A 43,539-nucleotide genomic window follows, 5' to 3' on the forward strand; every position below is an offset into this window, starting at 1 on the left:
GGCTCAAATACTCATCAACTCGCGGATGTGCGCTGAGGGGCATCGGCCGATCTGCCAGGACACGGGTATTGTGACCGTGTTTCTCAAAATCGGTATGAACGTGCAGTGGGATGCAAAAATGTCTGTGACCAATATGGTGAATGAAGGTGTCCGCAGGGCGTATACGCACCCGGACAACGTACTGCGTGCGTCGATACTGGAGGACCCCGCTGGCGCGCGGCGCAATACCAAAGACAACACACCCGCTGTGATTCATATGGAAGTGGTCGAGGGCGATACCGTCGATGTTCAGGTCGCTGCGAAGGGCGGTGGCTCGGAGAACAAATCCAAAATGGTTATGCTTAATCCTTCCGACAGTATCGTCGACTGGGTGACCAAAACAGTTCCGACGATGGGAGCGGGCTGGTGCCCTCCCGGTATGCTGGGCATTGGCATTGGTGGTACAGCGGAAAAAGCCGCGGTTATGGCCAAGGAAGTGCTCATGGACCCTATCGATATCCACGAGTTGCGTGAGCGGGGCCCCGGCAACCGCATAGAGGAGTTACGCCTTGAAATCATGGATTCCGTCAATCGACTGGGCATCGGTGCTCAGGGCCTGGGCGGGTTGACCACAGTGCTGGACGTCAAGATCATGGATCATCCCACTCACGCCGCCTCGCTCCCGGTTGCCATGATTCCTAACTGCGCGGCCACGCGCCATGCACACTTCGTGTTGGATGGTTCCGGGCCTGCCTTGCAAACTCCGCCGGATATTACCGACTGGCCTGACATTACCTGGGAAGTGAGTGAAAGCGTACGCCGGGTTAACCTCGATACGGTGACACCTGAGGAGGCGGCCCAATGGCAACCCGGTGATACGCTATTGCTGTCCGGTAAAATGCTGACGGGGCGCGATGCGGCCCACAAAAAAATGAAGGAGCTGATCGAAAGCGGTGAGGGGCTGCCTCCCGAGGTAGATCTCAAGGGGCGCTTTATATATTACGTCGGCCCCGTAGATCCGGTGCGCGACGAGGTCATGGGCCCGGCCGGCCCAACGACCGCAACCCGTATGGACAAGTTCACGGACTTTATTATTGAGCACACTGGACTGTTAGGCATGATCGGCAAAGCCGAGCGGGGCCCTGAGGGTGTCGCGGCCATCAAAAAGCACGGTGCCGTCTACCTGATGGCCGTTGGTGGTGCGGCCTATCTTGTATCCAAGGCGATTACCGCGGCGCGCGTCGTTGCGTTCGAGGAAATGGGCATGGAGGCCATCTACGAATTTGAGGTCAAAGATATGCCCGTGAGTGTCGCGGTCGATACGAACGGTATCTCGGTTCACGATACGGGCCCTAAAATCTGGCGTAAGAAAATTGAAGAGCAGGCGATCGAAGTTGTCTGATACCTTTTACTGGCACGACTACGAAACCTTCGGGAGCAAACCCGCCCAGGATCGCCCCTCACAGTTTGCCGGGATCAGGACTGACGCGGACCTGAATATTATCGGCGACCCGCTGGTCATATACTGCAAGCCCGCTGCTGATTACCTGCCCCATCCAGGGGCGTGCCTGGTGACGGGTATTACGCCGCAGAAGGCCCTTGCGGAGGGTGTTTGTGAGTCTGAGTTCATCGCGGCCATTCACGCGGAGTTATCTGTTCCGGACACCTGTGCTGTGGGCTACAACTCAATTCGTTTTGATGATGAGGTGACGCGGCATACGCTCTACCGCAACTTCTACGATCCTTATGCCCGCGAATGGCAGAACGGCAATTCGCGTTGGGATATTATCGATATGGTGCGCACCGCATATGCCTTGCGTCCAGAGGGCATTGAGTGGCCTTTGCGTGAGGACGGTATGCCCAGTTTTCGTCTGGAAGACCTGACTCGTGCTAACGGTATCGCACATGAGTCTGCCCATGATGCCCTGTCCGACGTGCATGCCACCATCGCCATGGCAAAACTGATCATGGATCGTCAGCCCAAGCTTTACGACTACGTTTTAAACAATCGAAAAAAACAGGCGGTGCTGGAGCAGCTCGATGTGGCAGGCATGAAGCCGGTCCTGCACATCTCTGGCATGTTCGGTGCGAGCCGCAACAATATCGCGTTGATGGTGCCACTGGCGAAACATCCGGAGAATCAGAACGAGATCATTTGCTACGATCTCGCGGCTGATCCACAGCCCCTGTTTGACCTGCCCGCCGAGCAAATACAGTCGCTGTTGTATACGCGCGCAGCAGATATGCCCCAGGGGCAGCAACGTCCGGGCCTGAAGTCTGTACACATTAACAAGTGCCCCGTGCTGGTGACGCCTAAGATGGCCGATGGGGCGACCGCAGAACGACTCGGCATTCAGGGTGATGTGTGTCGTAGCCACCTCAAGGCGTTACGGGACTACCGCGCCCAGAATCCTGCCGCGTTTACAGCGAAAATTCAGGCCATCGCACAGCGACATTTTGAGCCTCACACCGACCCCGATCTGATGCTATACAGCGGGGGTTTCTTCAGTGCCAGCGATAAACGGGTTATGGATGCTGTGCGCGATGCATCACCTGCGAAACTGGCGGAGGACAGTTTCGTGTTCGAGGACAGTCGCTTGCCCGAGATGTTGTTTCGCTACCGCGCGAGGAACTACCCTGACAGCCTAAATGAGGAAGAGCGGGCCCAGTGGGCGGAGTATCGTTTCCAGCGGATTACCGAACCGCTTGCGGATACCAGCTACTGCATGGAAGAGTTTCAGGGTGATATAGAAACGTTACTGGATGATCAGGACTTGCCCCCGGCAAAGCGCTCCGTATTGGAGCAATTGCTGCAATACGCCGATACATTGCTGGCCTAGAATCCTGAATTGGTATTACGCACATGGGCAGGGCCGGGTCCTGCCTTTATAATGGGAGGTGGCCCTCGCCAAGGGTCACACCGTAGCTACCAGGGAGAGTCACAGCGTGCAGTTTGCCGGCAGCCATATCCTCTCAGTCCGACAGTTTGAGCGCGATGATGTCGAGCGCATCTTCGAGGTGGCTGATTGCATGGTGCCTTACGCCCATCGCCGCCGTGTGACGGATGTGCTGGAAGGCGCAATTCTCGGGTCCATGTTTTTCGAGCCCAGCACTCGCACACGGGTAAGCTTTGGCAGTGCGTTCAATCTGCTGGGTGGTGAGGTGCGCGAAACTACGGGCTTTGAGCACTCTGCCATTGCCAAGGGTGAGTCGCTCTACGACACCGCGCGGGTCCTGAGTGGCTACTCCGACGTCATTGCCATGCGCCATCCGGCGGAGCGGTCTGTGGCGGAGTTCGCCGCCGCCAGCCGGGTGCCGGTTATCAACGGCGGCGATGGCAGTAACGAACACCCCAGTCAGGCGCTGCTTGATCTTTATACCATTCGCAGTGAAATCGCTTCCCGCGGGCGCACGCTGGATCAATTGCGTATCGCTATGGTCGGGGATCTCCGCTATGGCCGAACAGTACACTCGCTCTGTCGCTTGTTGGGCCAGTTTGAGGGTGTTCAGGTGGTGCTTGTGTCTCCTGATGCCCTCAGAATGCCAGCCGATATTGTTGCCGACCTGCGTGAAACCGGCCACAAAGTGCTGGAATCTGATCAGTTGGAGGACAGCATCGCCCATGTTGATATCGTCTACTCGACCCGTATTCAGGAAGAGCGCTTCGAATCTCAGGAAGAGGCAGACACATACCGGGGTCGGTTCCGCCTTAACCAATCCATCTACACCAGCCACTGTGAACCCAACACCGTTATCATGCACCCACTGCCCCGTGATTCCCGGGCCAATGCCAGAGAACTGGACGATGATCTGAACGACAATCCCAACCTGGCGATTTTTCGGCAAACGGATAACGGTCTTCTGGTTCGTATGGCTCTCTTTGCCCTGATTCTCGATGTGGTGGATCAGGTCGACCGGCATGCCCGCGATGTCAATTGGTATACCGGCGGTCGTTTCTGATGTCGCTGCAGTTGAAGTACGGGGCAGGAGATGTCCGGGTGCTCGACGATACGCTGGTTTGGTCTGGACATTACGCCATGCGCCGCCTGACGCTGCAACATCGCCGCTTTGCTGGCAACTGGAGTGGGCCCATTGTGCGCGAAATTTTTGAGCGCGGTGATGCGGTAGCGGTGCTGCCCTATGATCCTCAGTCCGATAGCCTTGTAATGATCGAACAGTTTCGGCCCGGCGCCATGCGCGGCGATGATAGTCCATGGATGCTGGAGTTGATCGCCGGTGTAGTGGAGTCCGGTGAGGCTGATGAGGATGTGGTGCACAGAGAAGCGATGGAGGAGGCGGCCTGCGAGCTATCTCAATTGGAGCCTATCGCCACTGTCTTTCCCAGCGCGGGTGCTTGTTCGGAACAGGTGCGACTTTTCTGCGGCCGCGTTAGCAGGGCGGCCATCGGTGAGCTGCACGGCTTGCAGGAGGAGGGCGAGGACATACTGGTCCACTCTGTGCCTAGAGAGCAGGCATTGCAGATGCTGCGAGATGACGATATCCCCAATGGACATACATTGATCGCGCTGCAGTGGCTCCAGATACACGGTGACGACCTGCGGAGGCGTTGGTGCTGACGCCCGCTTAGCCGACGAACGCCTATGCCAAAGGGTAATCCAGATGCGACTGCGAATGACAGCCCAGGCCTGTTGAGGTCCAGCGCCGTCGTGGGGAGTATGACGACCATCTCCCGCGTGCTTGGATTGGTGAGGGACATCGTGATTGCAGCTGTGTTTGGTGCGGGGGCCAGCGCTGATGCGTTCTTCGTCGCATTCAAGATTCCCAATTTCCTGCGCCGCCTGTTTGCAGAGGGCGCTTTTTCACAAGCGTTCGTGCCAGTACTGGCAGACTACAAGTCAGAGGGCAGCATCGCCGCCGCTCAGGCACTGGTGAACCGCGTCGCCGGTGTGCTCGGCGGTACGCTGCTCATTATCACGCTGCTCTCTATACTGGCTGCTCCCTTGATTACCGCGGTATTTGCGCCGGGTTTTGTCGGGCAGCCGGAAAAATTCAATCTCACCGCTGACATGATTCGTATCACCTTCCCTTATCTGACGTTGATTTCCATGACCGGTTTCTGCGGCGCGATTCTCAACAGCTATGGGCGTTTTGCGGTGCCGGCCTTTACGCCGGTGTTTCTCAATCTGTCATTGATTGGTGCCGCGCTGGTTGCCAGTCACTGGTTTACGGAGCCGGTGTTTGCTCTGGCATGGGGGGTGTTGCTGGCGGGCTGTGTGCAGCTCCTGTTTCAGCTGCCCTCGCTCTACCGCCTGGACCTGGTGCCCCGTCCTGTCTGGGATACCAAGGATGAGGGTGTGCGCCGCATTATGACCCTGATGGTGCCTGCGCTGTTCGGCGTATCGGTGAGCCAGATTAACCTGATGCTCGATACCGTGCTGGCGTCTTTCCTGCCCACGGGCAGCGTTTCCTGGCTGTATTTTTCTGACCGCCTCGCCGAACTCCCACTGGGAATTTTCGGCATTGCCATTGCCACTGTCATACTCCCCAACCTGTCCGCCCACCGGGCCGCTTCCCGCCAATCTTCTTTTAGCGCGACATTGGATTGGGCGTTGCGCTGGGTGCTGTTGATAGGCATTCCCGCTGCTCTCGCGTTAATCATACTTGCCGAGCCCATATTGGTGACACTGTTTCAGCACAAGGCCTTCACCCCGGATGATGTGGCGATGTCGGCGCTTAGCCTGCGCGCCTACGCCCTTGGTCTGGTCGCATTTATGTTGGTGAAAGTACTGGCGCCAGGGTTCTATGCGCGCAAGGACACGGCCACGCCGGTCAAAATTGGTATTCAAGCCATGGTCGCCAATATGGTGATGAACGTGTGTTTTACACTCCCACTGATGCATTTTTGGAATATCGGCCACGTGGGACTGGCGCTGGCCACCAGCCTGGCGGCCATGCTGAATGCGGGACTGCTGTTCCGCGGACTGCTGGCAGCTGATTTCCTGCAGATTCAGCCCGGATGGAGGCGTTATGCCCTGCGACTGGTGTCGGCCTCCGCTGCGATGGCGCTGGCGGTTCTCATGCTGACCCCTGCTATCGCGACCTGGGTAGAGTGGAACTGGTGGCAGCGGGGGCTGGGGATGGCCTCCCTATGTGGTATCGGCTTACTGGTGTACTTTGCGGTGCACTGGCTGCTGGGAACACGGCTGTCTCAGCTGCGAGCGCCCTCCGCGGCGCTCACGGCCCCTCCCCGGGAGTGATAACCAATCTGTAGCCGGCTGCAGGGCCATATGCTGGGGGGCCTATTTTCGATATACTGCTGCGTTTGGTTTGTTCGGGCTTTTTCCCCATGGAACTGATTCGAGGGCTGCACAACCTGCGGCCCAGGCATCACGGTTGTGTCGCCACTATCGGTGCCTTCGACGGCGTTCACCTGGGTCACCAGGCGGTGATTCGGCATCTGCTGGAGAAGTCCGCTGAGTTTTCGCTACCGGCACTCATTATTGCCTTTGAGCCACTGCCGAGGGAGTACTTCTCACCCTTGAAGGCGCCGGCTCGAATCATGAGTTTCTGGGAGAAGTGCCGAGCGCTGGAGGGGCTTGGGGTGGAGCGCCTGCTGCGCATTCGCTTCAACGAGCAGTTCCGCGGCATGTCAGCACAAGAGTTCGTCGATAATATTTTTGTAGCGGGGCTGGGAGTGCGTTACGTGGTGCTGGGCGATGATTTCCGCTTTGGCGCCGGGCGAGAGGGTGATACAAACTTCATTCGTGAACAGGGCTTGCGCTATGGTTTCGAAGCGGGTGCCACGTCCACCTTTGAGATTGGGGGTGAACGGGTGAGTAGTACCCGCATTCGAGAAGCGCTGGAAAACGCGGATTTCGAGGCGGCGGAAATGATGTTGGGTCGCCCTTACAGTATGTCTGGCCGGGTGATCTACGGCAGGCAGCTTGGACGTTCGCTTGGCACGCCTACGGCGAATATTGAGTTGCGCCGGTTGCGTTCGCCCCTGTCAGGCGTATACGTCGTCGAGGTCAGTGTGGCTGGCCTTGAGCGCGTTCAGGGCGTGGCGAATGTGGGTGTTCGTCCAACTGTAGATGACAGTATCAAGGCTAACCTCGAGGTTCATCTCCTCGATAGGGAACTGGATCTGTATGGCCAATACATTGACGTAACGTTTCGTCATAAATTGCGAGACGAAATGAAATTTAGCTCTATTGAGGAGCTCAAAGAGAACATAGCGAGGGATATAGGTGACACGCGAGCCTGGTTCAGCCAGGCCCGTGATTCGGCCAAAGAATTATGAGCGATTACAAGGACACATTGAATCTGCCGAAGACGGCGTTTCCTATGAAAGCCAGTCTGGCCCAGCGTGAGCCGGGGCGTTTGAAGCAATGGCAGGAGATGGGCATCTACGACATGATCCGAGAGGAATGCCGCGGACGTCCCCGTTTCATCCTGCACGATGGCCCGCCCTATGCCAATGGCGAGCTGCATGTGGGCCATGCGGTCAACAAAATTCTGAAAGATTTTATCGTCAAGGCACGCACACTGGACGGTTACGATGCGCCATATATACCGGGCTGGGATTGCCACGGTCTGCCCATTGAACTGAATGTCGAGAAAAAAGTTGGCAAGCCCGGTGGCAAGGTAACGGCAGCGGAGTTTCGCAAGAAGTGCCGTGACTACGCCGCGAAACAAATAGAAGGCCAGAAGCGCGATTTTATGCGCATGGGCGTCATTGGAGACTGGTCCAACCCCTATCTCACCATGGATTTTAAGTTTGAGGCCGGCATTGTGCGGGCCCTGTCCCGTATCGTGGAGAATGGCCATCTACACAAGGGCTACAAGCCAGTGCACTGGTGTATGGACTGCGGTTCAGCACTGGCAGAAGCCGAAGTCGAATACCACGACAAGCGCTCTCTGGCTATTGATGTTGCGTTTACGGCGATCGAGCCCGCCGCTATCAATGCCGCCTGTGGCGCAGATTACGCCGGCCCAATCGCGATTCCAATCTGGACGACGACGCCATGGACATTGCCGGCCAACATGGCGGTATGTTTGCACCCGGAGCTCGACTATGTGCTGATTGAGGGTGAGGGACGCGCTCTGTTGGTCGCATCCGCACTGATGGATGACTGTGCCGCTCGTTACGGGCTGGACGCGGTAACTGTTCTCGGTCGATGCAAGGGTGCCGCATTGGAACATCAATTGTTGCAGCATTGCTTTCTCGCGCGTCAGGTCCCCGTCGTCCTTGGAAAACACGTGACGGTAGATGCTGGCACGGGCGCGGTGCATACCGCACCCGGCCATGGCCAGGATGATTTCATTGTTGGTCAGCAATACGGCTTAGAGGTCTATAATCCCGTGGGCGGCAATGGTGTATACCTTGCGGATACCGAGATTTTTGCCGGTCAACACGTGCTCAAGGCTAACCCCGCCATTGTCGAACTACTCAGGGAGCGGGGCGTATTGTTGCATGAAGAAGATTACCAGCACTCTTACCCCCATTGCTGGCGACACAAAACCCCCATTATTTTTCGTGCGACACCGCAGTGGTTTGTGGATATGCATCAGCAAGGCTTGCTGGAGAAAGCAGTGACGGCAGTTGAGGGCGTCCAGTGGTTACCTGAATGGGGCCGTGCGCGCATCGATAGTATGCTGGTCAACCGTCCGGACTGGTGTGTGTCGCGGCAGCGTACCTGGGGTGTGCCCATTCCGCTGTTCATCCACCGTGAGACCGGCGCATTGCACCCGGACACCAATCGGTTGATGGCGCAGGTTGCCCTTCGCGTAGAGCAGACCGGAGTGGATGCCTGGTTTGAACTGCAAGCCGACGAACTGCTTGGCGATGAGGCCGGTGATTACGACAAGATGACCGATACCCTTGATGTCTGGTTTGATTCCGGTGTAACCCATTACTGTGTATTGCAGCAGCGCGAAGAGCTGCAGTTTCCCGCCGATCTTTATCTCGAGGGCTCAGACCAACACCGGGGCTGGTTTCAGTCGTCACTGCTAACGGCAATGGCCATCGAAGGTGAGGCGCCATACAAAACTGTTCTGACCCACGGTTTCACCGTCGATGCCGATGGACACAAGATGTCTAAATCGTTGGGCAATATCGTGCCTGCCAAAAAAGCGATGGACGATATGGGCGCGGATGTATTGCGTTTATGGGTAGCGGCGACAGATTATCGCGGTGAGGTCACAGTCAGCGATGAGATTTTCAAGCGCACCGCTGATGCATACCGGCGTATTCGCAACACCGCCCGCTTTCTGCTGTCCAACCTGCATGGTTTTGATCCGCTCGTTGATGCGGCAGATGCGGCAGAGATGCTGTCTTTGGACCGCTGGGTAGTCGACCGCGCGGCCTGTTTGCAGGCAGAGATAGAGGACGCTTATCAGGCGTATAATTTTCACCACGTGTATCAGAAGCTGCATAATTTCTGTGTCAACGATCTGGGTGGGTTTTACCTTGACGTGATTAAGGACAGGCAATACACGACCAGCGCAAACAGCCTGGCCCGTCGTTCTGCGCAGACGGCGCTGTACCACCTGGCCGAGGCGCTGGTGCGTTGGATTGCTCCGATACTCAGCTATACCGCAGAAGAAATTTGGGAGAACCTCCCCGGAGACAGACGGCCGTCTGTAATGTTGGAGACGTGGTATGGCGATTTGTTCGAGCTATCGGGCGGCGAAGCCATGGGGCGTGAGTTCTGGCGACAGGTGATGGACGTGCGAGCCGCGGTGAACAAAGCGATGGAAGAACAACGTGCGGCCGGTGTGTTGCGCGGATCATTGGATGCGGCTGTGACCCTGTACTGCTCCGATGCGCTGCTCCACACGCTGGAGATGCTGGGCAACGAGTTACGTTTTGTTCTTATCAGTTCTGCTGCGCGTCTCGAGCCACTCAGCGCGGCGAGCCAAGCGACAGAGACAGAAGTAGAGGGGTTGAAGCTGCAAATCGCGATAATGGACGAAGAAAAATGTGAGCGCTGCTGGCACCGCAGTGCCGATATTGGCGACAACACAACACACCCTACATTGTGTTTTCGCTGTATTGAAAATATTGATGGTGAGGGGGAGAGTCGCCTTTATGCGTAATGGTCTTGCAGCCCTTCCCTGGTTTGGTTTGGCGCTGATTGTGATCGGACTGGACCAGTACACCAAGGGTCTCGCCAGCGCCGGCCTCGATTATGGACAGCCGGTGCGTGTTTTCTCCTGGTTTAACCTGACACTGCAGCATAATCCCGGCGCTGCCTTCAGCTTTCTCAGTGATGCGGGTGGCTGGCAGCGCTATTTTTTTAGCGCTGCTGCGGCCATTATCAGCGCGGTGCTGGCAGCGTGGCTGTGGGTAATGCCCAGAGGCCAGCGCCTGCTGGCGCTTAGCCTTGGTCTCATTATCGGGGGTGCATTGGGAAACCTGTGGGACCGCATCGTATTTGGCTATGTAGTTGACTTCATTTCCGTTCACTATCAACACTATTATTTCCCGGCATTTAATATCGCCGACTCTGCCATTACCGGGGGGGCGATAGGCATGGTGCTCGATAGCATGGTCAACCGGAACAACGATATGGTGGGCAAGCGGGGAGAGAGCTCTTGAACAAAGTCACGGTGGGTGAGGGCACCCGAGTGCACCTGAATTTCTCGATCAGCCTGGAAGATGGTTCTGAAGTCGATACCAATTTCGGTGATGAATCAGTGAGTTTCGTTGTGGGTGACGGTAGTCTGTTGCCGGGCTTTGAGCGTCTATTGTTTGGCATGTCGCCGGGTGAGCGACAAATGTTTGTTGTGTCACCGGAAAACGCCTTCGGTCAGCCCAATGACGATAACGTGCAAACTGTCTCGCGCGATCAGTTTGACGACGATATTGATCTGCAGATTGGTCTGGTCTATGCCTTCAATGATGCTGGCGGCGGTGAGTTGCCCGGTATGATTATTTCGTTTGATGACGATGAAGTCAGTGTAGATTTTAATCATCCGTTGTCTGGGCGTACGATCTTGTTCGACGTTCTGATCCACCGAGTAGAACCCGCGGAGCTGCACTAGCTGCAAGGTCGCAGGAGAAAAGCGTTTATGGAAATTAGTCTCGCGAATCCCAGAGGATTTTGTGCCGGGGTCGACCGCGCGATCGATATCGTGAATCGCGCGCTGGAGGTGTTTGGCTCACCCATTTACGTACGGCACGAGGTGGTACATAACCGCTTTGTGGTGGATGACCTGCGCTCTCGCGGCGCGATATTCGTTGATGATCTCGAGGAGGTACCGGACAACAGTATTGTCATTTTCAGCGCACATGGTGTGTCACAGGCCGTGCGGACACAGGCTGAAAGTCGTTCTCTGAAAGTGTTCGATGCGACGTGCCCGCTGGTCACCAAGGTGCATGTTGAGGTCGCTAGCTACAGCCTGCAGGGCAGAGAGTGCGTGTTGATCGGCCACCGCGGTCATCCGGAGGTGGAGGGGACCATGGGGCAGTATGACCGTGCTGCGGGTGGGGAAATCTACCTTGTTGAAGACGACGAGCAGGCGGCCTCGTTGACAGTAAAAGATTCCGACAACCTGGCTTATGTCACTCAGACGACACTCTCTATGGATGACACTGCCAGAGTGATCGCTATTTTGCGAAAGCGGTTTCCCCGCATAGAGGGGCCGCGTAAGGACGATATTTGTTACGCCACGCAAAATCGGCAGGATGCTGTGAAGCAACTCGCCGCCAATTGTGACCTGATGTTGGTAGTGGGTTCGCCGAACAGTTCCAATTCCAACCGTCTGCGGGAACTGGCGGAGCGCATGGGTGCCGAGGCTTATCTGCTGGATGGTGCCGACGATATCAGGGCAACCTGGCTCGAGGGTAAGACGCGTATTGGCGTTACTGCGGGTGCCTCAGCACCGGAAGTATTGGTGCAGGAGGTCATAGAAGGGCTTTGTGAACTTGGCGCTGATGCTCCCATAGAAGTGGCCGGCCGCCCCGAAAATATCACGTTTTCACTGCCCCGAGAGCTAAAGATCGACGCCAAGAACATCTAGCGGTTGTAAGCCTGAATCCACTGGTGCGCTTGCACAGTTCCGAATTTTCGCCTTGCGCATTCGCCATGGTGCACATCATCAGGTTTCCATTTTTCGCCAGATCCGACCAGACACTGGCCTGTCGCGATCGTGCCTGTATGTTTGTTCGCAGGGTCAGCCGATTGGAAGCACGAACGCAATGCAACGCTCCGCGAGAGGTTGGACATTAGTCGAATTGATGTTGGCGCTGGTGATACTGGTTACCACGCTGGTGCTCGGCACTCCACTCATGCAGTCGGTTGTGCAGGGCAATCGCCTGTGGGGAGCGTCCAGTCGCTTCCTTTTGGCGCTGAGCCTTGCTCGCAGCGAAGCCATTCTCAGGAATCGTACGGTCAGTATTTGCCCCTCATCGCTTTATCGGACGAGGCTAGCCCGCTGTTCCGGGACGTACGCGGATGGCTGGATCGTGTTTACCAACGCGAGTCGTGATGGTGTGATCGATAACGCCACCGACACGGTGGTACGAGGTTTCGAGGGTTTGCCACCGGGATACGCAGTAGCGAATCGTCTCGGTACCCGCACCGTCAGCACGCTGATTAATTTTAACCCTGACGGGACAGCCCACGTGAACCGAACGCTGCGCTTCTGTCCGCCCCGTAGCGCTTCTCACGCGTCGATAAGCGTCGTCCTGAACAGGGTGGGCAGAGCGCGGTTGGTTCAGGACGCAGCGGGCTGTTCATTGGGCTGATGAGGCGTGGAGGGAGGTGGTCTTTTTGACGGCGCTTGTAGCCAGAGCTGATTCGATCGGGTTCCGACATAGCTTGGGTTTTGCTTTGCTGGAAGTCGCAGTGGCCTTTTTTTTGTTCACGCTGGCGCTGTGGGGCGTAATGTCTGTGCAAATCGTGACTGCGCATGCCAGCTATGATGCCTTACAGCGGACGGTGGCATTGTCTTTGGCCCGGGATCTGGTTGCCCGTGTCAGGGCGAATCCTCGAGCGCTGCACGATTATGCGTTGCGCACGTCCATTACTGCGAGCAGTGATCCAGCGGATTCGTTTCCCGACTGTTATGCGATAGCGTGTACCCCGCGTCAACTGGCACGCTTTGATCTTCGAGAATGGCAGCGCGGTCTCGACGGTGAGTGGGAGCAGGAGGGCGGGGTGCCAGTCGGTGTCTTGCTATCGCCCTCGGCCTGTGTAGAAGGACATGATGGCGTGCTGGAAGTGCTGGTAAGCTGGGTTTCCCTGACCGCCAAAGGGTCTCTCGCTCCTGCGCCTTGCCCCACCGCACAGCCGCAGGACACGCGGCCGGTTGCACCGCGTTCGGGGCGTGAGTTTCTGCGCTTGCGTATTGAACTGGCGCGGTTTGAATGACGGCGCCGCTCTGTCATGCCGTTGCTTTGCCGGGCAGGGGGTTCACCCTCGTAGAGCTACTGGTCGCTATGCTGTTGGGAATCATGTTGTCCGCTGGGATGGTGACGGCTTACCTGGGCACGAAGCAAAGCGCGGTTTATCAGGACCAGCTGGCCAGAATGCAGGAGAACGGCCGTCTTGCTCAGTGGTTGTTGTCGCGCGAGGTGGTTATGGCCGGCTTTTTCGCCGGGCTTATGGGACCGCACACCCAAACACCCGCTGCGGAAATAGCTCAATGCGGCGCGACAAAGTGGGTACTCAATATCGCCTTGCCGCTGGACCACGTCGATAACCATGAACGCGGAACCACACCTGTCGCAACCGGCGCAGGTGTACTGAGTTGCCTGCACGGTGACCAGATAAAAGACGGTACAGATATTTTGCTTGTGCAGCGCACTGCGGCCGAACCGAGCCTCTCTCACGGATCACCCGCCGTGCGGCTGGGAGTATCTCGTGTCAAAAGTTGGTACCTGCGAGTGGAGGAGGGTGCGCCTGCAGGCTGGGAATGGCGCGCACCGGCCGGGTTGGGTGAGGCGGTGGTCAGCGATCCGCAGGCGAACTACTGGAAGGGCCTGTCTCGAATTTTCTACGTGAGAACGTTTTCCAACCCGGACGATAAGCTGGCTGATATGCCAACACTGTGCGTGGAGACCATCGCGGGAAATGCCATGGAGTCACGCTGCCTGGTCGAAGGTATCGAGGATCTACAGTTTGAATTCGGTATCGACAGCAACGGGGACGGAGTGCCAGACCGGTACCTCGAAGCCCCGTCGCAGAACCAGATTCGTAATGCGGTCACGGTGAGAATTCACCTCTTGGTGCGAAGCATTGCGAGCATTCCGGGCTGGGTCGATGAAAAGACCTATATGCTGGGCCGAAAGTACCTCGCGAGCCGGCGGGATCGGTATATCCGCCGCGTGCTGAGCACAACGGTGTTGCTGCGCAACCGGTTGCGGCCTGCCTTGCTGCGGAGTGAGCGTCTGTGAGGCCGGCGATGTATCAGCGTGGCACCGTATTGATACTGTCACTGGTGTTTGCGGCAATGCTCGCATTGGTGGCAGCCACCGTTGTGCAGACGGCGACGCAACAGTTGCATATGGCGGGTAATGATCAGTTTCGTACTTTCATGCGTCAGTATGCGCAGTCTGTTGCGGCTGCCCTTGCGAAAAACCAGCATAACTTTCAGTTGGATAAATGGGTTGGACATGTCAACTGCCCGGTCGCTTCGGGACACCCCGATTGTGACAGCAGAGCACTGCCTGTACCGAATGTGAAGGTAGATGTCGGTACTCTGACCTATGACTATCGGGTAGTGCGGCTTGCACCCTTTGTCAGCACGCTGTTGCGCTCCTCCTCGCAGGACGAAAAACATACAGGGGGAGCCGCCTTTGCCACCTTTGAGATTGAGGTGCGAGTGACCAGCGGCGCCGCTAGTGTGCGTGTCGTTCAGGGTGTTGCGGTGGAAATGGATCGCCCGACGACACTGTATCGCACGCATTGGCGGGAGCCGGGTGTGGATCCGCTTTAGCTATGCGGCATACCTTACAACAGGATCAAGGCGTCCAGAATGGCTTCACCTTGGTAGAGCTGCTCGCCGTGCTTGCCATACTTTGTGCTCTCGGGGTGCTTGTACTGCCCGCGTACCAATCTCAAGTGCTCACGGCAAGGCGTGGTCTAGCGAGACTTGAGCTGCTCAAAATAATGACACAGCAGGAACAATACTTTCTCAATCATTTGAAGTACGCCGATTCTCTAACGCAGCTTGGCTTTCCCGCTCATCCCTATGCCCTGACCCGGGACGGCAACGTGGCACCCGCCTCAGCGACCGACAGTATTTACCTGATCGGGCTGGACGCAACGAGCCGCAGCTACATCGTTACCGCGTCGCCGACTGACCGGCAGCGTGAGGACACGGGATGCCAGGTCATGAGTATTGAATCGAACGGGATACGGCACTCCAGTGGCACGTATGCAACGCAGGAGTGCTGGTGAGTGCTTATTCTTCCAGCCCAAGTTTTTTTTGCCGGTAACGCAGGCTGCGAAAGCTAATTCCCAACAGCTTTGCGGTTGCTGTTTTGTTCCAACGGCAAATCTCCAGAGCCTGGCTGATGACCTCTCGCTCGATATTCTCCAGGTATCCCTCCAGATCACCGTGCACGTCATGGTGCCTGAGCTCGCCAGATGCGGGACGCGCAACCTCAGACTCCGATGTCGGCGGTGGGCCGGCTGGCGTGGGAATGCTGGAGAGCTGAAGGTCTCGCGCGGACAGCGTGTCGCTCTCAGACAGTGCCAGCGATCGCTCGAGAATATTCTCCAGTTCGCGCACGTTTCCCGGAAAAGAATGTTTGCCCAGTGCATCAAGAGCAGCGCGGTCCAATTCTATGCTTGGGCCACCATGGCGTTCGCAGATACGCTCCAGCAGGTTGGCGGCAAGCACCGGCAAATCTTCCAGTCGCTCCCGCAGGCTTGGCACGCGCACATCGATAACATTAATGCGGTAGTAGAGATCCTGGCGGAAACGATTTTCCTCGACTTCTCGCGCCAGATTCTTGTGAGTCGCACTCAGTAAACGAAAATCGGTGGGCTGCTCCTCGCTGGAGCCGACGGGGCGAGCGGTTTTTTCCTGTATGGCCCGCAACAGCTTGACCTGCATGGCGAGGGGCAGGTCTGCCACCTCGTCGAGAAACAGTGTGCCTCCCGCGGCGGCCTGAAAAAGTCCCTGCTTGTCCTGGTTGGCACCGGTAAAGCTGCCTTTCAGGTACCCAAAAAATTCGCTTTCCATTAACTCAGGGGGAATTGCACCACAATTGACCGCAATGAAAGGGCCGTGACTGCGGGGGCCATTGTTATGGATCAGGCGGGCCACTACTTCCTTGCCGCTGCCTGATTCGCCCTCGATGTGAACCGGCGCCTGACTTCTCGCCAGCTTTGAAATCTTTTGGCGCAAGGTGGTGATAGAGGGAGAGGAACCAATCAGCCCCTCATGCATTGCGCTTTCCGCCAGACTGGCGTCTCCCTGCATTTGGAGCGCTGAGCTGACAAGCTTGCGCAGATTGTCCAGTTCTATAGGCTTGCTGACAAAATCAAACGCACCGGCCTTCAATGCAGAGATCGCTGCCTCTACACTGCCATGGGCTGTAATCATGGCCACGGGAATGTGTGGAAATTCCTGCTGTATATACTCGATGAGATCAATGCCGTTGCCATCGGGTAGTTGCATGTCTGTGAGGCACAGATCAGGGTTGACCTGTCCGACAATAGTTCTCGCCTCCTGCAGGGTGGCGGCACTGTGCGTGACCAAACCCATGCGACTCAGTGTGATGTCCAGAAGTTCACGGATATCGGGTTCGTCATCGACTATGAGTACACTTTGGCTTGGCATCTAGACCGCTCGTTGATTTACTGAAATTCGGAAGCAGCTCTCGTCCCTGCGAGTCAATCGATAGCTGATATCCGCATCGTTGATCTGGCACAATTCCTTGCAAAGATACAGGCCCATTCCGCTGCCTTCTTGCATCGTGGTGTAAAAGGGTTCAAATAATTTACTCAGCTCGCGGGTAGGGACGCCCTCACCCTCGTCGACAATATCAATTTGGCACATATGCAGTGCGGAGTCGATCTCGACCTCTATACGGGCTGATTCCCTGCCGTTCGCCAGTTTGCCGTGACGCAGCGCGTTGTCTAACAGGTTGGTCAGCACGCGTTGCAGGTTTTCTGGATCAAACTCAATCAATAATTCCTTGAATTCGCATTGGATAGTCACTTCCGCAGGTCGGTGAAGGGCGTTCAGGTATTCGCCGACAAATGCCGTCAGCCAAGGGGCAAGCACCAGGTGTTCGGGCTTGGGGGGCTCACGCCGGGAAATTTGCATCACGCTTTCTACCGTCTGATTTACCCGCTCGCAGTGGTGTTGGATGATTTCTGCCATGCGTGCATCAGAGCTTTCCAGCTTGGGGGACTCGCTGAGTAACTGCGCCGCGTGGCTGATGGCTCCGAGCGGGTTACGAATTTCGTGGGCAATACTGGCGGTCAGGCGGCCCAGTGAATTCAGTTTGAGGGATTGTGCGTACTGGGTAACAGGCGAATAGTCCTCGACAAAGACAAGGGTCTCGCTATTGGTATTGGACTGTAGCTCGCGGAAGTGTGCGATGATTGGCGTGGCGCCGTCCACAATGGTAAATGGTTTTGCTCGATGCGTGCCGAAGTTTTTCCAGTGCTCAAACTGGTGCGCCAGGTCCGGCGAGTAATCGCCAATACGCCTTCCCTGTGCAACGGCAACCGGCCGTTCAGGGGTCAGGAACTCGCTTGCGGCTTTATTCATTATTCTGACGATGCCGCTGTCACTGACAAGTAAAATACCGGTTTGCATGTGCTGTACAATTTGTTCATTGAGGCGTTGAAGGCTATAAAGGTCAGTCGCTCGATTGCGGGCAAGCTCCTCAGCGTGTCCGAGCCGGTAGGCGATGGGCTGTACCATGAGGGATACACCGAAAATCAGTAGTCCCAAAATCCCCGCAGGGAAGAATGCGCTGGTGTCCAGCTCGCTCTGCAGGATCAACCATGACGTATCGAGCAACAATGCCAGCACACTGATGGCAGCGACCAGTGTGGCGAGTGTGCGATTAACGATCAGTACCGCACTGGCAGCGACCGTTACTACCAACAAGACCGGTAGCCCGCTGATGACCCCGCCACTGCTGCTGGCCAGCAGGGTGAGGGCTATAATGTCGACAATAAAAACCATCAACATCAGGTGCTGGTTTTCACTGAGTCGCATCGACAGCGAGCCAATAAGGGGAATACTGGTGGCGAGGTAGGCAAGGGCGACAGTGGTGTAGAGAGTGGGGTTTAGAGTGCCGACCAGTTGCCGGGTATTGGGGCTGACCAGCATGATCAGCAGTACGAGTGACAGCAGGGATCGGTAGCCCACGTATACCCGAAACATCGCGAGGTTTTGCAGGCTGAGTGGAGAAGCCTGAGGTGTGGTCAGTATGGCTGGGCGATTCACCTTACGTTGGCCTGTCACTGTCCCGTCTTGTTCGAGTCAGTGTAACAGGCATTGACGACAAAGTGATGGGGCGAGGACGCCTCCACAGGTAATCGGCTATTCAGGGGGTAGCGAAGAAGGTCAGTTTTACGGACAATAGCGGCCCTTGCCCTGTCGGGCCGAAGACCAGAGAGTGACATGAGCACGCTGCATATCCTGATGGCCCAAATGAATACCATGGTTGGCGACTTCGAGGGCAATACAGCGAAAGTTTTGGCGGTTTTGGCGCGTGCTGAACAAGCACACGCGGCACCCGTCGTGGTATTTCCCGAACTGACACTGACAGGCTACCCGCCAGAAGATTTGCTATTGCGACCCAGCATTGCACCCCGTGTTGCGCAGTCGCTGGCACATATCTGTTCGGCTATGAACGGCGGTACCTATGCCATCATCGGTTACCCGCTGCTGGAAGATGGGGTGCTTTACAACGCGGTTGGCGTGTTGCATCGGGGCCGCGTTTTGGCTCAGTACCGTAAACAATGCCTGCCCAATTATCAGGTCTTTGATGAAAAGCGCTATTTCAGTCCGGGCAGCGATGCCTGTGTGTTGGAGATCGAGGGCGTAACAGTGGGTCTCACGATTTGCGAGGATATCTGGGAGAAAGAACCGGCTCTGCAGGCATCCAGGGCAGGCGCCCAGGTATTGCTGAATATCAACTCCTCGCCTTTCCACCGGGGCAAGCGCGGTGAGCGTTGGGCGACGCTGGGTGAGCGCGCGAAGCAAAGTGCTATGCCTATCGTCTATGTTAATCAGGTGGGCGGACAGGATGAATTAGTTTTCGACGGTGCGTCTTTTGCGGTTGCAGCTGATGGAGCGGTTAAGGCGACTGCTCCCGGCTTTGAAGAGGGAGAATACTGGTTGCAACTCGATAGCGGGACGCAGCCGGCTACGTTGACTGGTTGCGATGCGCACCCCCAGGAGGATGATCTCGAAGCCGTGTGGCGAGCTCTGGTTCTTGGTGTCAGGGATTATGTGAATAAAAATGGCTTCCCTGGCGTTGTGTTGGGTTTGTCAGGCGGAGTTGATTCAGCCCTGACCCTCGCCGTAGCCGTCGAAGCGCTGGGTCCGGAGCGGGTCGAGGCGGTTATGATGCCCTTTCGCTATACCTCGCAGATGAGCGTGGAGGATGCCGCGGAGCAGGCGGCGACACAGGGTGTAACTCACAAAGTAATATCGATAGAGTCGATCTACGAAGCGTTCATGGCGAGTCTTGCGGAGGAGTTCGCAGACACGCTTGCCGATACCACAGAGGAAAACCTTCAAGCGAGGTGTCGCGGCGTCCTGTTGATGTCTATCTCCAACAAGAAGGGCTGCCTGGTGCTCACCACAGGCAACAAGAGTGAAATGGCGGTGGGTTATTCTACGTTATATGGCGATATGGCCGGTGGTTTTGACGTACTTAAGGATGTGCCCAAGACCTTGGTCTTCGAACTTTGCCGTTACCGTAATTCACTGGGCCCCTGTATTCCGCAGCGTGTCATCGACCGTCCGCCCTCCGCCGAACTGGCACCGGACCAGAAAGACGAGGACAGTCTGCCGCCTTACGCTGTGCTGGATCGTATCCTGGCGCTCTACGTCGAGCAGGATTATAGCGCGGAGGCAATCATAGCCTCCGGGCTGGACAGGGAGCAGGTGCACCGTGTTATCCGTCTCGTCGACGTGAATGAGTACAAGCGCCGACAGGCGCCCATCGGGGTGAGAATTACACAGCGAGGTTTCGGACGTGATCGCCGCTACCCGATTACCTCGGCCTGGCGGCCGGGTGAATAGTTTCGCGGTGCGCGCCTAAACCTCTGGACGGTTATCGAACTGGGGCGGTTGCGGCGGATCAAACAACCCCAGTGTCAGTGCATTGACCCAGGAGCGCTGCACACCGTCGAGGGTATAGGAGCTCTTGAACTGGCCGTTTTTATCCACCGACGGGTGGTTGGGGAAGTTCTTGGCCAATACCGCAATGGATTCTTCTGCCAGCTCATCCATATTCAGCAGGATGTAGCCCTGCGCCATAACGGCCAGCCCATCGGCGACAGCGGGCGTGCGCTGAAAATTTTCGACCACGTAGCGCCCACGGTTAGCGGCCGCAAGATAGGCTCCCCGGCGAAGATAGTAGTTGGCGATATTGATCTCGTGGCGCGCCAGCAGATTACGCAGCGCGATCATGCGGGCCTCCGCGTCGGCGGCGTAGGGGCTGGCCGGGAAGCGCGCCAGTAGCTGCGCAAACTCTGCAAAGGCCTCGCGAGCCTGACTGGTGTCGCGCTTGGTGTTATCGGTCGGTACAAAGCGCGCGAATATGTCCTCGTTGGCCGTGTAGGCGGCCAGACCCTTCATGTAGTAGGCATAGTCTACATTGGGGTCTCCAGGATGCAGGCGAATAAAGCGGTCTGCAGCCTCCACGGCCGCTTCGTGTTCATAGGCATTATAGTGCGCGTAAATCAGCTCGAGCTGCGCCTGCTCGGCGTACTTGCCGAACGGATAGCGCGCTTCCAGTTGCTGGAAGCTGCGTACCGCGAGATCATAGTTCTCACTGCGCAGGTAGCCCTGTGCCTCATCGTAAATCTGCTGCTCGCCTGCGTCCGCGCCGATCTCTGGCAGTTCGTCGTTGCCGGAGCAAGCACACAGGGCAAGGCCGATAATCAGGGTCAGAACGTATTTCATGGATTCACCTAATGACTGCACAGGGGCTGCCTATTGCCGTGCTAGACTTCAACGACGTGTGGCAACCGGTAGGTTGGTATTTAACCACAGGCGGGCGGACGCATAAACAGGAATCGTCATGGGTGAAAAGGTGGAATTGCAGGCCAGTGTGCCGCAGGAGATGCATGGTCGTAGATTGGACCAGGTCGCTGCCGAGCTGTTTCCGAGCTACTCGCGCTCCCGATTGCAGTCCTGGATAAAGCAGGGATCCCTCAGTGTTAACGGGGGTTCTGCCCGGCCCAGAGACAAGGTTGCCGTTGGCGCCTGCTTGCGCGTCGATGCGCAGTTGGAAGCGGAGGTCGGCTGGCAGGCACAGCAACAGTTACCGTTGGATAGCGTGTTTGAGGACGAATCGATACTTGTGCTGAACAAACCCGCAGGGCTGGTTGTGCACCCCGCAGCGGGTCACACCGAGGGAACTTTGGTAAACGCGGTGCTGGGTCACGCGCCGCAGTTGGATCGCCTGCCGCGCGCTGGCATAGTGCACCGCCTCGATCGTGACACCTCGGGCCTGTTGGTGGTCGCAAAGACACTGGAGGCTCACCACCATCTGGTGGCGCAATTGCAGGAGCGCAGTGTATCCCGTGAGTACTGTGCCGTGTGCATCGGCGCAATGACAGGCGGTGGCACTGTGAATGCCCCGATGGGACGCCATCCGCGGCAACGCAAGAAAATGGCGGTGCTGGAGACCTCAGGTAAACCCGCTGTCACCCACTACCGACTGGCACAGCGTTTCGGCCACCATAGCCAACTGGCGGTTAAGCTGGAGACAGGACGCACCCACCAGATACGCGTGCATATGGCCTATCGACGTCACCCTCTCGTTGGCGATCCGGTCTACGGCGGCAGGCCGCGAATCCCGCCCGGTGCCTCCGATGGGCTGATCGAGACGCTGCGCGGTTTCAACCGACAGGCCTTGCATGCCCGGTCATTGGGTTTTGTGCACCCGGAAAGCGCGGAGTGGGTGCAATTCGACTGCGCGCTGCCACCGGACCTGGCCGAGCTGATCACTGTGCTGGAACAAGAAGACCCACCGGACCGTGCCCATTCTGCCCTTTATTGAACCCGACTGGCCTGCGCCTGCTAACGTCGTGGCCTATTGCACGACCCGCCGGGGAGGCGTCAGCCGCGCCCCGCACGGTGCTCTGAACCTGGCCAGCCATGTGGGTGATTCGTCCGCGGCTGTGGCTGAAAATCGTGAACGTCTGCGTCTGGCACTGGGGTGTGAGATGCAGCTATCCTGGCTCGATCAGGTGCACGGTGTCGCTGCGGTAGAGGCGCAGTTGCAATCCTGCCCTGCAGCCGATGCCCAGTGGAGCCGGCAGCCCGGGCTTGCCTGTGCGGTGATGACGGCCGATTGCCTGCCGGTGTTATTTTGCGCCCAGTCTGGTGACGTCGTGGCGGCCGCTCACGCGGGGTGGCGTGGACTGCAGGCGGGCGTGCTTGAGGCGACGATAGCCGCGATGGCTACGCCTGTAACACAGCTGCTTGCCTGGCTCGGCCCGGCCATCGGTCCGGACGCCTTTGAGGTGGGACCAGAGGTGTATGCAGCGTTCATGCAAAGTGACACCGCTGAGCCGGCAGCGACGCGTGCGTGTTTTCGCCCCAGTCCCGATCGGCCGGAACATTGGTATGCGGATCTCTATGCTCTCGCGCGTGTGCGCCTGGCAAGGGCGGGGGTGACGCGTATCTATGGCGGAGACTGCTGCACTTATCATGATTCTGCGCGCTTTTTCTCTTACCGGCGGGACGGCGAGACAGGCCGCATGGCAAGCCTGGTGGCGTTGCGTCCGGGCGACTGATTTGCCGCACCTTTCTGCTCAATTCCCTGGTTGAAATAGGGTAATTTGCCCCCATATCTTCTCGCAACGCAGACGATTTGACCGCGGATTGGGCGGAGGTCGACGAGGAGGATTACAGCATGCGTATGGACAAACTGACGAACCAGCTGCAACTGGCCCTGGCGGATGCCCAGTCCCTCGCACTGGGCAAGGATCACAATTACATTGAACCGGTGCACCTGCTCAGCGCTTTGCTGGATCAGCAGGGTGGCGCTTGCTTCGGGTTATTGCAACGCGCGGGTGCGAACGTGCCCGGCCTGGCCGCACAGACAAAGGACGCGATCGATGCCCTTCCTACGGTGAGTGGCAATAGTGGCGACGTACAGGTGTCCAGTGATCTTGGCAAGATACTCAATGTTACCGACAAGCTCGCCCAGCAGGGAGGAGATACTTACATCTCCAGTGAGCTGGTGCTCCTCGCTATGCTGGAAAGCAGGACCACTGCCGCCGAGCTTTTGAAATCCAGTGGGCTCAGGGCGCTGGACCTGAAAGCTGCGATTGACGCGGTGCGCGGTGGGGATTCCGTGGATGATCCGCAGGCCGAGGAATCTCGGCAGGCGTTGGAGAAATATACCATCGACCTTACCGAGCGTGCAGAGCAGGGCAAACTGGACCCGGTGATTGGCCGCGACGATGAAATCCGACGTACCATCCAGGTGCTGCAACGCCGCACCAAGAACAACCCGGTGTTGATCGGGGAGCCCGGTGTGGGCAAGACGGCTATCATAGAGGGGCTCGCCCAGCGCGTGGTCGATGGCGAAGTGCCCGAAAGTATGCGCGACAAGCGCGTCTTGTCACTGGACCTCGGCGCTCTGTTGGCGGGTGCAAAGTTTCGTGGCGATTTTGAGGAGCGTCTGAAGGCGGTACTCAACGAGCTGACCAAGCAGGAGGGGCGCATCATCCTGTTCATTGACGAACTCCATACCATGGTAGGCGCGGGTAAGACCGAGGGGTCGATGGATGCGGGCAATATGCTCAAGCCAGCCCTGGCGCGCGGTGAACTGCACTGCGTGGGCGCAACCACCCTGAACGAGTATCGCCAGGACGTAGAGAAAGATGCCGCACTGGAGCGACGTTTCCAGAAGGTATTGGTGGATGAGCCTAATGAGGAAGACACCATTGCGATTTTGCGCGGATTGAAGGAGCGCTACGAGGTGCACCACGGCGTCGACATCACCGACAGCGCGATTATCGCCGCCGCCAAACTGTCCCAGCGCTATATCACGGACCGGCAGCTGCCGGACAAGGCCATCGACCTGGTTGACGAGGCGGCCAGTCGAATCCGTATGGAGATCGATTCCAAACCCGAGGTTATGGATAAGCTCGAGCGCCGCCTGATTCAGCTCAAGATCGAGCGTGAGGCGGTGAAAAAAGATACCGACGAGGCTGCCAAAAAGCAGGTGGAACTGCTCGATGAAGAAATCGACAAGGCGGAACGGGAATTCTCGGATCTTGAAGAAATCTGGAAAGGAGAGAAAGCCGCGGTCCAGGGTGCTGCCCAGATCAAGAGCGATTTGGAGCAGGTCAAACTGGACCTGGAAGCTGCGCGCCGGGCAGGCGATTTGACCAAAATGTCAGAGTTGCAGTACGGCCGGATTCCCGATCTGGAGAAGCAGCTTGAGCTGGCGCATGAGTCAGAGCCCTCTGACACCCAGTTATTGCGTAATAAGGTCACTGATGAAGAGATTGCCGAGGTGGTGTCTCGCTGGACCGGTATACCGGTGGCAAAAATGATGGAGGGTGACAGGGAAAAGCTGTTGCGTATGGAGGATGCCTTGCGTGAGCGGGTCGTAGGACAGGAGGAGGCGCTGGTCGCTGTTTCTAACGCGGTGAGGCGCTCCCGCGCAGGCCTCTCTGATCCGCGACGACCTAACGGCTCATTTCTTTTCCTCGGTCCGACCGGGGTGGGTAAAACCGAATTGTGCAAGGCTTTGGCAGAGTTTCTGTTTGACAGTGATGAGGCCATGGTGCGCGTGGATATGTCAGAGTTTATGGAGAAGCATTCTGTAGCGAGACTGATTGGTGCCCCGCCCGGCTATGTTGGCTATGAGGAGGGCGGCTACCTCACGGAAGCAGTCCGCAGGCGCCCCTATTCCTTGCTGCTTCTCGACGAGGTAGAAAAAGCGCATCCGGACGTGTTCAACATACTGCTGCAGGTGTTGGAAGACGGTCGCCTTACCGACGGCCAAGGCAGGACTGTCGATTTTCGCAACACTGTCATCGTGATGACATCGAATCTTGGCTCTCATTTGATTCAGGAGATGGCAGGAGAAGGTAGTTACGAGGCGATGAAAGCAGCGGTGATGGAGGTCGTGGGCAGTCATTTTCGCCCTGAGTTTATTAATCGCGTTGACGAGTCTGTGGTCTTTCATCCGTTGCAGAAAGAACAAATTCGGGGAATTGCGACGATCCAGCTGCGTGAGCTGCAAGCACGACTTGCGGAGCGCGAACTGACCCTAGAACTGACCGATGCGGCGATGGAATATCTGGTGAGCGCCGGTTTTGATCCTGTGTATGGTGCACGGCCCCTTAAACGCGCGATGCAGCAGGCGGTGGAAAATCCGCTGGCGCAGCAGTTACTGTCGGGGGATTTCCCGACCGGAGCGCATATTCGGGCAGATCTTTCGGGCGATCAGCTTGTATTTCGTCGAGAGTAAGTTGACCTTGATGCTGTAGTCCTGCGGCCTCAGTTACCGATAGGGGTGGTGCTGGGGTCGGAAACGGCTCATGAAATAACCAAATAGAATGATATAAATAAAAAGGTATTCTAAATGCGAGGGCGGTCACAGAATGGGAATGTGTCGTACTGGTGTTGATTGAATTAGTTGGGCGGGGTACCTAAACTGAAATAGGGTACTGCCTCGATTATGGCCAATCTAGATGAGGATGTACTGCTAAATTGTTGCCACATTTAGGTTTGAACGCAGTATTCGACGATCAAAATGACCCTAAATCGGCACCGGCCTGGGCAGATTCAACGGCGCACGATTTTCTCTGAAAGGCGCAGGCGGAGGTTGAGCAGATGCGCTATCGCTAGTGGGATGGGGCTTGCATGATGAAATCGGTTGCTGGATGGCGAAAGTGGCCATGTGCGGTCGGGAGATCGGGCGGTCTGCCTGGTTCGATGGCAGCGTAACCTGACTGTAAGCTGGTTAGTCGATATGTGGATCGCGTAACGTGAGTATTAGTATGCGAGGTAACGCCAGTGTCTTATCGAGAGAATTTACTCCGGTTGCGATGATGATGGAGTTTCTCACAGTTTCGTCTGTATTGGCGAGAGTGGCTATTCTCTGTTTAATCGCTCTGTCAGCTGCGAGTTGTTGGTTCGCTATCGTGGCCCCGGCATGATTGAAATTTATGGTGAACCCCTCACTGAGGTGATGTGCGCATTGGATATTATGTGTCCGATTTATGTGGCAGAGGCTGGGCAATGCCAATTATCACAGCGCAAGCCGGGCCTCTGTTTTGGTCTGTGCCAGCAATCTAAATTGTTGCCATTGTTGAGAGCGTCCTGTGTTATCAATTAGGCATAGCTGCCGCACACAAGAGGGCTACACTCTCATAGAGTTGATGGTGGTAACGGTAATGGTGGCTGTTTTGGCCATGATTGCTGCGCCGTCATTTAATAACACAGTTTTGCAAAGCAAGCGTCAATCCGCACTGGAAGATACATTCAACATGCTCCGGAAGGCGCGTGGAGAGGCCGCTGCAAAGTCTGCAGATACGGTCGTCTGCGCGAGTGATGATGCCAGCACGTGCAGCGATGCTAACGAATGGGAGGCTGGCTGGATTGTGTTTCTTGATAATGGTTCGGGTGGTGGAACAGCGGGGGATGGTGTGAGAGATGCCAATGAGCCTCTTGTAAGAATCGGTGATGGCGCGCCAGTCGGCATTACGGTACGGGCAGTCAATTTCGACAACGCTTCACGAGTTGGCTTTAGTCCGCAAGGGGTTGCCTCTGGCAGAGGCACATTCCAAATTTGTGATAAGAGAGGGTCCGCACAGGCAGCCGCTGTGATTCTCAATAAATCGGGTCAGCCTAGACTTGGTTTGGATGAAGATGGGGACGGGGCGGTCAATACTGACGGTGGAGCGGGCAATAACGTGTCATGCCCGGGAGCATGACAATGCCCTCAGATTTATCATCAACGAAGCAATCCGGTTTTACCTTACTTGAGGTCCTGATTGCCATGATCATTATCGCGACTGGTCTTCTTGGGGTTGCTTCAATGCAATTAATGAGCTTTCAGAACAGCCAGGGCGCCTACATGAGAAGTCAGGCGACTGTGCTGGCTACAGACATGCTTGACAGGATGCGGAGCAACAAACCCGGCAGACAATCCGGTTCTTACTCAGCGTTGACACTCGATGAGAAAGAGGACGTACCGGAAAAAAAAACGTGCATGATTTTAGACAGCGGATGCTCCGCTGCAGATATCGCTTCTCAAGATGTTTATGAATGGAGTAGGCATTTTTGGAATCTTGAGGACCAGGATGGCTATAAACCAACCCTACCCGGTGCAAGAGCAACGGTAACTCAAACTGCAGGAACCGACGAGTACATCGTCACTGTATTTTGGAAGCAGAGAGACTGGGACGTGGACGCCGATGGAAATGCTGAGCGCGGAGCAACGATAGAAAACTCCGTACAGTTGCGGACAATTATCAGTGATTAATCGTCGCAGGAAACTTCCGCGTTCAGCAGGCCTGTCCTTGATTGAGCTTCTCATAGCTTTAGGAATTGGAGCGTTTCTGATGCTGGGGGTTGTAAGCGTATTCATTGCGACAAAATCATCAAGTACGGCTGAAGCTTCACTCGCAAATATCCAGAATAACGGGCGGCTAGCCATTGACCTGATCTCTCAGGATATTCGCAAAGCACACTACAGCGGATGCAATTCCGTTGGTGGGATAGTGGATCTCATTGCAACTGGGGTCACATTTGAGGGTGTACGAGGCTTTTCACGCGCTGCGTCTGACGGGGCATGGTCTCCTGACGTGCCCGTAGCTCTCGCCATTGGGGCGACTAATGGTCGTCGCGGCTCTGACATGGTCAATATTCAAATGGCTACATCACTCGGTAAAAACATACTGGCTGCAGACATAAACGCCAATGATGACGAGGCAACGCTCACAAGTAACCCTGGCTGTGAGATTAAACAGAACGACTTGATTATTGTTTCCAGTTGCCTCTCAGCGCACCTTGTTAAAGTAACAAACGCTATCGTGTGTAACAGCGAAGAGGACGATATAACACTGGAGTTTAAATCACCCGGTAATATTGCCTCATCAGTGGAGCCTGGCTATCGATACGGTGATCCATCTGAATTAATGCGCTACGAATCAGTGTCCTGGTATGTCGCCGACACAGGTCGAGATCAATTCGAGCAGGATGTATATGCCCTTTATCGTTCCTCAAACGGCGTGGCTGAGGAGATGGTTGAAGGGGTCGAATATATTAAATTCGAGTTCGGACAAAAGGTTGGAAACCAGATGCGTTATGTGCCAGCGTCAGATGTAAACATAGATTGGAATGAAGTCTCTACCATGCGTGTTGCATTTCTTATTCAGGGCTTCGATAGCCTTAGAAATGATATTGACTCGGAGCCATATGAACTGCTGAACACGGTCGTAAGTGCCTCAGGCGACGGGGCCCACTCAGGCGGCCGCGTATTGCGCAAAGTCTTCACAACAACGGCCACTTTGAGGAATACAGACTATGAGATATAACGGTTCCCTGCCGTGCGATACAAAACCCTTTCGCGAGGATGGCGTCGTGATGGTCGTCGCATTGATTATGTTACTTTTGATCACGCTGGTCACATTCGCCGTTATGGAAACAAGCAGTCTCGAAGCACAAATGGCGACCGCGGCCGAGCAGAAGGCCATTACGTTTCAAATGGCGGAGGGCGCTGTATCCGAGGCTTCCAATGACTTTGGCAATCTTGGAGCCGCCTTGCGAGCAAAAATCGTCAACGAAGCTAATCCGGATTGGCCGACAGGCACTCATGCCCTGACAGGATATGACTCTGATGATCGAATCGTGACGGCTGCCGCATCGAGTATGACCGAATACATTGGAAACACGGCCACGATGGGATACTCGGTCAGAAAGGGTTCAGCTGGTATCGACACCTACTACTACGAAGTTGAAGCGACTAGCACCATTGCAAACTCGATGATCTCGAACGTTCATACGCAAGGTGTTTATGTTGAGGCGCCACGAGCTCAGTGAGCTGCAGAGGGTATGGCAATGTTTAAAGTAATGTCTCGAATACGGAAGAAAGCTGTAAGTTTCATGGCGCCGCTCGCCGCGGCCATTCTGGTCGCGACACCACTGTGGGCAGATGATACTGAAATATTCTTTGGCGATTTGAATGGCGGCGGCGCAGCGACGAACGTGCTGTTTATCATCGATACATCTGGTTCGATGGACAATAAAGATGGCACTGGACAGACGCGTCTTTCCCGGGTGAAAGATGCCATGTTTGAAATTTTAGGGTCGCTTAACAATGTTAATGTCGGGCTGATGCGCTTCTCTAACCCCGGCGGCCCCGTTATTTACCCGGTCACGTATATAGATAAAGCGACAGATCAAGGCAGCGGAATTGTTTCTACGACTTCGGATGTTGATGCAGGTGACTCTGATGCTGTTGAAGATGCAGCAACCGGAGTTGTCTTGGTCGACGGGAATGAACTGTTGATGGGTGGTGTTGCCGGTGGTGGAGCGGGGAGCGATGAATTCACTATCACCAGCACCGTAGACGAGCCCTATGAGGACGCGATTGAGTATAACGATGGCGAGGTCGAATTTTCGGCGGAGCGAAACAATGGCAATTGGCGACCGCTCGAGTTGCGCGGGAGTAACTATAAGAATTTTGGTCTGAGATTTAACGGCCTGGATATACCGCCCGGCGCGACGATCCTCAGTGCGTACCTAGAAATGTCCAATTTTAAGGGCGCGAAAAATGACCAGCTCATCGCACGGATACGCGGCGATTTTCCGCCGGCATGGGACTTTGAAGAGGAAGATGAGGACATATCGGGGCGAGTCGGTGCAGGTAGTCCGACAGCTTTCTGGACGATGGAAAGTGCCGGTGGCGGACTCCCGGCCAATGGCGAGCGGCTCACGTCACCCGATTTAAAAGACTTGGTTCAATCACTCATCGATGATAACGACTGGGAAGGAGATGAGGGCTACATCGATGATATTGTACTTGTTATTGACTGCCCGGATTGTGCCGGAAGCGACAAGCGCCGTCTCTACAGCGTTGAGGGCGATGCCTCAAAGAGCGCCAAACTCACCATTCGTTACACAACCGGTGAGGAGGAGATTGAGCCACACGTTTCAGGCATGCGCTTTGGCTCAGTAGATATTCCCCTGAACGTTACAGTAACGAGTGCAAAGCTGGTCTTTGAGCCGCTAGTGGCAAATCTTTCGCCGGCTGAGTTGACAGTGAGCATTGAGGACAACGACTCTCCGGCGCTCTATGAAGCGACATCGGCCAATGTCTCCGGGCGGTCATACTCTGCTGGCATCGATTGGGATGAAGATGATGATTGGACGCCTGGCGACACGGTGCAAGTCGATGTAACAAGCATTGTAAATTCACACGTAAAGCGTTCGAATTGGTGCGGTGGAGACCCAATGGCTTTTATGGTTTCGGGAGACGGTGAATCAAGGATTGCGCACTCATTCGATAGCGCGACAGGCAGCGCCCCGAAACTGCTTGTTTCCTACGATAGAGCAACACTGGTCCCCGGCGGGTCTTGCCGAGCCATAACGTTCCGTAAACGCGTGGTTGCTGATCAGGACGATGGTCAAACGTCTGGTGCCGGCACTGCTGTAGCGACCGGGGGAAACACGATTCAGATTAATGCGACCAAGTATGGTTTGTTCCGCTTTACAGATCTGGATATTCCAGTTAACGCGCAGGTGAAGTCGGCGTATCTGCGGGTCTATTCCGCGGCTGATACGTCAAGTGCTGCTAACCTTTCGATATCGATTGAAGAAGCAGGTAATTCCTCAACGCTTACTGGAGAGACGGGCGTAAGTGGTGTTGACTTCTTTGGGAGCGTTGGGTGGACTATTTCTGACAGTTGGGATACCGATGCCTCGTACCAATCGCCAGATATCAAGGGCCTTGTAAACGCCGCTCTCAATGCGGGCTGGAATGCGGGAAACAGTATGTTACTCAGGGTCAGCAGTACGTCGGGCAACCGCACGTTTTGGGCACACGAAAAATATGATCAGCTTCGGTCAGCCCAACTGATCATTAGCTATGTGGATGATGGTACACAAGGCGCCAACACGGTGCGGGAAGAGATGATCTCAGCGGTTAACTCGCTTGATGCTCGTGGCTACACACCGGTCCAGGACACCTTTTATGAAGCCTATCAGTACTACATCGGCGGTGATGTTGTGTGGGGTAAATTCAGGGGTGGGCATGAAGCAAACGGCGAGGAAATGAACTACAGCAATGCTTCATCTGGTCCATTTACTTATGCGCGGACCTCGGTCGAGGGTGCAATAAAATCAGATACCTGGGGGGGCAGAGAGTTGCCCTATGGATGTCCAGGACCAGACTCCAGTGACGGTGACTGTAATGATTCTAACGGTTATGGCAAGCCAAAGGGGGAGTACCTCAAAGGTAACCCTGAATATCAATCCCCAATCGAGAACTACTGCCAGGCCGAGAGTCATATCATCATGCTCACAGACGGCATCGCGAACAACCCACACTCAGAGAGCTTTATCAAGGCGATCCCCGGTATCGGTAACTGTCAAAGCACTGGTGAGGATGCGGATGATAGTGACTCTCAGGCTTGTGTTCTGGAACTGGCTGAGCTAATGCATGACGAGGACATGTCACTGCTTGAGGGAAAACAAACGATTATCACCCACACGATCGGTTTTAACTTTAGCTCTGATTGGTTAAAAGATATTGCGGCGGATGGTGGTGGCGAATATAAGGAAGCAAGCGACACGGCGGAACTTATAACGGAGATCGAATCGATCTTGGAATATGTGCTTGAGACGAATTCTTCATTCGTCGCGCCTGTGGCAGCGATCAATCAGTTCAACAGGTTGACCAATCTGAATGATGTCTATTTTGCGGTGTTTAGGCCTGATTCTGTGCCAAGTTGGCCAGGTAACCTAAAGAAGTATCGTCTCGGTGAGGTTAATGGTGAGCGAAACGTCCTTCTGGGTGTCGATGATAATGTATCAGTGGTTAGTGACACTACGGGTTTCTTTAAAGCTGATTCGAGATCTATTTGGAGCGCCGAGGCAGATGGGGCCAATGTAGATGAGGGGGGGGCAGGTGCTCAGATTGGTCTATGGAGCTCGAGGAAAGTATATACCTATCTTGGCGATAGCAGTGTGCTCTCTGCTGACGGCAACGCCTTAGATGTTGCAAATACAGCACTCACGGCGACAGACCTTTCTGTAAGCGATGACAATCGTGACGAACAGATCCTGTGGATACGTGGAAAGGATGTTGATGATGAAGATGGCGATAGCGTGGAAACCGAGAACCGATACATTATGGGCGATCCTCTGCATTCCAAGCCTGTAGCCATCACATATAGTTCACCTGATGCTGATGATCCAAGTGAGGACGTTTCAATATTTATGGGGACTAATGCCGGCGGCATTCACGGCATCGATGCAGATAACGGTAGCGAACACTTCATGTTCATGCCGAAGGAACTTTTGCCATCCCAGGTGGCAAGAAGAGCGAATAGCTCAGGACGCAATCACATCTACGGGATGGATGGCAGTATTACTGCTTGGACTAATGACGCTGGCAGCGATGGAATTACTGTTGGGGGTGACGATTTTGTAAGACTTTACTCGGGAATGCGCAGGGGTGGCAGGAGTCTATATGCGCTTGATGTAACATCTCGAGAAAATCCACGTTACATGTGGCATATCGACAATAGTGACTCAGGTTTTGAGGAACTGGGTCAGACGTGGTCTCGTCCGATAAAAGGTCGCGTAAAGCTGGATGGGGAGGACAATCCGAGAGATGTTCTTTTCTTTGGCGGTGGCTATGATCCGGATAAGGATTCGTACTTCGTAAACCTACCTGATTCCGAAGGAAGAGCCATTTTTATTGTCGATGCTGAGACTGGCGCGCTGATATGGTCGGGAGGGCCATCTGCTAACTTTACGAAAGAGTTCGCGGACATGGACTACTCGATACCAGCAACGCTCGCTGTGGCGGACATGGATAACGACGGTATCGATGACATCATCATTGTAGGCGATACAGGTGGTCAAGTATGGCGCTTCGACATAGCACTGAATAAGACCCCTGCCGAGCTAGTAACAGGTGGCGTTATCTTAGACGTTGCAGAGAGTGGAGACGTCGATCAAAGCAGTAACAGAATGTTTTATCATTCACCAGATGTCGCCCTCGTAGAGCGTGATGGAAGCCGTAACCTGGCGATTTCTATTGGAACAGGGAAGCGGCCGTCTCCTCTGGGCACCGCGCAAAATGATCGCATGTACATGCTCTTTCAGGGAGCGGTTTTTGGCCCGCCAGCTGCTTATGTAAAATTGACCGAAAGCGATCTGTATGACACTACCGAAAATTTGATCGTAGAGGGTGATACGGACGCTAGAAATGCTGCGACGACAGCGCTGGATGTGGCTGCGGGGTGGTATTTTGACCTTCCCGGCGATGGCGAGAAGGTCCTGTCTACGCCGCTGACATTTCGCGATACCGTCACTTTCACAACATATATGCCTAGTAACGCAGCCACTTCATGCTCACCAAAGGTAGGAACCTCTTTTGTCTATCAGGTGAATGTGCTTGACGCTACACCGGTGAACGACTGGGATGATATTGAGGGCTTTTCGAAGGAGGACAGGGCGTATGAGTTGAAGACACCTTCCATCATCGATGAACCAGTAATCATTTGCACTGGCGCGGGCTGCGATTTATTCACCGGTGCAGAGAAGCCCCCCATCGATACATTGTCTTCGGGCAGCATCATAAAGACGTTTTGGAAACAGGATCAGTAGAGTGAAAAATGTGAGAAATCATGATGATGGATTTACCCTCATTGAGCTCATGATTGTTGTGGCTATCGTTGCGATATTGATCAGCGTGGCATTGCCCGCGTACCAGGACTCAGTACGAAAATCGAATAGGTCCGCTGCCCAGTCTGATCTGCTCGCGTTCTCACAAGCTATGGAGAAAGAGTATGGAGTGAAATTCACTTACGCAAACGCGGTCGCTGGCGTGACATTTCCTGCCGTATCCCCGATTGACAGCGACGATCCGAAATACACCTTGTCGATTACTGCATTAACGCCCGATGCGTATACATTGAGGGCTAGTCCAACGGCATCTCAGGCGGACGACGGTTATCTTGAGCTAAATAACTTGGGGCAAAAGTTCTGGGACCGAAACAATAACGACAGTGTTGCAGACTCAAATGAAGACTCCTGGGAATAGTGAGGTAAGACATGAGTTGCGTGAGAACATTTTTTTACTTTTTGGTAGTTACAATGGCAGCGGGTGCAGGAGCGCAATCCCCTGAAAACGTATCGGGCATCGGCCCCTCGCGGTCACCATCTCAAGCGGATTGGTATAGCTTCGATATTGAGAAGGTCCCTAGCTCGGTGATAGAGGCGGCGAAAGAAGCAAAGCCGGGGGTGGTGATAAAAAAGTACCGTTTGACTAATCGTTCCGATGAAGGGGTGTTTATACTGGTTGGTCGATACTACGGAGCGCCGTATCGATTTAATGTCACCGCATCTGGAGAAGTAATTTCTGTTGTAGAGCTCGATAAGCGGTAGCCCTTATTGTAATAGGAACGTCTGTCGCGATTACTCTAAATGCACTCTTGATGCAGAGCGAGCAAGACTTCAGCCCTGCTCAAATTTTGCTAAAGGATTATTGGGCCAATTTATCAGACCATTGCGTGCCCGGGCGGCGGTGCTGTGTGTTCAGGGGCAATGGTCTTTGATAGTGTCTTCGGCAATCTTGCGCTGCGAGATTTTCTCTTCGTCGTTTAGAAAGCGAATTTCTCCGGATGGGTCGCGTAAGCGTATTCTAGCCTGAGTGTTAAGGCGGACGAGATTATCGCGGGCGAGTTGACAATACTCCGCGTCCTTCTTCTGCTCGACCTCTGTTCCGCTCGGAGGTGCCGGCGGTACGTCAGCTTCGTTATTAGCGTCTGCGCCGTCTCGTTCTGTTTCTACCCCGCCCTGATTATCGGATGCCCTAACGATGTTCGACTGGATAGAAATAACTTCATATTCAATTTGGGTGGATGGTGGACGGTCGCTGGTGACCTGATTTCCGTTTTCGTCCGTCCAGCGATACAGGGACTGATCAGCGCAGACCGGGAGTACTATCAATGCGGTGGTGACAGCGACGCTGTGAAGGATAGAGTTTTTCACTGGCATGTTTCTCCAACCTATTGTTATAGCGGGAAAATTACTCCAGATTGCCCTCGTAGGCAATGCGATAACATGTGATTATGTACCAGACTCCTTCCCTTAGAGATTGGTTGACTTTCACTACCTGCAACCCCGAGAATAGGGGCGTCTTGCAAATGGCAACGGCTAATGTCGAGTACCCTCGGCCGCTGGCTTACTGCGTTAATCCGATTATTTGACGCAGCTGTTTGGAAGTCCCGTATTCAATTCGTGCCGCATCGGCCGGATTGAGGGCCAGACACTGCGCTACCCCGCAGGGCGACCGATACACGGGCTGTTCGTGATCGTAATCCTAGATTGGGTGATTCCGGGCGGTGTATCGAGCTTGAAATGGGGTGGTGTAGCTTGGGAAATACCCGTTCCGGGTAGTTCTATAGCAATACCCACACACTGTTTTGGAATGTGCCGGCGAGGGTTACGCGCTGGACGTTTTGATTTGGAGAATGATGGTGGAGTTGTTATCTGGCGGTGAAATGATCGCTCGCGCTCTGGAAGACGAAGGCGTCGAGTATATCTTCGGCTATCCCGGTGGCGCGGTTCTGCATATTTACGATGCGCTGTTCAAGGATTGTAAGGTGCCCCATGTGCTCGTGCGACACGAGCAGGCGGCTACCCACGCGGCGGATGGTTATACGCGCGCAACGGGGAAGCCGGGCGTGGTGTTGGTAACATCCGGACCAGGAGCAACCAACGCGATCACCGGGATTGCCACAGCTTATATGGACTCAACGCCCATGGTGGTTTTATCCGGGCAGGTGCAGAGCCATCTGATTGGTGAAGACGCCTTTCAGGAGACGGACATGATCGGTATATCCCGTCCCATCGTGAAGCATAGCTTCATGGTAAGGCGCACGGAGGATCTGCCCGGGATTATCAAGAAAGCGTTTCACATCGCGGTCAGCGGTCGGCCGGGCCCTGTGGTCATCGACATTCCCAAAGACCTGACCCGGCCCGATGAGAAATTCGAGTACGAGTATCCCAAGTCGGTCAAGATGCGCTCGTACTCGCCTGCACAGCGCGGCCATACCGGGCAGGTGAAGAAAGCGGCACGACTCCTGCTCGCCGCGAAGCGGCCGATTATTTACAGCGGCGGTGGCGTTATATTGGGGGAGAGCAGCGAGCTGTTGACGCGGCTGGCGAGGCACCTCAACTTCCCGGTGACTAATACCCTGATGGGACTTGGCGCGTTTCCGGGGACCGATCCGCAGTTTCTTGGCATGCTCGGGATGCACGGTTTTTACGAAGCCAACATGGCCATGCACTACAGCGACTGTATTCTTGCCGTGGGCGCGCGCTTTGATGACCGCGTGACCAACACGGTGGAGAAGTTCTGCCCCGGTGCCAAGATAATTCATATCGATGTGGATCCTGCTTCTATTTCCAAGATTGTGATGGCCGATATTCCCATTGTGGGCCCGGTTCAGTCTGTATTAACGGAGCTCATCGCCCAGGTAGAAGCGCTGCAGGAGAAAGACGCCGACCTGCCGGATCAGTCAGCACTGGGCAAGTGGTGGCAGCAAATTGATGAATGGCGTAATGCGCATGGCTTGTTTCATGGACGCCGCTATGGAGACAGCGATGCGATTATGCCCCAGCAGGTGATCGAGAGCCTGTTTCGTGCAACCAACGGTGATGCCTACGTCACCTCTGATGTTGGGCAGCACCAGATGTTTGCGGCGCAGTACTACCCCTTTGACAAGCCGCGTCGCTGGATCAATTCCGGCGGGCTGGGCACGATGGGGTTTGGACTTCCTGCTGCCATGGGCGCAAAGCTGGCATTTCCGGATGCCAATGTCGCCTGCGTGACCGGTGAGGGCAGCATCCAGATGAATATTCAGGAGTTATCCACCTGTACCCAGTACAACCTGGGCGTGAAGATCATTAACCTGCGTAATAACTATCTGGGCATGGTTAAGCAGTGGCAGGACATGCAGTATGAGGGCCGCTATGCCATGAGTACCTATGAAGATTCCCTGCCCGACTTTGTAAAGCTGGCAGAGTCCTATGGCCACGTGGGTATGCAGGTAACCGCAATGGCCGACCTCGATGCCGCCATGGATGAAGCGTTTGCCATGAAGGATAAACTGGTGTTCCTCGATATATTTATTGACCCGAAGGAGCATGTGTATCCAATGCACGTTGCGCCGAACGGTTCGATGAAGGATATGTGGCTTAGCAAGAACGAGAGGACCTGACATGCGACGGATTATTTCTATGCTGATGGAAAATGAGCCCGGAGCGCTGTCTCGTGTCGTTGGTCTTTTCTCCCAGCGTGGTTACAACATTGAGACCTTGAACGTGGCGCCCACGAACGATCCCACACTGTCGCGGCTCACCCTGACAACGGCGGGTGACGATTTGCGAATAGAGCAGTTGACCAAGCAGCTCAATAAGCTTGTCGACGTCGTCAAGCTCGCTGACCTGACTGAAGGCGCTCATGTCGAACGGGACCTCATGTTGATCAAGGTGCGGGCGGCGGGTGTGGCCCGAGAAGAGATTAAGCGCACCACGGATGTATTCCGGGGCCAGATCGTTGATGTCGGGCCCTCTATTTATACCATCCAGCTGACGGGCCCCAGTGACAAGCTGGATGCTTTTGTTGCGGCCATGCCAGACGGCGACGTGTTGGAAGTCGTGCGCTCTGGCGTTGCGGGCATTTCTCGCGGTGAGAAGGTGCTTTCGCTGTAATCCGCGCTAGGTGATTGCGGCGCAAGAAAAAAGGGGCCTTTGGCCCCTTTTTTCCTAACCGTGGCATCAATCAGACAATTCGCTTCATTGCTGTCATATAGCCTCGCAGCTCCCTGCCGATGACTTCTACCGGGTGATTGCGGATAGCATCATTGACTGCAATCAGCTCGACATTGTCGACGCCGGTGCCTACAGCCATGCCTTTACCGATTACGTCTGTATCGATCTTACTCATGAAGTCGGCCAGCAGCGGGCGGCAGGCATGGTCGAACAGGTAGCATCCGTATTCAGCCGTATCGGAGATAACGACGTTCATCTCGTAGAGCTTCTTGCGGGCAATGGTATTGGCGATGAGTGGCGTTTCATGGAGTGATTCGTAATAGGCCGACTCGTCCTTGATGCCCGCTTCCACCATCACTTCGAAGGCGAGCTCCACACCAGCTTTGCACATAGCGACTAGTAGAATGCCATGGTCGTAATATTCCTGTTCGGCGATATCCGCCGTGGTATTGTCGGTTTTTTCAAATGCTGTGTCCTGGGTAGCCGCGCGCCAGCCGAGCAGGTTGGCATCGTCATTGGCCCAGTCTTCCATCATCGTCTGACTGAAGTGGCCAGACATAATGTCGTCCTGGTGCTTTTCGTACAGGGCACGCATTATGTCTTTGAGTTCTTCCGACAGGTGATAGGCACGGATCTTGGCGGGGTTCGACAGACGGTCCATCATGTTGGTGATGCCGCCATGCTTCAAGCCCTCTGTGACGGTTTCCCAGCCATACTGGATAAGCTTGGATGCGTATCCCGGATCGATGTCGTTCTCAACCATCTTGTCGAAACAGAGGATGGCGCCAGTTTGCAGCATGCCGCACAAGATGGTTTGCTCGCCCATCAGATCTGACTTCACCTCGGCAATGGGAGAAGACTCCAGTACGCCGGCGCGATCGCCGCCGGTGCCAGAGGCCAGTGCTTTAGCGATTTCCAGGCCTTCACCTTTGGGATCGTTCTCACGGTGCACCGCGATGAGTGTGGGTACGCCGAAACCGCGCTTGTATTCCTCGCGAACTTCGGTACCCGGACATTTCGGACACATCATTACAACGGTCAGGTCCTCGCGGATTTTCATACCCTCCTCGACGAGGTTGAAGCCATGAGCGTAGTCCAGACACGCCTCTTTCTTCATCAACGGCATAATGGCATTGACCACGCTGGTGTGCTGCTTATCCGGTGTCAGGTTGAGCACGACATCGGCAGTTGGGATGAGGGCTTCATAAGTGCCAACGGTAAAACCGTTTTCGGTAGCGTTCTTCCAGGATTGGCGCTTTTCAGTGATCGCGGCATCACGCAGGGCATAGGATACATCCAGGCCGCTGTCGCGCAGGTTTAGTCCCTGATTCAGCCCTTGCGCTCCACAGCCCACAATCACCAGTTTTTTGCCACGCAGGATATCGACGCCGTCAGCAAATTCGGTGCGGTGCATAAAGCGGCACTTGCCCAGCTCTTCCAGCTGCAGTCGCAGTGGCAGTCGGTTGAAGTAATTTTGTCCCATGATCGTGGTCCTCGCGCATTGAATTCGGCGGCCAATGTACGGCAAATTCAAACTTGCGTAAAACGCTATATAGGTAATACTGTATTGCACTTAACGCAACATAGGTTGGATTTTTTGGATACCAGAGCCCTGTCAGTCTTTCTGTCTGTGGCAGAAACACTCAATTTCAGCCGCAGTAGTGAATTGCTGCATATGAGCGTATCGGCTGTGAGTCGAACGATACAGCGCCTCGAAGAGGAGCTGGGCCAGTCTTTGCTGGAGCGCGACAATCGTCGGGTGAGGCTGACCGGTGCAGGCCAGGAGTTCAGGACGTATGCGCGTCATTCGCTGGACGAGTGGCAGCGCCTCAGGCGAAAACTCGGCAGTGACGAGGAGCTGGCCGGAGAGGTGAGCCTGTATTGCTCTGTAACTGCGACCTACAGCGTGCTGGCACCGATACTCGAGACATTCAGAGCAACGCACCCGGCAGTAGAGATTAATATGCACACAGGTGATCAGGCAGACGGCATCGCCCGGGTGTTGGAAGGGAGGGATGATATTGCGGTTAGCGGCAGGCCGTCACAGTTGCCCCAGCGTTTGCGTTTTTTACCGTTGCTGGAGTCACCGCTGGTTTTCTGCGCGCCCTCTGCAGATTGCGCAGTGCGCGAGATGGTGCAAACAGTGGATGTCTCACGCGCCGATTTCGACTGGAAGCTGGTGCCTTTTATTGTGCCCGAGCGAGGGGTGACCAAGGACATGCTCGATACCTGGTTTAACAACCGCGGGGTGAGACCGCGCATTTATGCGCAGGTGGCCGGGCACGAGGCGATTGTCGCAATGGTAAGTCTGGGTCTTGGTGTGGGTATTGCACCGCGGCTAGTGATTGAGGCCAGTGGTATGGCAGACAGTATCAGCGTGATCGCCGCGCCGCGAGACCTCGGTCCCCTGACGGTCGGCCTGTGCAGCCTGGGTCAGCGCCTTGCCAGCCCCCCGGTGAAATCACTGTGGGACGTGGCCGAGCAGACCTATCCCCGTGCGATTTGATACTATAGGGCACCCTGACGAGAGGCACAGCGCTCATGCAAGAAGAGCAAGATGAACCCGATACAGCAACGGCCGAGGCGCAGGCTGGTAAGCACAGCCAGACGACGGCAGCGGTTCCTCCGCGCCTGGATCTGCCTGTAGATGAGCACGAGGAAGAAATTTCCGAAGACGGTCACACGGTGCGCCAGCGGGGAATCTATATACTGCCCAACCTGTTTACCACCGCGGCATTGTTTGCGGGGTTTTATTCCATCATTGCCGCCATGCGCGGTGACTATGAGAATGCGGCGGTTGCTATTTTCTTTGCCATGGTGCTCGACGGACTGGATGGTCGAATTGCGCGTATGACCAATACGACGAGTAAGTTTGGCGAAGAGTATGACAGCCTGGCAGATATGGTCTCTTTTGGCGTCGCGCCAGCGCTGGTTGTGTTCAGTTGGGGGCTTGGCAATCTAGGTAAGTTTGGCTGGAGCGCAGCGTTTATTTATGTCGCCTGTGCGGCTTTGCGCTTGGCAAGGTTCAACACGCAGATAGATGCCGCAGACAAAAACTACTTCACTGGGCTGGCGAGTCCGGCCGCGGCGGGCATCATCGCTAGTACCGTCTGGGTGTGTCACGATCTCGATTGGGTAGGCCAGACGGTGCCTTTCGAAGTGTCGGTGTTAGTGGGTGTGCTCACGGCTATCGTAGGTTTCCTGATGATCGCGAACTTTCGTTATTATAGTTTCAAGGACATCGATCTGCGCGCGCGGGTGCCTTTTGTTGCGATGATAGCGATGGTGTTGATTTTTGGGTTGATTACTCTGGACCCGCCAAGTATTTTTTTGGCTGGCTTCCTGGTGTATGCGCTTTCCGGGCCGGCTGCACAGGTCTTCGGGTTGCGCGGGCCGAAAAGCGACTGATACCCTTCGCGTCGATTGGGTTTTCACAGGAACAAATATCCGTTTCAGCGTTCCAAGCAATGGCGAGTCCGGGAAACAAGGAGCAGGTCTTAATGGCCAAGCGTTACTTCGTACCACCGATACCATCTTCTGAAATCACCAGCGAGGGTGCTTATCTCAATCGGCGGCAGTTCATGCGTGCTGCCGGTTTGACGGCGTCGACCTCGCTGATGGGTAGTTTATCGGCCACAGCGCATGGTGCGCCGACCGGAGGCGCGGAGCTTGAGTACAGTCAAGCGACAGACAACTCGCAAGGGTTTTACACCGCGGAGAAGCAGACACCTTTCGATGATGTCACCGCCTACTGCAATTTTTATGAGTTCGGTACCGACAAGGGAGATCCGGAACGCTACGCTCACAACATGACGGTCGACCCCTGGTCTATCGAGGTGACTGGTGCGGTCAGTAAACCGGGCAAGTTACATCTGGAAGACCTTCTAACAGGTTTTGAACTTGAGGAACGCGTGTACCGCTTGCGCTGTGTTGAGGCGTGGTCGATGGTTGTGCCTTGGGTCGGATTTTCGCTGGGAGACTTGCTCAAGCGTTTTGAGCCGACCGGGAAGGCCCGATTTGTCGCGTTTGAGACCCTGTATAAGCCGAGTGAAATGCGTGGCACGCGATCTTTTACCAGCACGATAGACTGGCCTTACCGCGAGGGCCTGCGTATGGATGAAGCCATGCATCCACTGACGCTTATGGCGGTTGGCCTCTATGGTAAGACGCTGCCTAACCAGAATGGTGCTCCGGTCCGACTGGTTGTTCCCTGGAAATATGGCTTCAAGAGTATTAAATCTATTGTGCGCATTCATGTTCTGGAGCGGCAGCCGCAGACGACCTGGGAGATGATGCAGCCCAGCGAATACGGTTTTTATGCGAACGTAAATCCGCAGGTGAACCATCCTCGCTGGAGCCAGGCGACCGAGAGGCGCTTGCCGTCAACGTTGTTTAGGCCTAATCGCATTCCAACGCGGTTATTCAACGGCTACGAGGAGCAAGTTGCTGAACTTTATAAAGGGATGGATTTGTCACGCGATTACTGAGTATGGAGCGCCCGGTTCGAGCCAGTGTTTTTGTCCTTTGTGCCTTGCCTTTTGCCTGGTTGCTCTACGGAGCCGTCTATGGGGGGCTGGGGCCTGACCCGGGTGAAGCACTGATGCATTCCACTGGCGAGTGGTCCCTGCGCATATTGGCCATGACCTTGTTAATGTCTCCCCTGCGGGTCTGGACGGGAAAGCCCTGGGTGATAAAGCTGCGCCGTATGTTGGGCTTGTACGCCTTCTTTTATGCCACGATACACTTTACGCTCTTTTTGCAATTCTATACGGGCTGGGCCGGTGCGGCGCTGCTGCAGGAACTGGTTGAGCGCCCCTACGTGTCTGCCGGGTTTGCTGCCTGGTGCATTATGCTGCCGCTGGCAATCACCTCGACCCGCGGCATGCGGCGCAGGCTGGGGCAGCGCTGGATCAAACTGCACAGGCAGATCTATGTTGCCGCGATTATCGCCTGTATCCATCTCCTGTGGCAGGCGCGATCTGATATCGGCGAGGCACTGGCCTACCTTCTGGTGTTTGGCCTGCTGCTGGCATGGCGTTTCAGACGTGCGCTAAAGGCGAATTCAAGATTGAAACCGGGCAAGGTTTAAGCGGTGAAGTTGTATGAAGTTTGTACAACCGGTTACTGCAATTTATGCACTCCTAACGGCTCTGTGGAAAAGCAGGTAATTTTTCAGCTAAAGGTCTTGCAGGGGCGAGGTTGATGCGTATAATGCGCTCCTCGGTCAGGGCACCCCTGGTCGTTTTTTTGTGTCCCGGCGACTCAAAAGCTGTTTAAAAACTTGATGAAGACAGATGTGTGGGCACTTGTTGGGATGGTTGTCACGACCATTCAGATACAACAAGTGACTCATTGATTCTTTTGAACATTGATTTCGAAATTGTATCTGAGCCCTTG

General features: G+C 55.3%; 37 protein-coding genes (1 of these 37 only partly in view). 32 read left to right on the forward strand and 5 right to left on the reverse strand.

The features are described from left to right. The 15 genes from EYC82_RS17425 to EYC82_RS17495 form a co-directional block, all read left to right on the forward strand. Window positions 1-1,381, forward strand: partial view of a fumarate hydratase gene (locus EYC82_RS17425; protein WP_279250906.1) — the 3' portion only. 143 nt of this gene lie to the left of the window's left edge; 1,381 of the gene's 1,524 nt are visible here — the last part of the coding sequence; its start codon lies off the left edge, out of view; the stop codon is at window positions 1,379-1,381. Then, the gene (gene sbcB / locus EYC82_RS17430; RefSeq protein WP_279250907.1) at window positions 1,374-2,819 is read left to right on the forward strand and encodes an exodeoxyribonuclease I; all 1,446 of its coding nucleotides are present in this window, start codon (window positions 1,374-1,376) and stop codon (window positions 2,817-2,819) included. The genes EYC82_RS17425 and sbcB overlap by 8 nt, the downstream gene beginning before the upstream one ends. A gap of 106 nt (window positions 2,820-2,925) precedes the next feature. Beyond that, the gene (locus EYC82_RS17435) at window positions 2,926-3,939 is read left to right on the forward strand and encodes an aspartate carbamoyltransferase (protein ID WP_279250908.1); all 1,014 of its coding nucleotides are present in this window, start codon (window positions 2,926-2,928) and stop codon (window positions 3,937-3,939) included. Continuing rightward, entirely contained in the window at window positions 3,939-4,556 is a 618-nt protein-coding gene (locus EYC82_RS17440; RefSeq protein WP_279250909.1) for an NUDIX domain-containing protein, read from the forward strand. The genes EYC82_RS17435 and EYC82_RS17440 overlap by 1 nt, the downstream gene beginning before the upstream one ends. 24 nt (window positions 4,557-4,580) lie before the next feature. After that, on the forward strand, window positions 4,581-6,197 hold the full coding sequence (gene murJ / locus EYC82_RS17445; RefSeq protein ID WP_279250910.1) for a murein biosynthesis integral membrane protein MurJ: 1,617 nt from the start codon (window positions 4,581-4,583) through the stop codon (window positions 6,195-6,197). Window positions 6,198-6,286: 89 nt separating this feature from the next. Next, window positions 6,287-7,240 (forward strand): bifunctional riboflavin kinase/FAD synthetase, encoded by a 954-nt coding sequence (ribF, locus tag EYC82_RS17450; RefSeq protein ID WP_279250911.1) that lies wholly within the window; start codon window positions 6,287-6,289, stop codon window positions 7,238-7,240. Next, window positions 7,237-10,038, forward strand: coding sequence for an isoleucine--tRNA ligase (gene ileS / locus EYC82_RS17455; RefSeq protein ID WP_279250912.1), 2,802 nt, complete (start codon window positions 7,237-7,239; stop codon window positions 10,036-10,038). Before ribF ends, ileS begins: the two co-directional genes overlap by 4 nt. Further along, window positions 10,031-10,540, forward strand: a complete 510-nt coding sequence (gene lspA / locus EYC82_RS17460; RefSeq protein ID WP_279250913.1) for a signal peptidase II — start codon at window positions 10,031-10,033, stop codon at window positions 10,538-10,540. Before ileS ends, lspA begins: the two co-directional genes overlap by 8 nt. Then, window positions 10,537-10,986 carry an FKBP-type peptidyl-prolyl cis-trans isomerase gene (locus EYC82_RS17465; protein ID WP_279250914.1) on the forward strand — a complete coding sequence of 150 codons (450 nt, stop codon included), beginning with the start codon at window positions 10,537-10,539 and terminating at the stop codon, window positions 10,984-10,986. The genes lspA and EYC82_RS17465 overlap by 4 nt, the downstream gene beginning before the upstream one ends. Before the next feature lie 27 nt (window positions 10,987-11,013). Further along, a complete protein-coding gene (ispH, locus tag EYC82_RS17470; protein WP_279250915.1) occupies window positions 11,014-11,964 on the forward strand; it encodes a 4-hydroxy-3-methylbut-2-enyl diphosphate reductase in 951 nt (316 codons plus the stop codon). Window positions 11,965-12,142: 178 nt separating this feature from the next. After that, window positions 12,143-12,691 carry a GspH/FimT family pseudopilin gene (locus tag EYC82_RS17475; protein ID WP_279250916.1) on the forward strand — a complete coding sequence of 183 codons (549 nt, stop codon included), beginning with the start codon at window positions 12,143-12,145 and terminating at the stop codon, window positions 12,689-12,691. Window positions 12,692-12,716: 25 nt separating this feature from the next. Then, on the forward strand, window positions 12,717-13,316 hold the full coding sequence (gene pilV, locus EYC82_RS17480) for a type IV pilus modification protein PilV (protein WP_279250917.1): 600 nt from the start codon (window positions 12,717-12,719) through the stop codon (window positions 13,314-13,316). Beyond that, window positions 13,313-14,341 carry a PilW family protein gene (locus tag EYC82_RS17485; RefSeq protein ID WP_279250918.1) on the forward strand — a complete coding sequence of 343 codons (1,029 nt, stop codon included), beginning with the start codon at window positions 13,313-13,315 and terminating at the stop codon, window positions 14,339-14,341. The genes pilV (EYC82_RS17480) and EYC82_RS17485 overlap by 4 nt, the downstream gene beginning before the upstream one ends. After that, complete coding sequence (locus EYC82_RS17490) at window positions 14,338-14,883, forward strand: pilus assembly PilX family protein (protein ID WP_279250919.1); 546 nt, start codon at window positions 14,338-14,340, stop codon at window positions 14,881-14,883. Before EYC82_RS17485 ends, EYC82_RS17490 begins: the two co-directional genes overlap by 4 nt. A gap of 2 nt (window positions 14,884-14,885) precedes the next feature. Beyond that, window positions 14,886-15,347 carry a type IV pilin protein gene (locus EYC82_RS17495; protein ID WP_279250920.1) on the forward strand — a complete coding sequence of 154 codons (462 nt, stop codon included), beginning with the start codon at window positions 14,886-14,888 and terminating at the stop codon, window positions 15,345-15,347. Between the two features lie 4 nt (window positions 15,348-15,351). On the opposite strand, the gene EYC82_RS17500 is transcribed toward EYC82_RS17495, so the two are convergent. Both EYC82_RS17500 and EYC82_RS17505 read right to left on the reverse strand, forming a co-directional pair. Then, window positions 15,352-16,737 carry a sigma-54-dependent transcriptional regulator gene (locus EYC82_RS17500; protein WP_279250921.1) on the reverse strand — a complete coding sequence of 462 codons (1,386 nt, stop codon included), beginning with the start codon at window positions 16,735-16,737 and terminating at the stop codon, window positions 15,352-15,354. Next, a complete protein-coding gene (locus EYC82_RS17505; protein WP_279250922.1) occupies window positions 16,738-18,363 on the reverse strand; it encodes a sensor histidine kinase in 1,626 nt (541 codons plus the stop codon). Between the two features lie 177 nt (window positions 18,364-18,540). On the opposite strand from EYC82_RS17505, the gene EYC82_RS17510 reads away from it, so the two are divergent. Next, window positions 18,541-20,172, forward strand: a complete 1,632-nt coding sequence (locus tag EYC82_RS17510; RefSeq protein WP_279250923.1) for an NAD+ synthase — start codon at window positions 18,541-18,543, stop codon at window positions 20,170-20,172. A gap of 15 nt (window positions 20,173-20,187) precedes the next feature. On the opposite strand, the gene EYC82_RS17515 is transcribed toward EYC82_RS17510, so the two are convergent. After that, complete coding sequence (locus EYC82_RS17515; RefSeq protein ID WP_279250924.1) at window positions 20,188-21,057, reverse strand: outer membrane protein assembly factor BamD; 870 nt, start codon at window positions 21,055-21,057, stop codon at window positions 20,188-20,190. 118 nt (window positions 21,058-21,175) lie between these two features. Here EYC82_RS17515 and rluD point away from each other — a divergent pair, with 118 nt between their 5' ends. The 10 genes from rluD (at window position 21,176) to EYC82_RS17565 (ending at window position 34,749) form a co-directional block, all read left to right on the forward strand. Further along, entirely contained in the window at window positions 21,176-22,159 is a 984-nt protein-coding gene (gene rluD, locus EYC82_RS17520; protein WP_279250925.1) for a 23S rRNA pseudouridine(1911/1915/1917) synthase RluD, read from the forward strand. Then, window positions 22,137-22,898: a peptidoglycan editing factor PgeF gene (pgeF, locus tag EYC82_RS17525; protein WP_279250926.1), complete on the forward strand. Its 762-nt coding sequence runs from the start codon at window positions 22,137-22,139 to the stop codon at window positions 22,896-22,898. Before rluD ends, pgeF begins: the two co-directional genes overlap by 23 nt. 119 nt (window positions 22,899-23,017) lie before the next feature. Continuing rightward, entirely contained in the window at window positions 23,018-25,594 is a 2,577-nt protein-coding gene (gene clpB, locus EYC82_RS17530; RefSeq protein WP_279250948.1) for an ATP-dependent chaperone ClpB, read from the forward strand. Window positions 25,595-26,450: 856 nt separating this feature from the next. After that, a complete protein-coding gene (locus EYC82_RS17535; RefSeq protein ID WP_279250927.1) occupies window positions 26,451-27,062 on the forward strand; it encodes a GspH/FimT family pseudopilin in 612 nt (203 codons plus the stop codon). Between the two features lie 2 nt (window positions 27,063-27,064). Next, window positions 27,065-27,613, forward strand: a complete 549-nt coding sequence (gene pilV, locus EYC82_RS17540; protein WP_279250928.1) for a type IV pilus modification protein PilV — start codon at window positions 27,065-27,067, stop codon at window positions 27,611-27,613. Further along, window positions 27,606-28,667, forward strand: coding sequence for a PilW family protein (locus tag EYC82_RS17545; RefSeq protein WP_279250929.1), 1,062 nt, complete (start codon window positions 27,606-27,608; stop codon window positions 28,665-28,667). Before pilV (EYC82_RS17540) ends, EYC82_RS17545 begins: the two co-directional genes overlap by 8 nt. Then, window positions 28,657-29,172 (forward strand): pilus assembly PilX family protein, encoded by a 516-nt coding sequence (locus EYC82_RS17550; RefSeq protein WP_279250930.1) that lies wholly within the window; start codon window positions 28,657-28,659, stop codon window positions 29,170-29,172. The genes EYC82_RS17545 and EYC82_RS17550 overlap by 11 nt, the downstream gene beginning before the upstream one ends. A 63-nt stretch (window positions 29,173-29,235) precedes the next feature. Beyond that, window positions 29,236-33,969, forward strand: a complete 4,734-nt coding sequence (locus EYC82_RS17555) for a PilC/PilY family type IV pilus protein (RefSeq protein ID WP_279250931.1) — start codon at window positions 29,236-29,238, stop codon at window positions 33,967-33,969. A 1-nt stretch (window position 33,970) separates the two neighbouring features. Then, window positions 33,971-34,405, forward strand: a complete 435-nt coding sequence (locus tag EYC82_RS17560; RefSeq protein WP_279250932.1) for a type IV pilin protein — start codon at window positions 33,971-33,973, stop codon at window positions 34,403-34,405. Window positions 34,406-34,458: 53 nt separating this feature from the next. Continuing rightward, window positions 34,459-34,749 (forward strand): hypothetical protein, encoded by a 291-nt coding sequence (locus EYC82_RS17565; protein ID WP_279250933.1) that lies wholly within the window; start codon window positions 34,459-34,461, stop codon window positions 34,747-34,749. Window positions 34,750-34,899: 150 nt separating this feature from the next. On the opposite strand, the gene EYC82_RS17570 is transcribed toward EYC82_RS17565, so the two are convergent. Beyond that, window positions 34,900-35,355, reverse strand: coding sequence for a DUF4124 domain-containing protein (locus EYC82_RS17570; protein WP_279250934.1), 456 nt, complete (start codon window positions 35,353-35,355; stop codon window positions 34,900-34,902). 488 nt (window positions 35,356-35,843) lie between these two features. Between EYC82_RS17570 and EYC82_RS17575 the strand changes: the two genes are divergently transcribed. Together EYC82_RS17575 and ilvN are read left to right on the forward strand one after the other, a co-directional pair. Beyond that, entirely contained in the window at window positions 35,844-37,589 is a 1,746-nt protein-coding gene (locus EYC82_RS17575) for an acetolactate synthase 3 large subunit (RefSeq protein ID WP_279250935.1), read from the forward strand. 1 nt (window position 37,590) lies between these two features. After that, window positions 37,591-38,082 carry an acetolactate synthase small subunit gene (ilvN, locus tag EYC82_RS17580; protein ID WP_279250936.1) on the forward strand — a complete coding sequence of 164 codons (492 nt, stop codon included), beginning with the start codon at window positions 37,591-37,593 and terminating at the stop codon, window positions 38,080-38,082. A gap of 70 nt (window positions 38,083-38,152) precedes the next feature. Here ilvN and ilvC read toward each other — a convergent pair whose 3' ends face one another. Continuing rightward, on the reverse strand, window positions 38,153-39,625 hold the full coding sequence (ilvC, locus tag EYC82_RS17585; RefSeq protein WP_279250937.1) for a ketol-acid reductoisomerase: 1,473 nt from the start codon (window positions 39,623-39,625) through the stop codon (window positions 38,153-38,155). Between the two features lie 114 nt (window positions 39,626-39,739). Here ilvC and ilvY point away from each other — a divergent pair, with 114 nt between their 5' ends. From ilvY to EYC82_RS17605, 4 genes are all read left to right on the forward strand, one after another. Further along, a complete protein-coding gene (gene ilvY, locus EYC82_RS17590; protein WP_279250938.1) occupies window positions 39,740-40,648 on the forward strand; it encodes an HTH-type transcriptional activator IlvY in 909 nt (302 codons plus the stop codon). Between the two features lie 35 nt (window positions 40,649-40,683). Beyond that, on the forward strand, window positions 40,684-41,550 hold the full coding sequence (gene pssA, locus EYC82_RS17595; protein ID WP_279250939.1) for a CDP-diacylglycerol--serine O-phosphatidyltransferase: 867 nt from the start codon (window positions 40,684-40,686) through the stop codon (window positions 41,548-41,550). A gap of 92 nt (window positions 41,551-41,642) precedes the next feature. Further along, window positions 41,643-42,629, forward strand: a complete 987-nt coding sequence (gene msrP / locus EYC82_RS17600; protein WP_279250940.1) for a protein-methionine-sulfoxide reductase catalytic subunit MsrP — start codon at window positions 41,643-41,645, stop codon at window positions 42,627-42,629. Between the two features lie 2 nt (window positions 42,630-42,631). Then, complete coding sequence (locus tag EYC82_RS17605; RefSeq protein ID WP_279250941.1) at window positions 42,632-43,231, forward strand: protein-methionine-sulfoxide reductase heme-binding subunit MsrQ; 600 nt, start codon at window positions 42,632-42,634, stop codon at window positions 43,229-43,231. The last annotated feature ends 308 nt before the right edge of the window (window positions 43,232-43,539 follow it).

The sequence above is a fragment of the Candidatus Marimicrobium litorale genome (assembly GCF_026262645.1).
Classification (GTDB): Bacteria; Pseudomonadota; Gammaproteobacteria; order Pseudomonadales; family Halieaceae; genus Marimicrobium; species Marimicrobium litorale.

Coding starts and splice junctions, on each gene's coding strand:
- EYC82_RS17440 (WP_279250909.1), top strand. CDS start 3,939: ATGTCGCTGCAGTTGAAGTACGGGGCAGGAGATGTCCGGGTGCTCGAC.
- murJ (WP_279250910.1), top strand. CDS start 4,581: ATGCCAAAGGGTAATCCAGATGCGACTGCGAATGACAGCCCAGGCCTG.
- ribF (WP_279250911.1), top strand. CDS start 6,287: ATGGAACTGATTCGAGGGCTGCACAACCTGCGGCCCAGGCATCACGGT.
- ileS (WP_279250912.1), top strand. CDS start 7,237: ATGAGCGATTACAAGGACACATTGAATCTGCCGAAGACGGCGTTTCCT.
- lspA (WP_279250913.1), top strand. CDS start 10,031: ATGCGTAATGGTCTTGCAGCCCTTCCCTGGTTTGGTTTGGCGCTGATT.
- ispH (WP_279250915.1), top strand. CDS start 11,014: ATGGAAATTAGTCTCGCGAATCCCAGAGGATTTTGTGCCGGGGTCGAC.
- EYC82_RS17475 (WP_279250916.1), top strand. CDS start 12,143: ATGCAACGCTCCGCGAGAGGTTGGACATTAGTCGAATTGATGTTGGCG.
- EYC82_RS17485 (WP_279250918.1), top strand. CDS start 13,313: ATGACGGCGCCGCTCTGTCATGCCGTTGCTTTGCCGGGCAGGGGGTTC.
- EYC82_RS17495 (WP_279250920.1), top strand. CDS start 14,886: ATGCGGCATACCTTACAACAGGATCAAGGCGTCCAGAATGGCTTCACC.
- EYC82_RS17500 (WP_279250921.1), bottom strand. CDS start 16,737: ATGCCAAGCCAAAGTGTACTCATAGTCGATGACGAACCCGATATCCGT.
- EYC82_RS17510 (WP_279250923.1), top strand. CDS start 18,541: ATGAGCACGCTGCATATCCTGATGGCCCAAATGAATACCATGGTTGGC.
- EYC82_RS17515 (WP_279250924.1), bottom strand. CDS start 21,057: ATGAAATACGTTCTGACCCTGATTATCGGCCTTGCCCTGTGTGCTTGC.
- rluD (WP_279250925.1), top strand. CDS start 21,176: ATGGGTGAAAAGGTGGAATTGCAGGCCAGTGTGCCGCAGGAGATGCAT.
- clpB (WP_279250948.1), top strand. CDS start 23,018: ATGCGTATGGACAAACTGACGAACCAGCTGCAACTGGCCCTGGCGGAT.
- pilV (WP_279250928.1), top strand. CDS start 27,065: ATGCCCTCAGATTTATCATCAACGAAGCAATCCGGTTTTACCTTACTT.
- EYC82_RS17550 (WP_279250930.1), top strand. CDS start 28,657: ATGAGATATAACGGTTCCCTGCCGTGCGATACAAAACCCTTTCGCGAG.
- EYC82_RS17555 (WP_279250931.1), top strand. CDS start 29,236: ATGGCGCCGCTCGCCGCGGCCATTCTGGTCGCGACACCACTGTGGGCA.
- EYC82_RS17565 (WP_279250933.1), top strand. CDS start 34,459: ATGGCAGCGGGTGCAGGAGCGCAATCCCCTGAAAACGTATCGGGCATC.
- ilvN (WP_279250936.1), top strand. CDS start 37,591: ATGCGACGGATTATTTCTATGCTGATGGAAAATGAGCCCGGAGCGCTG.
- ilvC (WP_279250937.1), bottom strand. CDS start 39,625: ATGGGACAAAATTACTTCAACCGACTGCCACTGCGACTGCAGCTGGAA.
- pssA (WP_279250939.1), top strand. CDS start 40,684: ATGCAAGAAGAGCAAGATGAACCCGATACAGCAACGGCCGAGGCGCAG.
- msrP (WP_279250940.1), top strand. CDS start 41,643: ATGGCCAAGCGTTACTTCGTACCACCGATACCATCTTCTGAAATCACC.
- EYC82_RS17605 (WP_279250941.1), top strand. CDS start 42,632: ATGGAGCGCCCGGTTCGAGCCAGTGTTTTTGTCCTTTGTGCCTTGCCT.